The following is a 57,671-nucleotide window of genomic DNA, read 5'->3' as shown; positions in this document are numbered from 1 at the left end:
AGCTGCCCCAGGTGATTATTGAAACCAGCGAAGGTGCCATTGAGGTGACTCTGCGCCCGGACATCGCTCCCGAGACCGTTGAGAATTTTATTACCTATGCCAAAAACGGGTTCTACGAGGGAACGCTGTTCCATAGGGTCATTCCAGGTTTCATGATCCAGGGCGGCGGTTTTGATCAGGATCTAAACCAGAAGCAGACCCGTAGCCCCATCCGGAACGAAGCCAGGCCAACCGCCAAAAACCTTCGCGGAACCATCGCCATGGCCCGCACAAGCTCACCGGACTCCGCCACGTCCCAGTTTTTTATCAACCTGACCGACAACGATTTCCTGAACGCAGGTGTCCGCGGCCCGGGCTACGCGGTATTTGGTAAGGTAACAGGGGGAATGGGTGTCGTGGATGCCATCGCCAGCAAGAAAACGGTGAGATCCCGAGGCATGGCGGATGTACCCCAGGAACCCGTCATTATTCGTAGCGTTTCGGTTCGGCAAACCGATACCGCGACAGAGTAGCCCGTTAAGCCTACTGACCGGATACAACGATCGTGACTGACCTCAGCCTCCCCTCCATTGAAACCGCCGACATTGATTGGAGCAATGGCGCGCCCCGCTGTCGCCGCTTTGGCGATGTTTACTTCTGCAGCGAGAATGGTCTTGAAGAAGCGCGATACGTGTTTATCGGCCAGAACCGGCTTAGCGAACGTTTTTCCTTATTGCCCGCAGCCTCCTCCTTCGTCATCGCGGAAACGGGGTTTGGCACTGGCCTGAATTTCCTCGCAGCCTGGCAAGCCTGGAATGAAACAGCCACACCACGCCACGGTTGCCTGCATTTCGTCTCCGCCGAACGCCACCCGTTGACTCCGCAGGACCTTGCCCGAGCACTTACGATGTGGCCGGAGCTCAAGGCCTACGCTGACGAACTGCTCGAACAGTATCCTGCCCTCACCTCCGGCACCCATCGCCTGGTGCTCGCCGGTGGTCGTGTCAGGCTCACACTTTTTTTCGGCGATGTGGCCGATGCCTGGCGTGAGCTGGATTTTCAGGCGGATGCCTGGTTCCTGGACGGTTTCGCGCCCGCCAAAAATCCGGGCATGTGGACAAGTGAAATCATCGACGCGATACCGGGCCACAGCAAGCCCGGCGCGACGCTCGCCACCTTTACATCCGTTGGCGAGGTGCGGCGACGGCTGATTGCTGCTGGTTTCGCCATGCGAAAAGCAACCGGATTTGGCCAGAAATGGGACATGTTGACCGGCACACTGGGTGATGCCACCAGCCCCGGAACACCACCAGCCGCGAATGATGTTGAATCCATTGCCATCATCGGCGCCGGGGTTGCCGGCAGCCTGCTCGCCCGGAATCTGGCGGAGCGGGGATTGCATGTCACGGTGATTGACCAGGCTCAAGAGGCTGGAACAGCCGCCTCTGGCAATATCCAGGGTGCGCTGTATGTCAAACTGGGCATTGAGTTCAACGATCAGGCAAAGCTCGGTCTCTCATCGTTGCTGTTCAGTCAACGTTACTATCAACAGTTCGGCGGGGAGCACTGGCATCCTTCCGGGCTTGTTCAACTGGCGCACAGTGATAGCGAGCAAGACCGTCAGAACCGCTTCATCGCCCGCAACGACTATCCAAGCGCCGTATTGCAGCAGATCAGCCCGGAACAGGTGTCTGAGCTTGCCGGCATTCCGCTGACTCGGGGAGGCCTCTGGTTTCCTCGCAGTGGATGGCTTGAACCCGGCGGCCTTTGCCGGGATTTGATAGAGCACGAGCGGATCTTTCAATGTTTTGGGTTTGACGTCCACCGACTTACCCCTTGCAACGGCAAATGGCATATCGCAGGTAACGGCGAGCAGGATGTTGTGGTCGACCGGGTGGTGATATGCGCCGGCCATCAGACACCGGACCTGATTCCGTTGAAGGGCGGCTTCCGTTTTCGTGCGATTCGAGGGCAAGTAACCCACTTGCCTGCGAAGGCGGTCAATTGCCCTGATGTAGTGGTATGTGGATCAGGGTATCTCAATCCCGCCCACGGTGGCATGACACTGGCGGGTGCCACCTTCGATCTTCATGACTCATCGCCAACCCTTTCCACCGAAAGCCACCGGGATAACCTTTCAATGCTGGATGCGATGGTTCCAGGCTCGGTAAACAGGGATTCAGGCGACGTTGATCCGGCGAAACTCGATGGCAAAGTCGGGTTTCGATGCACAACCCATGATTATCAGCCGGTCGCTGGTCCACTAGTGGACGCTTATGGGCAACCATTGGAAGGCATCAACCTGTTTACCGGCTTGGGCAGCAAGGGGTTGAGTTACGCTCCCCTGCTCGCAGAGTACCTTGCCGACCGGCTCTCCGGGCAGCCTGTCTGCCTCCCCGGATCCCTGGCAAAACGGGTCGCGACGGGCCGCTGCCACCGCGTGGAAATAACAGAGCAGGAAACTATTAGCGCCTGAAGAAATCAAATTGTCTGCCGATAACCGGAGAAGGCCCTGTTGTAACCGGAGCAGATCATTATGTCCATTCATGTCAGTGAACCCGGCAGACCCGTTGGGACACGCCTGCCGGAGATATTCCGGGGCCGCCGCGTAGGTGACGTTACAGAACTGAGCGAATCCCACAATATCGATGTTCAGCACAGTGAGGCAACCGACGCCGAGTTCCAGCTTGCCGCCCGCTCCGGACGGCAGCGTGCCATTGAGGAATACGGTGCCGCAGCGTCCGGTGAACCCAAAGAGCGACGGGCCTACCTGCCGGTATCCCAGATCTGCACCCCCGCCCTGCACTCTCTGCCAGCCACCGCAAGCGTTGCTGACGCGATGGAAGCCATGGATGAAAACGGCGTCAACCATCTCGTGATTACCGCAGACGGTAACGTAGCAGGGCTCGTGGATCTACGCTGGTTGCTAGCCTGGCTCCACGAAACCGATGCAAACGCCATGAGCGCGAGCTTCGTGAATATCGAACTACCCGCCTTCCTGACCTCGTCGCCCGAGACCGATGCCCACCAGTTGGCAAGGCTGATGCTCGCTCACCAACTGAATGCGGCCCTGGTGGTTGATGAGAGGGGCCAGTCAGCCGGTATCGTCACCAGCACCGATTACCTGAAGTTGTACGCCAACGCCAGCCGGCACGAGGGTAGCGTATAGCAGTGGGCACATCGCCCGCATTCGATTAATGCAACGGCAGCCCCTCTCCAGTAAACAGCCGAACCTCCCAGGTCTCAGAGGCACCACTGACGATTTTGACCAGGGCTGTTATTTCGTCATCGCGGTAGTTTTCCAGCCGTTCTATTTCACCCTCAGCACCAACCAGTGGCAACTGAGTTCTCCATTCCCGGCTGCTGTCAGTGTCATCATCGCTGTTTTCTTCCAGTGAAATTCTGGCCAGGATCGGATGAGTCTGGCTGTTTCCCTCGCTTTCGCTGAAATTACCGTTGGTACTTCCTGCAACCAGAATGTCCCGGTCGTAAGTGCGCACCGCACGTAGAGACTCAGTGGATGCATCATCCAAGTCATTGAACGTAAAGGCGCGAGTGACATCTCCCAACGCCGTATAGGACAATGCAAACCCGGCCTGGCTGTTGATCTGACGGCGCTTCAGTGAGCGGTTTCCATCGCCAGACTCGACGCTATAGTTGCCGGTACTCTGGCCCACCAACCAGACATTGTTGGTCCCGTAGATGCCGTCGGAGAGATCTTCGTTGCCAGCGGTTCCACGCTGCCTGACGTTAATTGTACTGTCTGCGCTGGAGGCAATATAAAAGAACGCGTCTTTTCCGCCAAGTTGGGGTTGGCCACTCACCGCGCCTGAGGAATCCCCGATCAGCAGCGGACTGCTGGTGGACGTACTGCCTCCTACAACCGACTCATCATGCCCTGCTGACCCGACCTGTCGTATCCAGGCAACCACCGGCACAACCGAGTTGCCGTCAACGGTAGTGTCAATTCTCTGGAGAAAACTGTCCACACCACCAGCAGCGTTTTCGTTCGTCCACTGGCCATCGGTTTCCCCGGCGTTCACGACGTAACCACCATCTTCATCAATCCCAGTCCATCGGGGAAAATCATCACCGGATGTGCCGGTCACAATGCTCCAAACCGGCACATAACTGTCCGGATCCTGAGCGGTGTCGAAGAAGTAAAGCAGGGTATGAACATCCACACCATTGCCGCCAGGGGCACCGTCCGGTGTCTGTTCACTGCCGAACGACACGACGAATTCGTAGCGGGTAACGTCGTCATCTCCTTCCTTAAAGTTACGTTCGACAAAACCGATAACCGGTTCCCCACCCTGGGCAATAGCGGCCTCTGACAACGGCTGCTCCGTTACTTCCCCTTTCTGCGTGACGATACGCACCCAGGGACGGTCACCATCATCGATACGATAGCCTGCAATGAAAAGACGACCGTTGTGCCCGAAGGCCGTGTCGGTGGGAACAAAGGCCGCACTGTTGCCCACCTCAATCGGTGAAGTCAGTTCGTTGATGTTCACCCTCAGTTTGTCCGCATCCGCCGAGGCCGCGAAATTCTCCCTTCCGGACTGATAACGTTCGTCCAGACCCAAAAGAAGGAAACGATCGTTTTCCAGCTGGCCGTTGGTGTAGTCGTCGGGAATGCGGATACGAAAGCGCATTTCCTCAACGCCCTCGGCAAAGGTCAGAAGATCCCCTTCCACCCACTCGCCATTCCCGTCCCGGACTTCCACAAGGAAATCCTCGCCCAGAATCACATCGGAGTCATCATCCTCTCCAAGTTTCACGCTATAAGCACCGGCTCGTTCACCGCTGATTAAAGCAACATACTCGCGAACTTCGCCGACATTAAGCGCATCGCGGGTACCGCCGGCCTCGGTTTCCAGGCGCACTGTTGGCTCATTGTCCGCAATCCGCAGTAATTCCCTGACACCGGAATTGGAACTGCCAAGCCCGGCGAGGCCGGACCGCACCTCGGTCAGTCGGATGTTCAGGGTTTCCAGGGGTTCGGCCTCGGTGTCCTCGATAACTTCCAGGCGGATGTAACATTCGGTGATTCCGGGCTCCAGAGTAATCACCCCCTTGGACAGGAACCCATCATCGTCTGGCTGATACTGAAGATAGGAAGGCACTGGTAAGGTCGGTTCGCTCTGCGTCCCCAAACCAACAATGTCCTTGCCGATGATCGCCTCGTTGTCGTTGGCGGCGCCATTTTCACAACGCTGATGAGGGGGATCAATATCCTCGTCACAGCGTTGTGGATTAAAGCTGGAGTCCAGCTCAAAGGCCACCGACACACGGGTGACAGAAGGCTGATCAAGCAGTACCCGCACAAGAACGGGATAGGTGGCGCTGGTGCGTTGAACGGTTTTAACGACGGCGCCATCATCGTCGTACTCGTTCACCTCATATGTCTGTCGACCGATTTCTCCGATCTCCGGAGCCTCGCACCGATTATCCCGTTCCTCCGGCGCCTCGAACGCCTCTCCCTCGGTAAAATCGTCGATGGCCAGGCTGAGCACGTTTTCCCGGACCTCAATGTCAAATGGCTGTGTACCGGCCGCACGGCCATCATTGCCAACCAGAGTGATGTTCTCCGTAGTGCCGAGGTCATCACGGCCTCTCGAGCCACCGGTCAGCCCCGGAACGCCCCGCATGATGACGCCCTGGCGTGCCTTGTTGCTGGTGTCTTCCAGCGCCAGCCAGGACGGTGCATTGGTGAGTGAATAATCGAGAATATCGTCGCTGTCGAAAGCGCCAAAATTGTAGGCGTATTCAACGCCCAGATAAGCTTCGTCCGGCGGTGTTCCCAGAATGTAGGGGTCTTCGGCGTCCTGTTCGGTCTTGCAACCGCCAATGACAACCAGGATCAGTGACAGCAGGGCAAGACAGCCCCCGCGAGGAAAACAGCGAAGAGCACAGGAGAGGCAAGAGAGCGAATCGGCGCGCATGAAAAAGTCCGTTTCAGAGCATTGTTTTTATAGGTGCTTTACACACCGTTACAGAACAAGCTCATGGTAATCAATTTCACGGAGGCAGGATCTGCGCGAGTTCTCAGATTCTGGCCACGGACGAACCATAGTGTGCGCCGTGGCCAGAGGTTTATTCCAGGCCGTGGGTGCCAAGAAATTCGACGAAGGCGGACTCGTCCATCACCGGGACTCCCAAATTCTCGGCCTTCGTCAGCTTCGAACCGGCGGCTTCGCCGGCAACAACACAGGAGGTCTTGCCGGAGACGCTTCCCGCTACCTTGGCCCCAAGGGACTCCAATTTTGCCTTGGCGTCATCCCTCGTCATGTCGGACAGTGACCCCGTCAGTACCCAGGTCTCTCCCTTCAGCGGCTTTTCACTGGCAGTGATCTCTTCGGTCTGCCATTGAACCCCAGCGTCTTTCAGGGCCTGAATGGTTTCCTGGTTGTGGGTCTGGTCGAAGAAACTACGAATGTGGCCGGCGACAATGGGCCCAACGTCAGACACCGACTGCAGGGCATCCTCGTCAGCCTCACCAATGGCTTCCAGGGTGCCAAAGTGGCTGGCCAGGGCCTTGGCGGTTGCCTCGCCCACCTCCCGAATACCAAGGGCATACAGGAATTTCCAAAGGACCGGGTGGCGGGAGCGATTAATGGCATCGATCAGATTACCCGCGGATTTATCACCCATACGTTCAAGACCCGTCAAATCGGCTTTCTTTAACAGGTAAAGATCCGCAACCGTGGTGACCAGTTCCCTGTCCACCAGAATATCAATCCACTTGTCCCCTAGCCCTTCTATGTCCAGCGCCTTTCGGGATGCATAGTGCCGGATGGCCTCCTTGCGCTGTGCCGGACAGAACAGCCCGCCAGAACAGCGGGCCACTACCTCGCCCTCGATCTGCACAATGTCAGACTGGCATACCGGGCAGGCGTCCGGAAGCTGGACCTCACGGGCATTGTCAGGGCGACGTTCGGTCACAACCTTGACCACCTGGGGAATCACATCCCCCGCCCGTCGAACGAACACGGTGTCTCCGATACGGACACCCAGTCGCTGGATTTCGTCCATATTATGCAGAGTGGCATTGCTTACGGTGACGCCTCCCACAAATACCGGCTTGAGCCGGGCGACTGGTGTGATCGCGCCAGTACGGCCGACCTGGAATTCCACGTCTTCAATGACCGTCAGTTCTTCCTGCGCCGGAAATTTCTGGGCAATGGCCCATCGGGGGGCACGGGAGACGAACCCCAACTGCCGCTGCAATGCCAGGCTGTTTACCTTGAAGACAATGCCATCGATTTCATAAGGTAGGCTGGCACGCTTATCCATCAGCTCATTGTAAGCCTGCAGACAGTCCTCCGCGCCGGTCGCCCGACGCATCTCAGGGTTGATCCGGAAACCCCAGGCACCAACCTGTTGCAGCCCTTCCCAATGGGTGGCGGGCAGCCGGCTTTCGTCCTCAAGCGCGACACTGTAGGCGCACAATTCGAGTGGACGTCGGACCGTCACGGTGGGCTTTTTCTGTCTCAGACTGCCGGCGGCAGCATTACGGGGGTTAACAAACGTCTTCTCTCCCTTGTCCGCCAGACGTTTGTTCAGGGTTTCGAACCCTTCCCGGGGCATATACACCTCTCCCCGGACCTCCACCAGCTCAGGGACGTTGTCACCACGAAGTCTCAGGGGCACCGACGGGATGGTACGGATGTTGGCGGTGATATCCTCGCCTGTATAGCCATCACCGCGTGTAGCGGCCCGGGTCAGCACGCCAGATTCGTAATGAAGACTAACCGCCAGCCCATCCAGCTTGGGCTCGCAGACATACTCAATGTCTTCTTCGGTCTTGAGCCGATCTCTCACCCGGCGGTCAAAGTCCCTCAGTTCTTCATCACTGAACGCGTTGTCCAGGGAAAGCATGGGGATACGATGGACAACTTCCTCAAAGGTGGTTTCCACCGATGCCCCCACCCGGCGAGTGGGGGTATCAGGCGTCACAATATCGGGGTATTGCGCTTCGAGGTCCTGTAATTCCCGAAACAGGCGGTCGTACTCGGCATCCGGAACCCGGGGATCGTCCAGAACATAGTACTGATAGTTATACTCAGTGATGATATCCCGGAGTTCTCCGGCCCGGCTGATAACGTCGGGAGAGGCTTTGGTCATTGTCTGGGGGATCGTTGTTTACGTTCAAATTCGCGGATGCGTTGGCGGCAGTGTTCAATGGTTTGCGGGGTCATCACGCTGCGGCGCTCGTCCTTCAGTTCACCGCCAAGATTGCGCACCACGCACTGCGCCGTTTCCAGCATGAACTCAAAGGCCTGCATGGAATTGGTAGGCCCGGGCATGCTCATAAAGAAGCTGATACCCGGCGTCGACAGGGCTGGCATATCCTCGGGCTTGAAGGTACCGGGCTCAACAGCACTGGCCACGCTGAACTGCACCGGACTGGTGGTATCTGACTGTTCGTGGCGATGGTAGATATCCATGTCGCCATGTTCCAGGCCACAAGCTTCGAACAGCGCCTTGAGTTTGGTGCCCTCGAAATTCTGCTCACTTTTCGCCAACACATTGATAACCACCACTTCCCGGGCCTCCGGCCGGTTGGCTCCGGCGAGGGGCTGCCCGGATTGCCGTGCTGTGGCTTCCCGCCTTGCCGTGTCTTCCTCGACCTCGGTGGTTACCGTGGGGGGAACCTCTTCGTGGTCCGGGCCAGAATCCGCTATGTCGGTTTCCGGCTCCTCGTCTACTGCCCCCCAACCGATGTCAGAATCGTAGTCAACGTCACTGGGTTCACTGGCGGCCAGATTTTCCGGCTCCGGTTCACGCTCTGCAGTCAGCTCTTGGGAGTCATCCTTACCCGTCGCGCCGGCGCTGCTGACCACCGGCCTGGTCGGTTTGGGCTCGGGCTTGGCGAAACGGCTCTTTTCCGGTTTGACGTAGCCGCGCTCTTCCAGCGTGTCACGTGAAATGGTTCGCGCCCCACCATTTGGGAGCTCAGGGTTGTAGTCCTGGTCCAACGGGGAATCGTCAAGATCGTCCGCGCCCATGCCAGAGGATATCGCGATTGATTCCTTACGGGCGCGCCTCATCCGGCGCAGGCCATCAATCACAATACCGAGTATAACCAGGGTACCGATGGCAATTAACCATTCCCTAAGAGACATAGTGGTGCTGTCCTGTTTGCAGATCAGATATCGTTGCTACTCTAAGAAAAGCCTGTAATGAATACAACGCAAACACAGGCCAGATGGCAGTTTTGTCATTTTTGCACGAACCTTGACCGCCTGTCCGCCAGCGACATGTCATCATGCTTCAGCCAACGCGGCAGCCTCGTCAACATCTACCGATACCAGCCGTGAGCATCCGGGCTCATGCATCGTGACCCCCATCAGTTGGTCGGCCATTTCCATGGCGATCTTGTTGTGGGTAATGTAGATGAACTGTACCTGTTTTGACATTTCCTTGACCATGTTGGCGTACCGCCCCACGTTAGCGTCGTCCAACGGAGCATCCACCTCATCCAGCATACAGAACGGAGCCGGATTAAGCTGGAAGATGGAGAACACCAATGCAATGGCCGTCAGTGCTTTCTCCCCGCCGGAGAGCAAATGAATGGTGCTGTTTTTCTTGCCCGGCGGTCTTGCCATGATGGCAACCCCCGTTTCCAGCAGGTCCTCACCCGTAAGCTCAAGGTACGCATTGCCGCCACCGAACACTTTCGGGAACAGCGCCTGGAGCCCCCCATTGACCTGATCGAACGTCTCCTTGAAGCGCTGCCGGGTTTCGCGATCGATCTTGCGTATGGCGTTGTCCAGGGTCTCCAGCGCTTCCATCAGATCTTCATGCTGACTGTCCAGATAGGTCTTACGCTCACTCTGAACCTGATACTCCTCGATGGCCGCAAGGTTGATGGCACCCAGACGCTGAATCCGGGACCCGATTTTCTCGAGGTCTTCGGCCCAGGCTTGCTCGCTGGCATCTTCAGGCAACGTGGACAGCACTTCCTGCAGGCGGACATCCAGTTCCTCGAGCTGCTCCAGATGATTGCCTGCGCGAATCTCCAGTGCCTGGGATTCCATTTTCAGCTTCTCGAGGCTGGCACGGACGTCCTGGATGGTATGTTCTATGCGGCTGCGACTTTGCTCCCGATCACGCACCTCCTGATCAATTTCTTCAAGCGCGTCTCGGGCAGCACCCAACTTTTCCTCTTCAGCCAAGCGCCTGTCCAGCAGGCCTTCCAGCTGCATTTTCAGATCTTCGATAGGCTCTTCGGCGTTTTCGCGGCTTTCACGGAGAATGTCGAGTCGCTCGTCCAGACGCTCTTTCTGCAATTGCATTCGATCAATGGTCTGGCGCAAGCCATCGCGCTGGCTGTTCAAAGACTGAAGCTGGAGTTGTAACTGGTGGGCGTGATCGCGATCGTGCCGAGCCTCCTGGCGAAGCCGGTCAAGGTTTTCACGCAACACGTCCCGACGCTCAAGCAGCCGCTCCTTCTCTTCATCGCTGTCTTCCGTCGATGCCAGGGCCTGCTGCCACTCCTCACGGGTTTCCAGCAGCTGCCCCTGTTGCTCCTCAAGATTCATGGACACGTCAGCAAGATCGTCACGAATGCGTTGAAGCCTCGCATCAATCTGTTCCGCACGCGCCTTCAGACCACTGATCTTGGATGACAGGGTGGCGAGTTCCCGATCAGCATCCGCCAGCCGGCCCTGGGCATCATCCCGGGCAGCTTCCGCCCGTTCTGACTGTTCCAGCAACCGGTCCAGATTATCGGTGGCGGCTTCCAGCGAGGCTTCCGCCTGCTCTAACTCTCCTGTCAGTGCGGTGACTTTCTTCTGGCGTTCGATTACGCCAATCTGGGCCGCGTCGGAATCGGGCATCAACACCCAGTCAGCGGACAACCAGGCACCCTCGGGGGTAATGACACTCCTGCCCGGCGCCAAACCTTTCTGCCGTTCCAGCGCGTCCTCCATGGACTCCGCGGTATCAACAAGCGCCAGCAAGGATGCCATGCCCCCGGCACCGGATACTTTGCTTGCGAGCCCCGTTGATGGACCATTGGCGCTGGAGTCACTATTCACCAGGGCCAAACCTCGGGGAGCATCAGCCATGTTGGCATGCATTGCTCCCAGCCCCGGTACGCTCAGCCCCTGGCTGAAGCGCCCAATTACCTGCTCTACCGCAAATTCCCAGCCATCGTCGATACGAAGTTGCGTGGCCAGTCGTGGGCTGTCGCTAAGGCTGTGTTCATTAAGCCAGGCCTGTAGGGTGTCGTCCTGGCTGCCCATCTGTTCATCCAACAAGGCCTGCTGGGATTCAAGCGATGCCCTCAGACTCTGGACCTGCTGGCGCGCCTCGGTGGCAGCCTGATCTGCATCCCGCTGGTGGTGGCGTGCCTCCTGGAGTTCGTCCTGGACAACGTTGATTCGCTCCGCGGCTTCCTCCCTCTGCAGCTCCAGGGTTTCCTGCTGCTCCAGAAGGTCGTCCAGTTCCGCCCGATCAACCTGTCCTTCAAGCAGATCCTGTTCTTCACGAAGCCGTTGTTGACGGGTGCGCAGTTGTTCAATGGCATTTTCCTGGGAACGGATACTGGACTGGGCCAGTTCCGCCTGTCGGCGCGCATCCGCTGAACGGGAACTGAAATCCTCCCAGTTGTGCTGCCATTCGCTCATGGCATCCTCGGCACTCTGGAGCTTCTCTCCGGACTCCTCCGACTTCAGGACCAGCGCCTCCTGTTCGGGCTCCAACATATCCAGTTCTTCCTGGATGCCCGCCAGTTTCTCTTCATCCTGTTCCAGTTCCCGAGCCAGTTCGCGCTGATTGGCCATGGCCTGGTCCAGTTCCGCGGCCGTCTGGCGGCTGCGCTCTCGTTGGTGCTCAAGGCTCTGCTCAATGCGGGCAATATCGGCACCGGCTTCGTAGTAACGCGCCTGCGCCCGATTGAAATGTTCGTTACGTTCCTGATGGCCATCCCGCAGGGATTCCAGAGCCGTTTCCAGGCTGACGCGCTCAGACAGCTGCTTCTCGAGTTCGAGCTCGGTATCCCGGATACGGGTACGCCAGGTCTGAAGATCGGTGTCCAGGGACTGCCAACGCAACACCGTCAGCTCGGCCTTTTTCTGGCGTTCTTCCTGCTTGTACGCTTTGTACTTTTCCGCCGACTGAGCCTGACGCTCAAGGTGTTGCAGCTGCCTGCCGAGCTCGTCCCGAAGATCCGTCAGGCGTTCCAGGTTCTCCTGGGTCCGGCGGATGCGGCTTTCGGTTTCCTTGCGACGTTCCTTGTACTTGGAGATACCCGCCGCTTCCTCGATATACACTCGCAACTCTTCCGGCTTGGCCTCGATCAACCGCGAGATCATTCCCTGCTCGATGATGGCGTAGCTGCGGGGGCCCAGCCCGGTCCCGAGGAAAAGATCGGTAATGTCACGCCTCCGGCATTTGGAGCCGTTCAGAAAGTATTCCGACTGCCCCTCACGGGAAACACGGCGGCGTACCGAAATTTCATTGAAACGTACGAACTCGCCGGGCGCCGAACCGTCGCTGTTGTCGAAAACCAGTTCTATGGACGCCTGGCCAACCGGTTTACGCGCACTGGAACCGTTGAAGATAACGTCCGACATGGACTCGCCACGCAGATATTTGGCCGAGCTTTCCCCCATCACCCAGCGAACCGCATCGATGATATTGGACTTGCCACAACCGTTAGGGCCCACGACTGCTGTCATGTTGGACGGAAACGGCACCGTGGTCGGGTCAACGAAAGATTTGAAACCGGATAACTTGATGGACTTCAGGCGCATATCAGGCGCTCACCTCTTCCCTGAGAATACTCAGTACCTGTTCACGCTGATGTTCGCCAAACTCACAGATGGCGGTTTCAAGGCCGGCGGCGTCGTCACGCACCGCTGCGTCCGCAAGTTGCCGGAAAAACCGCCCGGTTTCCGCCAGTTCATCGCGGAAGTTCTCCAGTGCGACGAAATAGGTCCGGCTGATCGCAGGCCGGAAGTTTTCCAGGGTTTCCTCAAGGAACGGATTTTCCACCAACCCATAGGCGTAGCGCATTACTCCGAATCCGGCATCAATGACCTGCTCGGCAGCATCTCCGCCGGAGGAATTGAGTGCATCAATGACCGCCTGAAGCTCCCGCACCTGACCCATAACGCCAGACAGTTCACTGCCGGACCAACGCTCAAGTACCTTCCGCCCCAGCATGCACAGCAAATCAATGTAGATATCATAGAGGCTGTTGACCAGCTCCGGAGTCAAACGGGACACCACGGCACCACGCCGAGGAAAGATATCCACCAGATGACGGCGTTGGAGAATCAACAACGCCTCGCGCACGGAACCGCGACTGACATTCAGCTCACCGGCAACCTTGAGTTCCTGGATCCGCTCGCCCGGCCTCAGGTCGCCGGTCACAATGCGCTGCCCCAGGTGCTGGGCTATCTGTTCGGAAAGACTTTCGGGGGCCTGAAACCTCATAAAGTTGGTCGCTCACTCGCTACTGGCAGCAAAGAATAAGCGCCGAAGTTTACCACAGGCACCCGTGAGCCCAATCCCCTTGTCGGACATTTTAACGATCTGGTCATGCCGGCAAACGTATGCCGGAAATTTGACGTGCTCGCCATCAAGTCTGTTTTAATCCTTGGAAAATCGAGAACAAAATCGCTATATCTGACTGTTATTGGGCACTAATTTATTTTTGGCCCCAATTATGCTTAACCAGAGAAAATACCTTTACAGGCAGCTTTAAGTGAAACAGATTCCGTCGATCAACAAGTCTGGACCACAACCTCAGAAACTCGCGGCCCTGAGACAGGCGCATCGCGACTGGAATGAATCTCCGGATGTGCTCACAAGGCTGACCCGAAGACTGTCCACGACACTCAGCCTGGAAACCCAACTGGCGATTCTGGCTGAAGAGATCGCCAGCGTAGTTCCTTACGACTGCCTGACTTATCGGCATACCATCGGTTCAAGGGGTTTTGTCTATGTGACTGGCAAAGGCGGCCCCCACAGCTGTGATTATCGGCTCAATCTCGAAGGCGGTTTCTATGGCACGCTCTCTCTCAGCCGTCGACAGAAATTCACGGAACAGGAGCTCGAAGGCATAGAGCTGATGCTTGCGGCCACCATCTGCCCCATTCGCAATGCCTGCCAGTTTATTGCCATCGAACAGGCGTCACTGACGGATTGCCTGACCGGTGTTCCCAACAAGCGTGCTATGGACGAGGCGCTGTCCCGCGCCAGTTGTCTTGGCGACAGGCATGGAGAGCAGTATTCACTGATCCTGTGCGATCTGGATCATTTCAAGCAGGTGAATGACCAGTACGGCCATGTCGTGGGTGATCACATGCTAAAACTGGCGGCCGCCGAACTCGAGAAGGCTGTCAGAAACTCCGACAGTGTGTACCGCTTTGGTGGGGAAGAGTTCGCCATCCTGCTGGCCCATACCGACGAGGCGAACGCTCGTGACGTTGGCGACCGTATTCGCGAATTCATCAACACCATTGTGGTGAACTGCGGGGATACCAATGTAACGGTTACAGCGAGCTGCGGCGTAGCCATGAGACTGGCAGACGAGACCGCCGACCAGTGGCTCGCCCGCGCCGACGAAGCGTTGTATCGGGCGAAAGCCCATGGCCGCAATTGCACACGGGTTTTCGCCGCTATCAGCAACTGATCAGCGTTTTCCAGACTTTGCCGGTGGCTTGCCTGATGACTTCCGGCCCATCGACGGGCCAGTACTATCAACCTGCCATCGCGCGCCGCCTGATTTACGCGGACCTGCCCCGGCCTGCTTACGACGCTTACGATCAAGGGTCTTTTGCTCAGACGGCGTCTTGGCCGGAATGTCCACAGGCTTCAAATCGACGGCTTTGCTCAGCGAATCCACGGCTTTCTGATCCAGCTCTTCCCACTTACCAACCGTCAGGCGGCTTGGCAGGAAAATCGGCCCGTAGCGCACACGCTTCAAGCGGCTGACCCTCACACCCTGGGATTCCCAAAGCCTGCGCACTTCACGATTACGGCCTTCCAGAAGCGTCACATGGAACCATTGGTTGATTCCCTTTCCTCCGGCCTCGCTGATATCCGAAAACTTCGCCATACCGTCGTCGAGCTGCACGCCCTCAGACAATCTTTTGATCATCGCCTCATCCACTTCGCCAAATACCCTGACCGCGTACTCTCGATCAATCTGGCGCGACGGATGCATCAGACGGTTGGCAAGTTCCCCGTCGGTGGTGAACAGCACCAGACCGGTGGTATTGATGTCGAGTCGCCCAATGGCAATCCAACGGTGATCGCGGAGCCGGGGAAGACTGTCGAATACCGTCGGTCGTCCTTCCGGGTCGCGTCGCGTGGTAACCTCACCTTCCGGTTTGTTGTAGATGAGTACACGCCTGACCACCTCGGCCCCGGCCGCAATGTCCAGGCGCTTGCCATCCAGCTCAATGCGATCATCAACCGTGACTTTCTGCCCCGGCTCAACCGGATTCCCATTGATGCTCAGGCGACCGGCTTCGATCCAGGACTCGACTTCCCGACGCGATCCCACACCGGCTCGTGCCAGTAGCTTCTGGATGCGCTCCGGGCCGGAAACGGTGGTTTCATCCGGCTGCCGCTGTTCGGGTTTTCTGGGGCGATTGGCCGCCATGGATCTATCCTTAAAGAGTGACTGACGCCGGTGGCATCAGTGAAGTGTTTGTCCTGGCGCGTTATCGGGATTGGAGTCATCCCCATCGTCACCAGTATTCCGGGCCGGAGATTCAAATTCGATCTCGGCCTGCATGTTCTTTTCGATTTCCCGACCGATCTCTTCCAGATCCCGGATTTCTGACAAGGGCGGCATCTGGTCCAGACCTTCCAGATTGAAATAGTCCAGAAACTGACGGGTGGTGGCATACATAGCAGGCCTACCCGGCACGTCGCGGTGCCCGACTACCCTCACCCACTCCCGCTCAAGCAGCGTACGGACAATGTTGCTGCTGACGGTGACGCCCCGAATATCCTCAATCTCACCGCGGGTTATGGGCTGGCGATAGGCAACCAGCGCCAACGTCTCCAGCAGTGCTCGGGAGTACCTCTGGGGCTTTTCTTCGAATAAACGCCCCACCCACGGAGCAAACTCTTCCCGCACCTGAAGACGGTAACCACTGGCGGTTTTCTTCAGCTCGAATCCCCGCCCCTGGCAAGACTGCTCCAGCAAGACCAGTACATGCTCCATTATCTGACGGGCCGGGCGCTCACCTTCTTCGAAAAGATCCCGTAACTGGTCGACCGATAAGGGTTTTCCCGCTGCCAGCAATGCAGCTTCGGTTATGGCCTGTATTTTCCGGAGATTGTCCTCGTTCATACCGCTCTCGCCCTGACATGGATCGGCCCCAGCACCTCGGCCTGGACCACTTCGATCAATTGCTCCTTGACCAGTTCCAGGGTCGCCAGAAAACTCACCACGACCCCCAATCGCCCCTCCTCTGGCGTGAACAGACTTTCGAATGTCACGAACTGGTCATCCCGCAGGACCGACAATATTGCCGACATACGTTCACGGGTGGATAAACGCTCCCTCTCCACGTGGTGGCTGGTAAACAGGTCTGCACGCTTGAGCACGCCCTGCAGCGCAAACAGTATTTCCCGCAGGTCCACGTCCGGATGGGGCTGACTGGAAGGCATCCGGGGCAGCGCCGCAGAGGCAACGAAATTGTCCCGTTCAAGCCGTGGCAAGTCGTCAATATCTTCCGCGGCCTGCTTGAAGCGCTCATACTGCTGGAGCCTGCGTATCAGCTCCGCTCGCGGATCGATGTCCTCTTCGTCCTCGGATTCCTGTCGCGGCAGCAGCATCCTGGATTTTATCTCCGCCAGGGTCGCTGCCATAACCAGATACTCTGCGGCCAGCTCGAACCGCATGGCTTCAACGGCGCCGATGTAATCCATGTACTGCTTGGTAATCTCACTGACATCAATGTCGAGGATGTCCATATTCTGACGTCGGATCAGATACAGCAACAGATCCAATGGCCCCTCAAAGGCCTCAAGGAAGACCGCCAGGGCATCGGGAGGTATATACAGGTCACGAGGCAGATCAACCACCGGCTTACCGGAGACACGGGCAAGTGGCGCCTGCTCAACAGGCGCGCCGGGCGCCTCAGCTCCCTCATCCGCCGTCGTATTGCCTGTGGTGTCCTCGGTCATGGTCTCTCCGGAATTGTCAGCGTCGGGGCTCAGCGGTAGTTCAGGCCCATGGCTGTCCGAACTTCCTCAAGGGTATCCCTCGCGGCATCCCTGGCATGCTCGCAGCCTTCTTCAATAATGGCGTGAACCAGGTCCGGATTGCCTTCATATTCACGAGCACGTTCATGCAGGGGCCGCTGCTCTTCAATAATCGAGTCAATCAGCGGCTTCTTGCATTCCAGGCAACCAATGCCCGCCGAGCGGCAGCCGGTTTGCACCCATTCCTGGGTATCCGCATCGGAATAAACCTGATGAAGCCCCCAAACCGGACACTTCTCCGGTTCGCCCGGATCGGTACGCCGTACCCGCTGGGGGTCGGTCTGCATGGTGCGGATTTTCTGGGCGACGCTGTCAGGCTCTTCGCGCAAACCGATATAGTTGTTGTAGGACTTGGACATTTTCTGGCCGTCCAGTCCTGGCATCTTCGATTCCGGTGTCAGCAGGGGCTGGGGCTCCGGAAGGATCACCTTACCGCCACCTTCGATATAACCGTACAGCCGCTCACGATCGCCCAGGGAGATGTTCTGCTGCTCCTTGAGCAATGCCCGCGCCGTTTCCAGGGCTTCCATATCGCCCTCTTCCTGGTAACGCTTCTTCAGGGTGCGGTAAAGCTTTGCGTTTTTCTTGCCCATCTTGACGATGGCGCCCTCTGCCTGCTCTTCAAATCCCGGCTCACGGCCGTAGATGTGATTGAAGCGGCGAGCGACTTCGCGCGTGATTTCCACATGGGACACCTGGTCTGCACCCACGGGTACCCGACCGGCCCGATACATCAGAATGTCCGCGCTCTGCAGCAGCGGATAGCCGAGAAAGCCGTAGGTGGCCAGGTCTTTCTCGCGCAGTTTTTCCTGCTGATCCTTATACGTGGGTACACGCTCAAGCCAGCCCAATGGGGTAATCATCGACAGTAAAAGATGAAGCTCCGCGTGTTCCGGCACCTTGGACTGGATGAACATCGTTGAGGATCCGGGATTGACGCCTGCCGCGAGCCAGTCGATCACCATATCCCAGACGCTATCCTCAATGCCGCTGGGATCATCATAGTTGGTGGTTAACGCGTGCCAGTCGGCAACGAAGAAGAAGCATTCGAATTCATGCTGGAGTTTCACCCAGTTCTTCAGAACACCGTGATAATGGCCGAGGTGCAACTTGCCGGTGGGACGCATGCCGGACAAAATCCGTTGCTGGGAATCGACAGAACTCAAAGCATGAACTCCTTTTATTTATAGGGAACAGCCATCATATTGCAGGCTGACCGGGCATTATAGTCTTATGTGTGGCCCGCGTTAAGAAGGCATTGAAAAACCTGCGCTGACGCCAGAAAACAAAAAGCCCCCGGCAGTCCGCAAAACAGACCCGGGGGCTTTCATTCACCGGCGGTAGTTTACCAGCCAGTCACTTCCTTCAGCGCCTTGCCGATTTCAGCCAGGCTGCGCACAGTTTTGACACCGGCGTCGTTCAGAGCCGCGAATTTCTCATCCGCCGTACCCTTACCACCGGAGATAATCGCACCGGCGTGGCCCATACGCTTACCAGGAGGCGCTGTCACACCCGCGATGTAAGACACCACCGGCTTGCTGACGTTGTCCTTGATGAACGCAGCCGCTTCTTCCTCAGCGGTTCCGCCGATCTCGCCGATCATCACGATGGCTTCTGTCTGCGGATCGTCCTGCAGCAGCTGCAGGATATCGATGAAGTTGGAGCCCGGAATCGGGTCACCACCGATGCCAACGCAGGTAGACTGGCCGTAACCGAAGTCGGTGGTTTGCTTGACCGCTTCGTACGTCAGGGTACCTGAGCGGGACACGATGCCCACTTTGCCCGGCTTGTGGATGTGGCCCGGCATGATACCGATTTTGCTCTCGCCTGGCGTGATCACACCCGGGCAGTTCGGCCCGATCATGCGAACACCCTTGCGATCGACGTACTCTTTCGCATAGAGCATGTCGATGGTCGGGATGCCTTCGGTGATGCAGACGATCAGTTGGATACCAGCGTCAGCCGCTTCAACGATGGCGTCTTTACAGAACGGCGCAGGAACATAGATTACGGTGGCTTCGGCGCCCGTCTTCTCGACCGCTTCACGCACGGTGTTGAACACCGGCAGGCCCAGGTGTTCGGTGCCGCCCTTACCGGGGCTTACGCCACCAACCATTTTGGTGCCATATTCGATGGCCTGCTCAGAGTGGAACGTACCCTGTGCGCCGGTAAAGCCCTGGCAGATAACCTTGGTGTCTTTGTTGATCAGGATGCTCATTATTTACCCCCCGCGGCTTTAACGACTTGCTCTGCCGCATTCGACAGACTGGTGGCGGCAATGATGTTCAGGCCACTGTCAGCGAGTACTTTAGTGCCCTTCTCGGCGTTGTTGCCTTCCAGACGCACAACCACAGGAACCTTGACGCCAACATCTTTTACGGCGCCGATGATGCCTTCGGCAATCATGTCACAGCGAACAATGCCGCCGAAGATATTGACCAGTACCGCTTTCACGTTGTCGTCAGACAGGATGATCTTGAACGCTTCGGAAACACGTTCCTTGGTGGCACCGCCGCCAACGTCCAGGAAGTTCGCAGGCTGGCCGCCGGACAGCTTGATGATGTCCATGGTACCCATGGCCAATCCAGCGCCATTTACCATGCAGCCGATGTTGCCATCCAGCGCCACGTAGTTGAGTTCCCACTTGGCAGCTTCCGCTTCCCGGGAATCTTCCTGGGAGGGATCGTGCATCTCGTGGATCTTCTTCTGACGGTACAGCGCGTTACCATCAACGCCAATCTTGGCGTCCAGGCAGTGCAGGTCACCGGCTGGAGTGATAACCAGTGGGTTAATCTCAACCAGCGCCAGATCGCACTCCTCGAACAGTTTCGCCAGGCCCAGGAAAATCTTGGTGAACTGACCAATTTGCTTGCCTTCCAGGCCTAGCTTGAACGCCAGTTCGCGCCCCTGGAATGGCTGTGCTCCGACCAGTGGGTCAACTTCGGCCTTCAGGATCTTTTCCGGGGTTTCTTCGGCAACCTTTTCGATTTCAACACCACCTTCGGTGGAAGCCATGAACACGATACGACGGGTACCGCGATCAACAACCGCGCCCAGGTAGAGTTCCTGGTCGATATCGGTAAGGGACTCAACAAGAATCTTGCTGACTGGCTGGCCGTTTTCGTCGGTCTGGTAGGTCACCAGATTTTTGCCAAGCCAGTTCTCAGCGAAGGCGCGGATATCGTCCTTGCTCTTGACCAGTTTTACACCGCCGGCCTTGCCGCGGCCACCAGCGTGAACCTGAGCTTTTACAACCCAGGCGTCGCCGCCGATTTCGTCAGCAGCGGCCACTGCGTCTTTGGGGGTATCGCAGGCAATGCCCTTGGATACTGGCAGGCCATATTCAGCGAAAAGCTGTTTGCCCTGATATTCATGCAAATTCATAGTTAATGTCCCGCTTTCTGATGGAGGATAACCACATACGGAAATTGAACCCGCGCAGTGCGAATTCGGTTTGATGCGCCGGGGATCACCTCAGCGCATCCTTAACGCGACCGAAAACCAGCCGTTTTAATAGCAGCGGGGCGCCGTCATTGGCGCCCCTGTTTCCTGGCTCGCGTTACTTCTTTTTGCGACGGTTGGCGATGTGAATCGCTCCGCCGGCAACACCCAGAGCCGCTTCATGCACGGACTCGGACAGAGTCGGATGTGCAAAACAGGTCAGGGCGAGATCTTCGGCACTGGAACCAAACTCCATGGCGATAACGCCCTGAGCAACGATTTCAGAGGCCTGGGGACCCACCACGTGGAAACCGACAATACGATCGGTTTTCGCGTCGGCGATGATCTTGACCATGCCGGACGCCGCATTCGCTGCCATGGCTCGACCATTGGCGGCGAATGGGAAAGTACCCACATTGTACTCCTCACCTTCCGCTTTCATCTCCTGCTCGGTCTTCCCGACCCAGGCAACTTCCGGCGACGTGTAGATCACGTTCGGGATGCAGTCGTAGTTAACCTGCGGCTTGTGCCCGGCAATACGCTCAGCAACCATAACGCCTTCTTCGGATGCCTTGTGGGCCAGCATCGGACCACGAACCACGTCACCAACCGCCCAGACACCGGGCGCTTCGGTTTTACAGTTGTCATCCACGAAGATGAAACCGCGTTCGTCCAACTTAACACCGGAGTCTTCAGACAGCAGGTTATCGGTATATGGGCGACGGCCAACGGCGACGATCAGCTTGTCAAACTTGGCTTCCTGCTTACCCTTCGAATCTTCATAGGTCACATTAACCAGTTTGCGCTTGACTTCCGCACCGGTCATACGTGCGCCCAGCACAACGTTAAGCCCCTGCTTCTGGAACTGTTTCAGTGCATCCTTGGCAACCTGCTGGTCAACGACTGGCAGGAAGGTGTCAACCGCTTCAAGTACGGTTACCTCTGCCCCCAGGCGAGCCCATACGCTGCCCAGCTCGAGACCGATAACACCTGCCCCGATAACGCCGAGACGCTTGGGAACCTCAGTGAATTCCAGAGCGCCCTCAGAGTCCACGATGTGCGTGCCATCGAACGGCGCAGGTGGAATCTGGATGGGACGTGAACCCGTGGCGATAATCACGTTCTCCGCCTCGTAGGTTTTTTTCTTGCCATCCTTGTCGGTCACTTCCACGTTACGGTTGGCCAACAGTTTCCCGTGGCCATAGATCGGTGTAACGCCGTTGGACTTGAACAGGCCGCCGATGCCACCGGTCAACTGGTCCACGATGCCTTCTTTGCGCTTCATCATCTTGGCGATGTCGAAGCCGACTTCCTTGGCGATAATGCCCTGCTCGGCAAAATCGTGGCTGGCTTCCTCATATTTATGGGAAATCTCCAGCAACGCCTTGGATGGAATGCAGCCCACATTCAGGCAGGTACCGCCTAGACGGTTCTTGCCTTCTTTATCGGTCCAGGACTCGATGCACGCGGTTTTCAGGCCCAGCTGAGCCGCTTTGATGGCGGCAACATAGCCGCCCGGGCCAGCGCCAATGACGATTACGTCGTACTTGTCAGACATGTTTTATCCCGTTTTCCAATTCGTTAAGTGTCAGCTCAGACGTCCAGCAGAATACGCGCTGGGTCTTCAAGCATTTCCTTGATAGCCACCAGGAACTGCACTGCTTCCTTGCCATCGATCATGCGGTGGTCGTAGGAAAGCGCCAGATACATCATCGGCTGAATCTCGACCTTGCCGTTCACTGCCATCGGACGCTCCTGGATCTTGTGCATACCCAGAATGGCCGTCTGTGGCGGGTTGAGGATCGGCGTGGAGATCAGTGAACCGAAGATACCACCGTTGGTGATGGTAAAGGTGCCACCGGTCATATCCTCGATACCGAGCTTGCCGTCTTTGGCCTTGGTTCCGTACTCGACGATTTTCTTCTCAATGTCGGCCAGGCCGAGCGCGTCGGTGTCACGAACCACAGGCACAACGAGGCCGCGATCACTTGACACAGCAATACCGATATCCTGGTAACCATGGTAAACCATGTCGTTACCGTCGATGGAGGCGTTAACCGCAGGGAAGCGTTTCAGCGCTTCGGTCGCTGCCTTGGTAAAGAAGGACATGAAACCGAGCTTGACCCCATGGCGCTTCTCGAAGCTTTCCTTGTATTGCTTGCGCAGCTCCATGACCGGCCCCATGTTCACTTCGTTGAACGTGGTGAGCATGGCCGCGGTCTGCTGAGCATTGACCAGTCGTTTCGCGATACTGGCACGCAGACGCGTCATGGGAACCCGCTTCTCCGGACGCTCGCCGGAACCAACATCCACCTGCGGCATATCGCCGGCCGGCTTCGATGCAGGAGTTGAAGAAGACCCTGAAGATTTACCAGCATCTATATGATTTTGAACATCTTCTTTTGTTACACGACCGTCTTTTCCGGTACCTTCGACGGCGTCCGGATCAACGCTATTCTCTTCCGCCAGCTTCCGCGCTGCCGGGCTGAGGATGGCTTCGCCAGATGACCTGGCTGGTGCTTCGGAGGACTTTTCCGAAGTCGCTTCGGGCTTACTTTCTTCTTTCTTGCTGTCATCTTTGGCTGCAGGCTTGGAATCACCAGCCGCGCCTTCCTTGAACTTACCGACGACTTCACCACTTTCTACTGTGTCGCCTTCGCCCTTGAGTACTTCCTCGATAACACCATCCGCCGGAGCTACCACCTCGAGTACGACCTTGTCGGTTTCAATATCGACAATCAGTTCGTCACGTGAACAGGCTTCGCCAGGCTGCTTATGCCAGGTCGCGACTGTCCCTTCTGCGACCGACTCTGGGAATACGGGGGCTTTTATTTCAGTTGACATCTCGGATCCTTAGTTCGGTAGCTCGTCAGATTTCAAACGCGTCGTTAACCAGTTTTTTCTGCTCTTCAATGTGAACCGACATATGGCCACAAGCCGGAGCAGCGGAGGCGTCACGACCGGCATACTGAAGATACAGCTTGGGATTATGACGATGCAGCGCATTACGCATATGATGCTGGCTGCAATACCAGGCCCCCTGGTTCATGGGCTCTTCCTGGCACCAGACCACGTGCTTGAGCTTGCTGTGCTGGCTCAGGAGCTCGTCCAGATCGTCACCCGGGAATGGGTATAGCTGTTCGATACGAACAATAGCAACGTCATCCCGCTCGTCCGCTTTCTTGCGCTCCAACAGGTCGAAGTAGACCTTACCGCTGCACAGAATCAGACGAGTGACCTTTTTCGGGTCGGAGGGTTCTTTCTCCGGCAGTACCGTCTTGAAGGTACCCGATGTCAGGTCGTCCAGTTCCGAGGTAGCTTCCTTATGACGCAACAGGCTCTTTGGCGTAATCGCAACCAAAGGTTTACGCAGCGGACGTTTGACCTGACGACGCAGCATGTGGAACACCTGGGATGGCGTGGTTGGCACGCAAACCTGGATGTTGTGTTCCGCGGACAACTGCAGGAAACGCTCCAGCCTTGCCGAACTGTGCTCCGGACCCTGGCCTTCATAGCCATGTGGCAACAGCAGCGTGAGGCCGCACAGACGCCCCCACTTGTGCTCACCACTGGTCAGGAACTGGTCAATCACCACCTGGGCGCCATTGGCGAAGTCACCAAACTGGGCTTCCCAGACCACAAGACCATTGGGTGCCGTGGTGGAATAACCATACTCGAACGCCATCACCGCCTCTTCTGAGAGCAGTGAGTCGTAGATTTCAAACTTCGGCTGGTTCTCGGCAATGTGCTCCAGCGCAATATGGTGGGCACCGTCCTTCTGGTTGTGCAGTACCGCATGGCGGTGAGAGAAGGTGCCGCGACCAACGTCCTGGCCGGTAATCCGGATGGGATGCCCTTCGTTCAGAAGCGTGGCGTAGGCCATCACTTCACCGTAGCCCCAGTTGATTGGTAGCGCGCCGGCGGTCATTTTTTCCCGGTCGCTGACAATCTTGGACACCTGGCGCTGAACACTGAAGCCTTCCGGCACGTGAGTCAGTTTCTTACCCAGTTTCTGGATCGTCTTGAGGGCGACACTGGATTTGCACTTGGCAGTCCACTCATGCCCCAGGTACGGCGTCCAGTCGACATACAGATCCTTGTTGGGCTCCTTGACCAGGGACTTGACCACGTGGTCGCCCTTATCCAACTCGTCCCGGTAGTCCAGTTCGATCTGTTTGGCTTCGTCCTCAGTGATCACACCGTCAGCAACAAGTTTTTCCGCATAGAGGTTGCGGGTGGTTGTCAGCTTGCGAATCTTTTCGTACATCACCGGCTGTGTTGCGGCCGGCTCATCTGCCTCATTGTGTCCGCGGCGGCGATAGCACACCAGATCGATCACCACATCGTTCTTGAACTCGTGGCGGTAATCCATGGCCATCTGGGTCACGAACATGACCGCCTCGGGATCGTCCGCGTTCACGTGCAGGATCGGGGCCTGAATCATCTTGGCCACATCGGTGCAGTATTCCGTGGAACGGGCATCTTCCTGCTTGCTGGTGGTAAAACCGACCTGGTTGTTGATGACGATATGAATAGTACCGCCAACACCATAGCCCCGGGTCTGGGACATCTGGAAGGTTTCCATAACCACACCCTGCCCGGCGAACGCTGCGTCACCGTGCATGATGATGGGCACACACTGGGTGCCGTTAGGGTCGTTGCGCCGGGTCTGGCGGGCACGGACTGAGCCTTCAACCACCGGAGACACGATCTCAAGGTGCGACGGGTTAAACGCCAGCGCAAGGTGGATTTCGCCACCTTCGGTCATCACGTTGGAAGAGAAACCCTGATGGTATTTAACGTCACCAGAACCGGAATCAGCGAGTTTCTTGCCTTCAAACTCGTCAAACAGTTCTTTCGGGTTCTTGCCGAGTGTATTAACCAGAACATTCAACCTGCCCCGGTGGGCCATGCCCAACACAATTTCCTTCGCGCCGTAGCTGCCTGCCCGCTGGATCAGCTCATCCAGACAGGGAATCAGGCTCTCGCCACCTTCAAGCCCAAACCGTTTTACGCCCGGATAGCGGGAACCCAGATACTTTTCGAGGCCTTCCGCTGCGGTTAACCGTTCCAGCAAATGCTTACGGGTTCCAGACTCGTAGTTGGGACGCGAGCGTACCGGCTCCATGCGTTGCTGGAACCAGCGTTTGATACGAGTGTCCACAACGTGCATATATTCCGCACCGATGCTTTCACAGTACGTCTGCCGAAGACCACCAACGATGTCCCGAAGCTTCATTGTCTCGGAGCCAAAGTTCAGCGAGCCGGTCTGAAACTCGAGGTCGTAGTCCGCTTCCGATAGTTCGTGAAAGGATGGATCGAGATCTTCAACCTGTGGACGGTTCCATACACCGAGGGGATCCAGCTTTGCTTCCTGGTGGCCACGAAAACGGAAGGCATTGATCAACTGGAGGACACGGATCTGCTTTTTGTCGGCATCAACCGTTGCACTGGCAGGCACGCCGCTGCTGGCTAGAAAGCGCTGGTTACGGGATATGTGTTCAAACTGCTGGCGGATGGACGAATGATCTATATCACGGCCTTTGTAGCCATCCACACTGGGAAGTTTATCGAAATAGCTGCGCCATTCTTCGGGAACGGCATTGGGGTCTGTCAGGTAGGTTTCGAAAAGCTGTTCAACATAGGCGAGATTCCCTCCTTGTAGGTGGGAAGTCTGCCACAACTGCTCCATTATGCTTTCGTGCATTTTGAATAGCTCACCTTGGGCTGGTGCGGGGAGCTGGCTATGGTCGGCCAGGGGTATATCTGAGTCAATACGGGTTTTTACGGGATCGACTTTGGCCACCACATCCAACAAGGATGTTTTCCGTTCCCCGGTGGTTATTATACTCAGCAATCCGTCAGGAACCTTTTAAGCTCCCGTGACGGCCTGCGTAGTGTGCACCCTGCTAAGACTTTTGACTATAAGCCTTTGGTTGAAGGGCCCGCGTCGTTGCGGGCCCTTCCGGGTGCGAGCCTTGTCAGCACAGTATAGCGTTTGTTTCAGATTCTGCTTACGTCGCCCGCTGAAGCAGAAGGTTCCGAATGTGGCCGATCGCCCGTGTTGGGTTAAGGCCTTTCGGACAAACGCTGACACAGTTCATGATGCCCCGACAGCGGAATACGCTGAACGGATCATCCAGATTGGCAAGACGCTCCTCCTGTGCAGTATCCCGGCTGTCGGCCAGGAACCGGTAGGCTTGCAGCAATCCGGCCGGGCCAACGAACTTGTCCGGATTCCACCAGAATGAGGGGCAAGCCGTGGAACAGCAGGCACAGAGAATACACTCGTACAGGCCGTCCAGCTTTTCCCGGTCTTCCGGTGACTGGTAACGCTCAATGGCGGGCGCCGGATTGTCGTTGACCAGGTACGGCATAACCTTCTCGTACTGCTTGTAGAACAGGCTCATGTCCACAACCAGGTCACGAATCACCGGCAGGCCCGGAAGTGGGCGAACAACCAGCTTGTTGTTCTTGAGCACTTCCGACAGCGGCGTGATGCAGGCAAGACCGTTCTTGCCATTCATGTTCATACCATCGGACCCACAGACGCCTTCCCGACAGGAACGGCGATAGGCCATTGAGGGGTCTTGCTCCTTGACCAGGTTAAGGACATCCAGAACCATCAGGTCCTTTCCTTCCGGTATATCCAGCTCTACGTCCTGCATATAGGGCGCATTGTCGGTTTCCGGGTTGTAGCGGTACAGGCTTACTAACATTGCACAATCCCCCTTAGTAAGTCCGGATCTTCGGCTGGAATGTATCCACCGTTTTCGGAGCGAAGTTTACATCACGCTTTCCAACACGCTTGTCCAGCGGGAAGTACAGCGAATGCTTCAGCCAGTTTTCATCATCACGCTCGGTAAAATCGTTACGGGCATGAGCACCGCGACTTTCCTTGCGCTCGTAGGCTGAAACAGCCGTTGCAAGTGCAACTTCATAAAGGTTATCAAGCTCAAGGGCTTCGATACGCGCGGTGTTGAAGGCATTGCTGGTATCCGCGAGCCTGGTATTGCGTACGCGCTTACCAATCGCTTCCAGCTTCTCAAGACCTTCTTCCATGCTCTTGCCGTCACGGAACACACCGAAGTAAAGCTGCATGCAGTTCTGCAGATCCTTGCGCACTTCGGCAACGCTCTCGCCTTCCGAGGCGCTGTTCAGGCGATCAAGGCGCGCCATCGCGTTCTTGATGTCTTCCTCACTGGCGCCGTCCACCTCAAAGCCGCCGCGAAGCTGCTCTTCAATGTGCAAGCCAGCGGCACGGCCGAAGACGACCAGATCCAGCAGGGAGTTACCGCCAAGACGGTTGGCACCATGAACGGACACACAAGCTGCTTCACCGCAGGCAAACAACCCGGGAATGGGCGTGTCGTTACCGCTCTCATCCTGAGTCAGGGCCTGACCACCTACGTTGGTGGGAATCCCGCCCATCATGTAGTGACAGGTTGGCACAACCGGCACCGGCTCTTTAACCGGGTCCACGTGCGCAAAGGTGCGTGAAAGCTCACAAATACCCGGCAGGCGCAGGTTCAGTGTTTCTTCACCAAGGTGGTCCAGCTTCAATAGAACGTGATCCTTGTCCGGACCGCATCCACGGCCTTCCAGGATCTCAATCACCATGGAGCGGGCAACCACGTCGCGACCAGCCAGGTCTTTGGCGTTCGGAGCGTAACGCTCCATGAAACGTTCACCCTCGGAATTGATCAGATAACCGCCCTCACCTCGACAACCTTCTGTTACCAGAGTACCGGCGCCATGAATGCCCGTGGGGTGGAACTGCCACATCTCCATGTCCTGCATCGGGAAACCGGCACGGAGCGCCATACCAATACCGTCGCCGGTATTGATCAGGGCGTTGGTGGTGGAGGCGTAGATACGACCTGCACCGCCAGTGGCAAGAACGGTTGCCTTGGACTTGATGTAAGCCACTTCGCCAGTCTCGATTTCGATGGCGACGACACCAACCACTTCGTTTTTACTGTTCTTCACCAGATCAACGGCGTACCACTCGTTCAGGAAGGTGGTTCCGCCCTTGAGGTTCGCCTGATAGAGCGTGTGCAGGAGCGCGTGACCGGTACGGTCCGCAGCAGCACAGGTACGCGCCGCCTGGGCAGGATTGTCCGGCCCCTTGGACTGACCACCAAACGGACGCTGATAAATACGGCCCTGCTCGGTACGGGAGAACGGCAGCCCCATGTGTTCCAGCTCGAACACAGCCTGCGGGCCCACGGAACACATGTACTCAATCGCGTCCTGGTCACCGATATAGTCGGAACCCTTGACGGTGTCGTACATGTGCCAGCGCCAGTCATCATTGGGGTCGGCACTGGCGATGGCGCAGGTAATACCGCCCTGGGCAGATACAGTGTGGGAACGGGTCGGAAATACCTTGGTGATACATGCGGTATTGACGCCGGATTCTGTCAACTGAAGGGCGGCACGCATACCGGCACCGCCGCCACCGATAACAATCGCGTCATAAGACATGGTCTTGATATTAGCCATTAATTAAAGCCCCCAAAGAATCTGAATGCCCCAGACCAAATACACGAACATGGCCAGACCGCAAAGTGCCTGTACCAGGAAGCGCGGCAGGGTCGCCTTGATGTAATCCGTTGTCACTGTCCAGAGCCCAACCCAGGCGTGCGCGCCGATTGAGAGCAGTGCAAGCAGGGTGAAGATGCGGAACCAGGTCTGGTCGAAAAGCGCCGACCAGCTGTCGTAATTAACGTCAGTGGTCAGGATGAACCCGAAAAGAAAAACTGTATACAGAGCAAGCACGTAGGCGGTAACACGCTGGATCATCCAGTCGAAAACACCGCTACGCCCGAGATTCGTGACGCTGTTTACCATACCCAGACTCCTGCCAGAAGGATGAGAATAACGGAGATGACGACTGTGGCTTTCGCCGCGAGCCGGCCACTTTCCAGCTCTTCGCCGATGCCCATATCCATCAGCAGGTGCTTGATACCCGCAACCAGGTGGTACAGCAAGGCAGACAGAATGCCCCAGGTAATCAGCTTCGCAAGGAAGCTGTCCAGCAAGCCACTAACCCGACTGAAGCCTTCTTCCCCGGAAAGGGAAAGCTGAAGCCCGTACAACATGAAAGCAACACCCACAAAAATGATGATGCCACTGACGCGATGCAGTATGGACGTGATGGCTGGCAGCGGAAAATGAAACTTGCCGAGATCGAGATTTACTGGTCGTTTGCTATTCACAGCGCTCTCACACTCTCTCTTGGTTCCGCGGGGCCGGAAAAAACCGGATGCGGATGGTTGGTATGTAAGGATCGGTATGCTGAACGGATCCGGCACACGATATGTTCAGGAGGGAGAAAAACCGGCATGCGCTCTTTTGATATCTGACGCTGCGGCCTGTTATATCCCCGATTCCGGGCTACGGATTATAAGGAGTACCCTTTTCAATTACAAACGCGCAACTCTGTCAGGGCCCGTTAAATCAGGCCCTGGGACTCGCTATAAAGAGGATTGACAAAATCAATTAAACCTCGAAAGCAGCCGTATTCCGGATTTCCCTGATTTACAGCAGGCGTCAAATAATGGGTTTTATTGCCTCTTCCATTGACAAAAAAAGCCAACGCCCTATATTTTGCCGCCAGTTTTGCGATAATACGCGCCTTCTAGCGCTTCCAAATGCTGATAAATAGGAGAGCACCATGACCGACAGGAAAGCCACGCTTTCGGTGGGTGACAAGTCCATTGAGCTACCGGTTTACTCAGGCACCGTCGGCCCTGACGTCATTGACGTGAGAAGCCTCGTCCAGGAAGGCGTCTTTACGTACGACCCTGGATTTGTATCCACCGCAGCCTGCGAATCCCAGATCACCTACATCGACGGAGCCAAGGGCGTTCTCCTGCACCGAGGCTACCCAATCGAGGAATTGGCAGAAAACTCCGACTACCTGGAAGTCTGCTACCTCCTGCTTAACGGCGAGCTTCCGACAGCGGAAGAGAACAAGCGCTTCCACGACACCATCAAAAACCACACGATGTTGCACGACCAGATGCGCAACTTCTTCCAGGGTTTCCGCCGTGATGCGCATCCGATGGCCATTATGTGCGGCGTCGTTGGAGCCCTGTCGGCTTTCTATCACGACCAGATGGATGTCACCAACGTCGAGCAGCGTGAAATCACTGCTCACCGACTGATCGCCAAAATGCCGACCATTGCGGCCTGGTGTTACAAGTACAGCATTGGTCAGCCGTTCATGTATCCCCGCAACGACCTGACCTATTCTGAGAATTTCCTGCAGATGATGTTTGGTGTTCCCTGTGAGGAATACAAGCCAAACCCGATCCTCGCCAAGGCGATGGACAAGATTTTCATCCTGCATGCCGATCACGAACAAAACGCGTCCACCTCAACCGTTCGCCTGGCCGGCTCAACCGGCGCCAACCCCTACGCGTGTATTGCCTCCGGTATTGCAGCGCTGTGGGGCCCTGCACACGGCGGCGCCAACGAAGCAGTTCTGGACATGCTCGCGGAAATCGGGGACGAGTCCAACATCGAGAAATTCATCGCCAAGGCGAAGGACAAGGACGACCCATTCCGCCTGATGGGCTTTGGTCACCGGGTCTACAAGAACTTTGACCCGCGCGCCAAGGTAATGGCCGAAACTGCGCATGAAGTTCTGACTGAGCTCGGCCTGGAGAACGACCCTCTCCTGAAGATCGCACAGCGTCTCGAGAAGATTGCCCTTGAAGACGAGTATTTCGTCCAGCGCAAACTCTACCCGAACGTGGACTTCTACTCCGGCCTGATCCTCAAGGCCATCGGCATTCCGACGTCCATGTTTACGGTTATATTCGCCCTTTCGCGGACCATTGGCTGGTTCTCACACTGGAACGAAATGGTCAGCGGCGACTACCGCATTGGCCGGCCGCGACAGCTCTACACAGGCTCCGAAGCAAGAAGCTACCCCAAGAAGTAGCTCCCGGATAGCCGAAATCGAAAGGCCGCTGCATCAGCGGCCTTTTTTGTGCCCTCACATTCTGCAATGATTGATGCCTACTTCGCGCTAACACCAACCACGTCTGGAGAAACAGTGATGAACGTAACTGCCGCATTTATCGGTCTCGGCGTAATGGGCTATCCAATGGCCGGCCACCTGGCAAACGCCGGCCTTACAGTCCAGGTATGGAACCGCACTCACGCCAAAGCAGAGAGCTGGGCGAGCCAGTATAAAGGCAAGGCCTGCGACTCTATCGCCGCCGCCGTTGCTGACGCAGACTTCGTATTTACCTGTGTGGGTGCCGATGTAGATCTGGAAAAAGTCTATGAAGGCCCTGAGGGCATCATTGCCAACGCCAAGCCCGGCGCCGTGCTGGTCGACCATACAACTGCTTCGGCAGGCATTGCAGAGCAACTGGGCCAGCTTGCCAGCGCCCGCAACCTTGAGTTCATTGACGCCCCGGTATCCGGTGGCCAGCAGGGTGCGGAAAACGGCCAGCTTACCATTATGTGTGGTGGGGAGGCCGACCCTTTTTCGCAAGCGAAACCGCTGATGGAGCATTACGCCAAAGCCCTGAACCACATGGGACCGATCGGCAGCGGCCAGAAGACGAAGATGGTCAACCAGATCGCCATCGCCGGACTGGTTCAGGGCCTCTCGGAAGCCCTTCACTTTGCCGAACAGGCGGAACTGGATGTCCGCAAGGTCGTCGACGTGATCTCAAAAGGAGCAGCTCAATCGTGGCAGATGGAAAATCGCTCAGGCACCATGATTGATGGGGAGTTCGAGCACGGCTTCGCTGTCAACTGGATGCGCAAGGATCTGGCAATCTGCCTCGAAGAGGCGCGAAAAAACGGCTCAAGGATTCCGGTCGCCGCACTCGTTGACCAGTTCTATGGAGATGTTCAGCAGATGGGGGGAAGCCGCTGGGATACGTCTTCACTGATACAACGGCTGCGCAAGAAACCCTGAGGTTCGCTTTCAAACAACTGGCAGGATAGGTGTCGAGCCCAACCTGCCAGTCATCCTATAGTCACTTCTCTTTCGGCTGCCATTTGCCGTTCACAAACCACGCAGACCAGCCTGTCGCTTTGCCGTCCTTTTCCGACATCACATACTGCTCCTTGCTCTTCCGGCTGTAACGGATAACCGTCGGATTACCTTCCGGGTCACGCTCCGGAGCATCCATCAAGTAACCGTACTTGGGATCAATTTCCTTGCGGTGAGGTTTGATCTCCATAACCAGCGGCGGACGCGTCTCCCGATTCTTGGGAAACTTGCTGGCAGCCAGGAACAATCCGGAAGCGCCATCACGCAGCACATAGGTGTCTTCAACCTTCTGGCACTGCAGCTCAGGCATCGGCACCGGATCCATCTTGGGAGGCGCAGGCTCGCCGCTTTTCAGCAGCTTGCGTGTGTTCTTGCATTCGGTGTTGGTACAGCCGAAGTATTTCCCAAAACGCCCGGTTTTAAGCTGCATTTCGGAGCCGCACTTGTCGCACTCCAGGGTTGGACCTTCATAACCCTTGATTCGGAACGTACCCTTCTCCACTTCATAGCCGGAACAATCCGGGTTGTTACCGCACACATGGAGTTTGCGACCTTCGTCCACCAGGTAACTGTCCATGGCCGTTCCGCATTTCGGGCAACGCCGCTTCTTTCGGAGCAGACGGGTTTCACCTTCGCCATCGACATCTTCGTCCGCGCTGACAACCTCGTCACCGGACACCAGGTTGATGGTCGTTTTGCACCGTTCTTTAGGCGGCAGGGAGTACCCTGAGCATCCCAGGAAAACGCCGGTACTGGCCACGCGAATCTGCATGGGGCGACTGCAAGTCGGGCACGGAATGTCGGTCTCGGTCGGGGTATTCGCCCGCATGCTTCCGTCTTCGCCACTCTCGGCGGTTTCCAGTTGCTGACGGAAACGACCATAGAAATCATTGAGCACCTTTTTCCAGTCCACCTCGCCACCGGCGATGTCATCCAGCTCACCTTCCATTTTGGCGGTGAAGTCAAAGTCCATCAGGTTCGGAAAGGATTCCGACAACCGTTCGGTGACGATCTCGCCCATTTTTTCAGCGTAGAAGCGGCGATTCTGCAAACGGACGTAGCCGCGATCCTGAATGGTGGAGATAATCGATGCGTAGGTGGATGGCCGCCCAATACCCTGCTTCTCCAGCTCCTTGACCAGGCTCGCCTCGGTATAGCGCGGCGACGGCTTGGTGAAATGCTGGCTGGGATCGAGCTTCTTCAGTGTCAGGGTTTCGTCAACCTTGATGTCAGGAAGCGCGATATCTTCATCTTTCTTGGCCGACTGGGGCGCCACTTTGAGGAAACCCTCGAACTTGATGATCCGCCCCCGCGTACGAAGCTCGTAATCACCGTTGGCAACCACAATGGACGTGCTCAGAAATTCAGCATCAGCCATCTGGCAGGCAATAAACTGGCGCCAGATCAGGTCGTAGAGCTTCTCAGCATCTTTCTCCAGGCCGCTTATATCGGCCGGCCTACGACTAACATCGGTCGGACGGATGGCCTCGTGGGCCTCCTGGGCGCCCTCTTTGCTACCGTATACCCTTGGCTTCTCCGGCAGGAATTTATCACCGAACTGCTTTTTGACAAATTCGCGGCAACCGCTCACGGCGTCCTGGCTCAGGTTGGTCGAGTCGGTACGCATGTAGGTAATGAAGCCGGCTTCATAGAGGCGCTGGGCCAGCATCATGGTTTTCTTGACGCTGAACCCCATCCGGTTGCTGGCCGCCTGCTGCAGCGTGGACGTAATAAAGGGGGCGGAGGGACGTGAGCGTGTCGGCTTGTCCTCTCGTTTGGCCACCTTGAACGTGCCATCTTTCAGGCGGTCAACATGTTCGACACTCTGTTTCTCACTGACTGGACGATAGGCTTTATCGTCGTACCGGGTCACTTCAAAACGAACGGGCTGCTCGGCCTGCTTCGAAGCCAGGTCAGCATGCAACTGCCAAAACTCTTCGGGAATGAACTTGCGGATTTCCCGTTCGCGTTCGACGATAAGCCGGACCGCAACCGACTGAACCCGACCGGCCGAAAGGCCGCGTGCTATCTTTGCCCACAGCAATGGCGATACCATATAGCCGACGACCCGGTCGAGGAATCGACGCGCCTGCTGCGCGTTAACGCGGTTGTTATCGAGATTCCCCGGATCCTTGAAGGCCTCCTGGATGGCACGCTTGGTGATCTCATTGAACACCACGCGGCGATACTTTTCCGGCTCACCACCAATGGTTTGCTGGAGGTGCCAGGCGATCGCCTCCCCTTCACGGTCCAAATCCGTCGCGAGATAGATATGATCGGCGGACTTTGCCAACCGTTTGAGTTCGCTGACAACCTTTTCCTTGCCGGGCAGTATCTCGTATCGGGCGCTCCAGTCCTGGTCAGGATCCACCCCCATGCGGGCAACCAGTTGCTCCCTGGACTTCCGTTTCTTGTGAACCACCTTCTCTTCCGGGCTCATCTTGCGGGTCAACGCGGCCTGCCTGGCACGTTCTTTCGGATCTGACGTTGAGCCGCTACCGCTGACCGGAAGGTCGCGAATGTGCCCGACGCTGGACTTCACAATGAAGTCGGACCCCAGGTATTTGTTGATGGTCTTCGCTTTCGCTGGCGACTCGACAATAACGAGGCTTTTACCCATATCGGAGATCTGTGTCCTTGGCGATAATCGGTTAAAAAATCAGCAAACCGGAAACTCGCTGTAAAATCAGTCGGCTAGAAAACAGTCCATAGCCGCCACAAGTGTATAGGTGCATTGTTTTACAGGGTCAAGAAAAGCAAGACAACCCATTCTTTTATTTCCAGGCGCCTTTTTCTCCAGTCAGAGACAGGAAAGCCCGGCGTTTGCCGGGCCTCCTGAGACAGCGTTACTGATTCTGCTCAATGAATCAGAGACGCTCCCATACCGTTGCAATGCCCTGCCCCAGGCCGATACACATGGTGGAAACACCAAGCTTACCGCCTTTGGCCTGCATGACATTCAGCAGGGTTGTAGAGATACGTGCACCGGAACAACCCAGCGGATGCCCAAGGGCAATCGCGCCACCATTCAGGTTTACTTTCTCTTCCATTACACCCAACAGCTTCAGGTCTTTCAGGACCGGCAGGGACTGACCCGCAAAGGCTTCGTTCAGTTCCCAGAAGTCGATATCTTCGACTTTCAGGCCTGCGCGCTTCAACGCCTTCTTGGTGGCCGGAACCGGGCCGTAACCCATGATCGCGGGATCACAACCGGCAACAGCCATGCTGCGAATCCTGGCAACCGGCTTCAGGCCCAAAGCTTCAGCACGCTCTGCGGACATCAGCACCATGGCTGCGGCACCGTCAGTCAGCTGCGAGGACGTACCTGCAGTCACTGTACCGTTTTTCGGATCGAACGCTGGCTTCAGCTGACCCAGCGATTCAGCGGTGGTTTCGGGACGAATGGTCTCGTCTTCCTCGATCAGCACTTTAAAGCCGTTCTCGTCATGACCTTCAATCGGAACGATTTCGTTCTTGAAGCGGCCTTCCTGAGTGGCTTCATGCGCCAGGCGATGTGAACGTGCGCCAAACTCGTCCTGCTGCTCACGGGTGATGCCGTGCATCTTGGCGAGCATTTCTGCGGTCAGGCCCATCATATTGGACGCTTTGGCAGAGTACTTGGACGCAGCCGGGTTGTGGTCAAAACCGTCGGTCATGGGAATGTGACCCATGTGCTCAACACCACCCACGAAGAACACATCGCCGTTGCCAGTCTGGATCGCCTGGGCGGCGGTGTGGATCGCGCTCATGGCAGAACCACACAGACGGTTCACGGTCTGCGCAGCAGACTCATGAGGGATGCGGGTCAGCAATGAAATCTGACGCGCCACGTTGAAGCCCTGCTCTTTGGTCTGGTTTACACAGCCCCAGATCACATCTTCAACTTCTTTCGGGTCGAGCTTCGGGTTGCGCTCAAACAGTGCTTCGATAAGCGCAGCCGACAGGGTCTCCGCACGAACATTGCGGAAGCAGCCGTTTTTGGCACGCCCCATCGGAGTCCGCACGCAATCGACGACGACAACGTCTCTCGGATTAAGGCTCATAGATCTTTCTCCGTTCGGAAATCTCGTTCAGGGTTAGCCAAAGAACTTTTCGCCAGTCTTGGCCATTTCACGCAGCTTCTCGGTCGGATGGTACAGGGGACCAAGATCTGCAAACTTGTCTGCCAGCTCGACGAACTTGTCGACACCCATGTCGTCGATATAACGCAGGGCGCCACCACGGAACGGCGGGAAGCCGATACCGAAAATCAGGCCCATATCGGCGTCTGCCGGGTCTTCAACAATGCCGTCTTCCAGGCAGCGAACGGTTTCGAGGCACAGAGGCAGCATCATACGTGCGATGATGTCCTCGTCGCTGAAATCGTTCTTACCCTGAACAACCGGCTCAAGCAGCTTGTAGGTTTCTTCGTCGACAACCTTCTTCTGCTTGCCCTTGCGGTCCAGTTCGTACTTATAGAAGCCCTTGTCGTTCTTCTGTCCGTAACGGTTGTTATCGAACATCACGTCAATGGCGGTAGTACCTTCGTGCTTCATGCGGTCCGGGAAGCCGTCAGCCATGACTTCGCCAGCGTGCTTGCCGGTGTCCATGCCAACCACGTCCAGCAGATAGGCAGGGCCCATCGGCCAACCGAACTTCTCCATGACCTTGTCGACGTGCTGGAAATCCGCGCCGTCACGTACCAGGTTCACAAAACCACCGAAGTACGGGAACAGCACACGGTTGACCAAGAAGCCTGGGCAATCGTTGACCACAATCGGGGTCTTACCCATGGCCTTGGCGTAGGCCACTGTGGTGGCAATAGCCTTGTCACTGGTCTTCTCACCACGGATAACCTCAACCAGGGGCATCATGTGCACCGGGTTAAAGAAGTGCATGCCGCAGAAGTTTTCCGGACGCTTCAGGTTCTTGGCCAGAAGATCGATGGAAATGGTGGAGGTATTGGACGTCAGGATCGCGTCTTCACGAACATTGTCTTCGGTCTCACGCAGAACAGCGTCTTTAACCTTCGGGTTCTCAACAACGGCCTCAACAACCAAATCGACGTTCTTGAAGTCGCCGTAGTTGAGTGTCGGCGTGATGCTGTTCAGAACGTCAGCCATCTTGCTGGCGTCCATTTTACCCTTGTCAACGCGCTTGGAAAGAAGCTTCTTGGCCTCTTTAAGACCCAGAGCGATGCCTTCCTGGGCGATGTCCTTCATGATGATGGGCGTACCCTTCAATGCGGACTGGTAAGCCACACCGCCACCCATGATGCCAGCGCCCAGAACGGCCGCCAGTTTCACGTCATTGGCTTCCTTCTCCCAGGCCTTGGCCTTTTTCTTCAGCTCCTGGTCGTTCAGGAACAGGCCAACCAGGCAGGCTGCCACGTTGGTTTTGGCCATCTTGGCGAAGCCTTTAGCCTCAACCTCGATCGCTTTGTCACGGGTAAGGCCGGCATGCTTCTGCATGACCTTGATCGCCTCGACCGGTGCCGGATAGTTCTTGCCAGCCTGGCCGGCAACGTACGCCTTGGAGATCTCGAAAGCCATCATGCTTTCCATGGCGTTCAGCTTGATCTTGCCCTTCTTCTCTTCACGACGCGCCTGGTAATCCAGCTTGCCGTCGTTGCACTGGTTGATAATGCTGATGGCCGCATCTACCAGCTTCTCACCCTCAAGTACGGCATCAACTGCACCGACTTTAAGGGCTTTGTCGGCACGGTTCTCAGTGCCGCCGCAGATCCATTCAACCGCGTAGTCAACACCGACCAGACGGGACAGACGCACAGTGCCACCGAAACCTGGGAAAATGCCCAGCTTTACTTCCGGAAGACCTACTTTGGCCTTCTTGTCCATCACCCGGTAGTCCGTGGCAAGACACATTTCAAAGCCGCCACCCAACGCCATACCGTTGATCGCCGTTACGGTGGGGAAAGGCAGATCTTCAATCGCGCTGAATACTTCATTGGCCTTGAGGTTGTTGGCAACGAGGTCTTCTTCCGGCCCGGCAAACAGGTCGGTGAATTCCGTAATGTCGGCGCCAACAATAAAGCTGTCCTTGGAACTGGTCACAACCAGGCCTTTCAGGCCCTTCTGCGCTTCCAGTTTGTCAGTCGCGGCGCGGAGCTCTTCAATCGTGAGACGGTTGAACTTGTTCACTGACTCGCCCTGCAAGTCAAAGTTCAACTGAGCGATCCCGCCTTCGATCTCTTTAACCGTGATGGCTTTACCTTCGTAAATCATCAACTGATCTCCAGTCTGTGTTTGGAACTGCTGAAACAGCCGCACAAGCGCTTCGCAAGACGACCGCTGATGCAGCGAGATTTCGGTCACTGTTTTCAATCAATACCCGATCAAGCGATCCAAAAATTCATACAGTCGTTTGAATCGTGGTGTGACACGATGAAAAAAAACGGCTCGTTTGTCAATTTGTTTCTGGAAGAATCAACCCGACCAGCCTCGAAATGGACAGCCGAACGGCATCAGGAGGCGAATGGAATTGTTGTTTATCAAGTATGTAGTTCGAGGTATTGATGCGAAACGGTAGGTTTATCACGTAAATTTTAAATTTGTTTACATTTACTCCCGTAGCGCCCCCCAAAACAACTTGATTGGTCGGCGGAGTTACTTTACCTTCAGCCTAAGACTTTAGTCCACAATAATAAAACAGCCTTAACGGAGACCCATCCGATGAAAGACGCTCGCTTGCGGGTACGTTCCCTGGTAACGGCGCTCGCGCTGTTACTGATCACCTCCTTTACGGTCCGCGCCCAGGAAGGCGACGGCTTTCTTTCGGACCTGCATAATTTCCGGGTCAATAACTACATGGCACTCGACGCCTACTATCGGTTCAGCGCAAGCGGCGATACCGAAACCCTGAACGAGATTGTCGCCAGTATCAATGCCGCCAACGAATCCATGAATTCGGTCGCCGACAGCACCGCCGGCGTATTGTCCGGAGAACAGGTTGAAAGCCTCAACGTGGAGTTCGACAAATTCAAGGATCTGATGCGGAGCAACATCAACGACGTGCGCAACACCGGTTATCCCGACCTGCGCCTGGTGTCCGATATGGCGAACCAGGCGTTATCGATGAACCAGGTGGCTTCAGAGATGTACGCGGTTGCCCGGGAAAGCGCCGAAGTCGCAACTGCCCAGAGAGTTGAAGCCGCACGCTCGGCGGCAGTCACTATGGCACAGATGATGGCCAAGTACTCCGCCCGCACCCATTCCTCGGTATCGCAAACCTTCCAGGGCTCCTCCAACGACATCCCTCTTGACGAGCAGGCAAAGCAGTTTGACGCCTTCCTGTCACAGATCACCAAAGGCGGTGCCCAGGGCCCACTAAAAGCCGCTCTGGACGACCTGACCTCCAAGTGGGAGTTCATTCGGGGCTCCTATATTAACTATAACGACAACAACGTTGCGTTTGTGATCGACCGCTATTCCAAAGGCATTCTCCGGGGCCTGGAAACAACCATTGGCCTGTTGCGCGAAAACGCCTGACGTCCACGCCGGCTGGGGCAGATTGTAGCCCCAGCCAACTCTCCTTTTGTCACCTTTCCAGTCAGTCATTGATACCTGTCAGTGTTGGTTTACACTTATGGGACAAGGTACTGCTTTGGCACACCAAGAGTTTGACCCCATCCGCGAAGGAGCGATGCGATGTCGATCTATAAGAAGATACTGGTGGCAATCGATCTGACCGAAGAGGCCCCCCAGGTACTCAATAAGGCCGTCGAAATAAGCAAAGCCCATAGTGCTGAGTTGATGCTTGTGCACGTAGTGGAGCCTGTTGGCTACGCCTATGGGGGCGACATTCCGATGGACCTGACGGAACTTCAGGATCAACTGGACAAGGCGGCAAAGGAACAGCTTGCCGGGTACGGTGAAAAGTACAATGTTGGCAAAGACAATCAGATAGTGACGGTGGGGCGCCCTGAATCCGAAATCCATCGGCTGTCTGAAGAGCAGAGTGTGGACCTGGTCATCGTGGGAAGCCACGGCCGCAAAGGATTCCAGTTGCTTCTAGGATCAACCGCCAACGGTGTGTTGCATGGCACCGTCTGCGATGTCCTTGCGATCCGCATCCAGTAGCCGGACGATGGCCGCGGCGCCCTAGTCGGCGCCGTCGCCCTTCATTTTTGCTTCCAGTTTTCGAAGCTGACTTTCCAGGGAAAAACTCACACTGGAGGCCATTGAGAAGAAGTTCAGCAATGCCTTCAGGTTACTGTCCCCCTCGCACACCGAATGGATCCGCTGCCATAACGCCTGGTTGACCAACTGCAGGCGTTGATTTCTCTCCACCAGCCCTTTCAGTTCCCAGTCTGGCTCCTTGTGGTTACGTTTCGCCAGGTACTGCTGCAAAAGGTAGTGAGACACACTCCTCATGATGAATTCATCGTTGCTGGCAAACGGCAAGTGATGCACGGCCATCGACTTCAGTTCGGACAACACCGGACACCCGCTTGTCGCCATTTTCAGCCCCAGCAATGACCTCAGGGACTCCTCAAGCGTGGTGTCCTTGGAATAACGCCTGCGGTCGTCTGTAACCTCCACAGTCACCTTCTGGTAGGCGTCCTCTGCCTGAAAGGCGTTCACAACCGGAAGCATTTCAACGGCGGCGGGACATCGTGGCGACTCCGATGCTTTCAGCGGGCAGTTGGCGCATTGGCAGTGCTCCAACCTTGTCCAGCTCGGCAGGTTGCCCACCGGCTCAGCTGGCCGGTCCGTTACTTTAAACGTCTCGGAACGCTTGTCTTCAAATTTGAAGTGGTACGTTACATTCATTGATTCGCCTGTTCTTCCAGCTCCATCCAGCGCTCGATGACCTTCTCCAGGTGGGCTTCCTTGTCCCCGAGGTCCGCCAGGGTCGTGGAGACGCTCTCAGCGGGCCCGGAGTAGAATTCCGGATCGGAAATCTGTGCCCGAAGCTTTTCCAGTTCCGCCTCCAGCTCTTCAATCTGGCCCGGAAGTTTTTCCAGTTCAAGCTTCAGTTTGTAGCTGAGTTTTACGGGTTTTGTTTTTTTGGTGTCTGCCACTGCGGGCGCTTCCGGCTTCTTTTCCGGCACTGGGCTCTGGTTCTTTGGCGGCTTGGTGGCCTTTCGGCTTACCCCCTCAGAAGGGAACCGGCCACCCTGCCTCCGCCAATCGGTATACCCACCGACAAACTCCGCGACTCTGCCAGAGCCGTCCAGGAACACCGTATCAGTAGCGACGTTATCGAGGAACTCGCGGTCGTGGCTGATAACGATCACAGTACCGGCAAATTCCACCAGCCGGGATTCAAGTAACTCCAGGGTCTCCACGTCCAGATCATTGGTCGGCTCATCCAGCACCAGGATATTGGCCGGCTTGCTGAAGAGCTTGGCAAGAAGAAGACGCGCACGCTCACCCCCGGAAAAGACACGCACAGGGGACCTCGCCCGTTCCGGGCTGAACAAAAATTCCTGCAGATATCCCAGTACGTGCTTGCTCTGGCCGTTAATTTCGATGAACTCCCGCCCCTCGGACAGGTTATCCAGCGCATTGCGTTCAAGGTCGAGCTCACCCCGGAGCTGGTCGAAGTAAGCGATCTGCAAATTGGTGCCGAGGCGAATTCGGCCATCTGTGGGCTTCAGGTCTCCCAGCATTAGCCGGACCAGGGTGGTCTTCCCAGTGCCATTTTCACCAACGAGGCCAATCTTATCGCCCCTGAGGACCGTCATGTTCATGTCGCGAATGACCGCGGTACCATCAGGATAGGCAAATCCGGCATCACTGGCTTCCACCACCAGTTTCCCGGAACGGGCGGCGTCTTCCACCGAAAAGCTCGCAGTTCCACCGCGTTCGCGACGTTGCTGGCGTTCTTCACGCATGGCCTTTAGCGCCCTCACCCGGCCCATATTGCGGGTCCTACGAGCCTTAATCCCCTGGCGTATCCACGCCTCTTCCTGTTTTAGCCGCTTGTCGAACAGCGCATTCTGGCGATCTTCCTCCTCCAGAGCCTTTTCCTTTAGGTCCAGATAGCGGTCGTACGTAGCGGCAAAACTCACCAGATGCCCGCGGTCCAGTTCCACGATGCGCGTGGCCATGCGGCGTATAAACGCGCGGTCGTGGCTGACAAACAGAATCGCGCCACGGAATTGACCAAGGGCCTCTTCCAGCCAGGCAATGGCGGGCACATCCAGGTGGTTGGTAGGCTCATCCAGTAACAGGATATCCGGCTCGGTCACCAGGGCACGCGCCAACAGGACACGTCGCTGCCAACCGCCGGAAAGCGTGTTCAGACGCTGCTCCGGGTCGATGCCATATTGCTCGAGGATGGCGCCGACTTTCTGGTCCAGACGCCAGCCATCCAGCGCCTCAAGGCGCTCCTGTACTTTCATCAGCCGGTCCAGGCTGGCTTCATCCGCAGTCTGGGACAACCGATGAAATTCCGCGAGCAATTCCCCGGTCTCCGGGAAAGCACCGGAAACGGCCTCATACGCGGTTCGAGTATCATTGACGGGGAGATTCTGGGGCAGCACTGACAACACCGCACCGTCGTCCAGCCGGACAACACCGCCGTCCGCCGTTACCTCACCGCTGACGATCTTCAGTAGTGTGGATTTTCCCTCGCCATTCCTGCCAAGAAGACACACACGTTCACCTGCCTCGATGGTCATAGAGGCTTGGTCGAGCAATGGCTGCATGCCAAAAGCAAGGGATACGGCATCCAGCGTTAACAATGGCACGTTACTGATTCTCCGTTGTGGCAGTCGTTTGCAGAGTAATCGGATCACCGACCCGGATGGTCCCGTCCGATTCATGAATGGCGTTCATTCCGAAAATGACGCCGTCAGAGGTTCGCCGATAGGTTCCAAGCATCCTTAAAGGCTGCAGATCTACGGACTTTACGCCTTGGTCCGGATCCACGGTGGTCATAACACAGCGGGAACAGGGCTTTACCAGCGTGAATGCCGTTTCCCCGATGCGTGCAGATGTCCAGTTGTCCTCATCCCAGGCCCCCGCGCCCTCAACAACAATGTTCGGCCGGAACCTTCGCATATCGATGGCCGAATCAAGGCGCGTGTTCAGCTCTTCAAGGGACGCAAGGTTGGTGATCAGGAATGGAAAACCATCGGCAAAGCTGACCCGACGATACTCGGTAACCCGGCTCGCCTCAACGCGGCGGAAGGTTTCCTCGGGCATATACACAAAGCGAAATGTCTGGCCACAGTAGCGGGACAGCGCAGCAGATGCCTTGTCCTCTCCGTACACCGCTTTCGCCCAGTCCCGCCAGACCCTGACACGACACTCCTCAGTGTCCGGCAACAATGGAAACTCGCCCTCCCCCGGTATATCGACAAAGACCTGACCTGAGTCCAACCGGGTTTTGATCATGGCGAGTTCCGGATTGCTTCGCTGGGTAACGAACTCGCGCTCGGAATCAACGATCATCCAGCGACGGTCATCGGCCGGACCGAACTCGTCCAGAAGGAATGAAGAAACCTGGATTCCGGCCAGGGATTTGACCGGATAGACATACAACGAATGTACCTGCATGGGCGCTCCCGAAACACTGACGACAAGGCATCCAATATGACCTGGCAGTATAACCGAGAACAGGGTGTGAAGACTGTGGCTTGCAGGCTAAAAATGAAAAACCCGGCCTTTCCTTTCGAAAAGACCGGGTTTTTGGAATCTGGAGCGGGAAACGAGATTCGAACTCGCGACCCCAACCTTGGCAAGGTTGTGCTCTACCAACTGAGCTATTCCCGCTTGATCAACGGACGCGTATTCTACGGATTCATCCTGGTTCGTCAACTCTTTTTTCAGGACCTTTTTCATCCCCATATTCAGACCGGTACGATCTTCTGTTCGCCTAACGCCAACCCGATCACGCGCGCAACGGTCTCAGACAGTGCGGCGTAATCCACACGCTGATCGTTGAGTAAAGAATCGTATCCCATACCCAGAGTGACATTCACCAGCAGCGTTGCGTCTCTCTCCGGTGATGGCGAATCCAGCCGCTTCAGTATCTGCCGCAGGCCTGCGGTCCAGGCTTCACGATAGCTTCTTGCCAGGCCCGCAAGACGGTCATCCCTTAACGCTTCCATAAGGAACACCTGCTCCGCCAGCATCTGCTGCCTTCGCTTTGTAAACTGCTCATGGAGATAGGCCGTCGATATTACCGACAAACGCGCAGCCAATTCCTTGCGTTGGGGACCATTGCGCCGAAGGGTTTCTGCAGGGGTGGTATCCAGCACCAGATTGATGGTGTCATAAAAGCCATCAAGATTGTCCCGGGCTTTTTCAGCGAAAAGCATGAATGAGTCACTGATCAATTCATGAATATCGCGAAAGTAATAGGTGGTGGCGGCCAGAGGCACTTTCGCTTCCCTCGCAACAGCTCGATGCTTGATGCCTCGCAAACCGTCACGAGCTGCAATTCGAAGGGTCGCCTCCAGGATTTTAAGACGCCGTAGCTCGCTTTTTACACGTAAGGTCTTGCGCCCCCTGTAGCGAATCGACTGCCGAAGTAATCGGTTCTCCGGCAGTTCACTGTTCGCCTGGAGTGCGGGGTTCTGTAACTGCCCCATGGCTGGTTTTCCTTGTTTCGATCGCCGGCCGCCTGCAATGGCCCTGAGACCTGTGCAGCGAAGCCTGATTCTTGTTAGTTTTTGTAAATTCTGCCGCATAAGGCGCCATGAAACCTTGATGGGCTTGGCAGTTCCGGCCTGTTGAACGGATTTGAAGGCATTTATTGGCCGAAGCGCTTACCGTTGGTCAGGTAGGCTTGCTCCTCCGGGCTCGAGGAGCGTTTCAGTGCCTGGTTGCGGTGTGGAAAACGGCCGAATTGGTGGATGATATCCCGATGGTCACGGGCGGATTGTAGAAAACTCTCCATAAAATCTCCGACAATGCCATCGGTGGCGGCGGCCAATTGTGAGTAACACTCCACAGACAGATCCTGATCCTCACGTTTTTCCGAGTGCTGCAGCGGCATATAGAGGAAGCCCCGCTTTACCGGGGGCAATTCCATGTCCTGTCCATCACGCATCGCTGCCTTACAGAGCTTTACAGACAACCGGTCATTGGAAAACGCCAGCGCTCCGCCCCGATGAATATTCCGTGTGAACTGATCCAGCAGGATGATCTCTGCAAGAGCCCCGCCGGCCGTCTTGCGCCAGTGCCGCAGACCGTCCTCTGACGCAAAAAGGACCATCGACAGGAAGCGTCGCCGGATTTCCTGGTCGAAGGCACGCGTGGAACGGAACCAGCGATTCCTGTGAAAGCTGTCCGGCAGGCCGTGCTCATCAAGTTCACCAAACCAGAAATCCAGAATCTCTTTCCAATCGAACATATACCCATCCTATCGTCATCGAGCAGCACAGTGGCAGGCCTGCGGCTGCTACACTTTAGATTACTATCCCAGCTTTTATTCATACCAGGAGATACTATGAACGGAGAAGCTCCCCGAATAATCCTACTTGCCCATGGAAGCAGCGATGAGCGCTGGTGCCGGACGTTCGAAGCATTGGCAACCCCGACACTTGAATCTGTACCCGGGTCCCGCATTGCCTATATGGAACTGGCAGAGCCCTCCCTGGATACGGTTATCAGCGAGGGAGCAAGTGAAGGCGTCCGACAGTATACCGTCGTGCCGCTATTCCTGGCGGCGGGCCGTCATCTCAGAAAAGACGTTCCCGCGATGATCGAGGGGCTACAAAGCCAACACGAGGTCAGCATTACGCTTGCACCACCCATCGGTGAGAATCCCGAACTGGGGAAAGCCATTCGTGACGTTGTGATCCACGAACTCGACAGCCACAAACAGCCGGCATAACCCATCACCGACAACTATCAATAGCCGACCATTAACCGACCCAGGAGCGAGCAGCAATGGATAATCGGATTCTGATCACCGGAGGCACCGGATTCATCGGCCAATCATTGTGCCAACAACTGATCAGCAAAGGCTACGCCCCAACCGTCTTCAGCAGACAGTCCACGGCAAACGTTCAGGCTCTTTGTGGACGTGTAGAGGCGTTGGGAGATCTCGAGCTGCTACGAGGCCACCCGGGGTTCGGTGCGGTTATCAACCTGGCTGGCGAAGGCATCGCCGATAAACGGTGGTCCGATCGCCGCAAACAGGAACTGCGGGACAGCCGTATCGGCCTTACTAGCCTCCTGGCGAACGTGATAAGGAGCTGGGAATCACTCCCGCGCGTGCTGGTGTCCGGTTCTGCGGTGGGTTTCTACGGCGACCAGAGCCGTGAACACGTGACTGAGCAAACGTTGCCCCATGACGAATTCACTCATCGCATGTGCCGTGACTGGGAACAGGAAGCTCTGAGCCTGGAGGCTGACGGCGTTCGCGTATGCCTGTCGCGGACGGGGATTGTTGCCGGCCCGGGTGGCGGTTTCCTGCAGCGCATGCTTCTACCCTTCCGCCTGGGTCTTGGGGGACGACTTGGCGACGGCGAACAGTTCATGCCATGGGTTCACCGGGACGACGTGGTCGCAGCGCTTGTCTGGATGCTCGAATCCGACAAGGCCAACGGCCCCTACAACGTCGTGAGCCCCAACCCGGTCACCAACCGGCAGTTTACAAAGTGTCTTGCCGGCGTTTTGGGCCGGCCGGCCATTTTCCCGGCACCAAGTCCGGTCCTTAAGTTGGCGCTGGGCGAAATGTCCCGGTTGTTACTGACCGGCCAAATGGCCATACCCGAAAGACTCGAAGCCGAAGGGTTCCATTTCCAGTATCCTGAATTGGGCCCAGCCCTGGCGGATTCGGTAAGGTACTGAGGCGGTCCTCGGAAAGGCTCAGGGCAGCTTCCTCGACCAACCTGCTGTGCTCGCGAAAGCCATTATTTTTTTAAAAACCGTTTGACAGCTCGTATCGCCTTACTTAATATACGCGCCACCTCGACGAGGCAAGCTTTTGAAGCGATGCGTCCCCTTCGTCTAGTGGCCTAGGACTCCGCCCTTTCACGGCGGCAACAGGGGTTCGAACCCCCTAGGGGACGCCATTTTTTCAGCTTCTTTTTCTTTGCAGGTCCACCCTGCACTCCCAATCGATCAGCCCTGCATGCGCAGGCGTTCAACACCCCCGAACACTGCCCGCTCCCAAGACATTAACAAATCCTGAACAGTGACACATTTCTCCCGATTTTTCCTGTATTTGCGAGGCATTTGCAAGAAACTGCTGCTATAGTCCTGAGAACACCGTCTGACCATGCTCATTGAAACCTGCCAGGGTGGCCGAAGTATAGGACATGCAAAAACTGTTGACTCGCCTGCAACGATTTCGAACCGGGTCTCCCCTGTCCTTCAGGCTGCTCGCATACATCCTGTTGTTCAGCTCGTTGTTCACGCTCATCTCTTCAGCTATCCAGATATACTCGGATTACCGGAAGGACCTGTCGCAGATCGACAGGCGCATGATGGTTGTCGAAACCGGCTATACCTCCAGTCTGGCCCGCAGCCTATGGGCGCTGGATCAGAAACTCCTACAGACCCAGCTCGAAGGCATACTCAGCCTGCCAGACATCGTTCACCTACGCCTCAAAATTGAACCGGATTCCGAACTGGTCATGGGCGAAATCCCTCGCAACGCCCAGACAATCAGCCATACGTTCAAGCTCACCCACCAGGGTGATGAAATGTTCAGTTTGGGTCAGTTGACCATCACCGCCGATCTGAAGCGGGTGTTCTCGGACATGCGCCAAAAAGTCGTAGTGGTGCTGACCACCCAGTTCCTGAAGACCTTTTTCGTTTCGATCCTGATCATCTGGATTTTCCAGCACTTCATTGCGCGGCACCTGACCACCATGGCCAACTACGCCCGCAATTTCTCACTCAACAACCTGTCAGACCCGCTTGAACTGGACCGACCGGACACCCAACTGAATCGAAATGACGAACTGGCCCAGGTCACCGTTGCCATCAACCAGATGCGGGAACGTCTCAACGATGACCTCGAACGACAGGAGCGCGATGCCCAGGAAATCCGAAAATTCTCCAAGGCGATTGAGCAAAGCCCGTCATCGGTGCTGATTTGTGATCGCCAGTGGCGTATCGAATACGCCAACCAGAAATTCAGCCAGCTCACCGGCTACGACGCAGCCACCATCGCCGGAAAACACCCGGGCGTGCTATCCGAGGATGCACAGGCCCATCGAGAAAACCGCCAACTGTGGCAATCCATCCGACTTCAGGTCCAACGCGTGGGGGTCTGGCAGGGGGAAATCAACAGCGTTCGCAAGAACGGTGAGCGCTTCTGGGAACAACTGATCGTAACCCCCATCAAGAATTCCAAGGGCGAAGCCACCGGCTACCTGATTCTTGGCGAAGATATCAGCATTCGCAAGCGCTACGAGCAACAACTGCTCAGACAGGCTAACTACGACATCCTGACCGGGCTTCCCAACCGAATGCTCGCCCTGGATCGCCTGAAACTGGCCCTGGCCCAGGCAAGACGCGAAAGCTCCCTGGTTGGCGTGATGTTTCTCGACCTGGACAACTTCAAGCACATTAACGATACCCTTGGGCACGACGCCGGTGACAACCTCCTGATAGAGGCCGCACGACGGATTTCCAGCTGCCTTCGGGGTACCAGCACCGTCGCCAGGCTTGGTGGTGATGAGTTTCTGGTGATATTGCCCGGCCTGACGGGCCCCGAGGCGACGTCACAGGTGGCAGAGCGTATCCTCAAGACCTTTGCCCCTCCTTACCTGCTGAATGGCCAGGAAGTGTTCGTAACCACCAGTATCGGTATCTCCGTTTTCCCGAACGACTCCGATAACAGCGGCACCCTGCTTCAACACGCCGATGCCGCCATGTACCAGGCCAAACACAAGGGTAAAAGTGCCTATGCTCTCTTTGCTCCGGAAATGACGGAAGTCTCCCATGAACGGCTGCAGATGGAATCGCTGATGCGCCGGGCCCTGGAGCAAAAAGAGTTCGAGCTCTACTACCAGCCCATTGTTCGCACCGAGTCCGGCCAACTGTGCTCTGCCGAAGCCCTGCTGCGCTGGAATAACCCCGGTATGGGTATGGTCATGCCCGACCGGTTTATACCCCTGGCGGAAGAAACCGGCCTGATAACGCCGATTGGTGAATGGGTGTTACGGGAAGCCTGCCTGGCGGCCATACGCTGGAAAGAGTCCACTGGTACGGACATCGGCATTTCAGTCAACGTATCTCCCAGGCAATTCAGGGATCCGGGCTTTGTCGACACCGTCATGAATGCTCTCAAAGCCAGCGGTTTGCCCCCCCAGCAACTGGAACTGGAAATCACTGAGCGACTGATCCTTGATAACACCATAGAAACCGCCGATATCCTGCGGCAACTCGATCAATCCGGTATTCGCCTGTCAGTTGATGACTTCGGTACCGGCTATTCGGCGCTCAGCTACCTCAAGAGCTACCCTTTCGATACCCTGAAAATCGACAAATCCTTTGTCCAGGACGTGATGAAGGAGCGGGAGGACGCCTCGCTGGTGAAGGCCATTATCAACATGGCCCACAGTCTTGGCTTGAGTGTAATTGCAGAAGGCGTGGAAGAAGAAGCCCAGACACACTTCCTGCAACAGGAAGGCTGTGACTATTCACAAGGCTATTTCTACAGCAGGCCGATGCCCGAAAACGAGTTTCAGGAGTGGCTAAAGACCAACCATCGCGCCCTTTGATGCAGCACCGACTGCCTGGCGCTGCCCCGACGGTCGGATCGTTTCAGCGTTTCTTGCTCTTCATTCGCGCTTTCTTCCGCACCGGCCGCCCTTTCTTCAGGTCATTGTCCTGTTTGACCTTCTGACGCGGCGTCAGCCGGCTAACCTTATTAGCGAACGGGTTTTCACTGGAACGGAACTCGAAGCGAATGGGAGAACCATTGACCTTCAGCACTTTACGGAAGGTATTCTCCAGATAGCGTTTGTAAGCCCCTGGCAACGCGTCAGTCTGATTGCCATGCACCACAATCACTGGAGGGTTGGACCCACCCTGGTGGGCGTACCGCAGCTTTATTCGACGCCCCTGCACAAGCGGCGGCTGGTGTTGGGCGGTAGCATCCTGGAGGATGGCCGTCAGGCGATTGGTCGGCCACTTGGCCATCGCTGACTCATAGCAGGCGTGAACCGAATCGTACATGACGCCCACACCGGAGCCGTGAAGGGCAGATATGTAGTGCTTGTCAGCATAATCAAGAAAGTCCAGGCGGCGCTGAACCTGCTCTTTTACCTTGGCCCGGTCGTCCGGGTCCATGCCGTCCCATTTGTTGACCGCAATCACCAGGGAACGGCCGGCATCCAGAACAAAGCCAATCAGATGAAGATCCTGGTCCACCAGACCTTCCCGGGCGTCGATAACCAGGATGACCACATGGGCGTCATCGATAGCCTGGAGGGTCTTGATGATGGAAAACTTCTCCACCACCTCACTGACATTCTTACGCCGGCGCACACCGGCCGTATCGATCAGTGTGTACTGGTTATCCATGCGTTCAAACGGGATGTAAACGCTATCCCGGGTGGTGCCGGGCATGTCATAGACGATCACCCGGTCCTCTCCGAGCATGCGGTTGACCAATGTTGACTTGCCCACGTTCGGCCGCCCGACAATACCAATGCGTATGCCCGGATAACGATCGGCACGGTCCTGCCCTTCGCGCTCTTCCTCGGACGGCAGCAACTCTTCCAGCATGGAGCGAATGCCCCGGTTGTGAGAGGCAGCAATCAGATAGGTAGATTCAAAGCCCAGGCCGTAGAAATCGGACGCGGCGATGTCGGGGTCCTGGCCATCCGTCTTGTTGACCACCAGATGCGCCCGCTTGCCGGTTTTCCGAAGATGGGCAGCAATCAGTTCGTCGCCGCCATTGAGGCCGGCCTTGCCATCTACCAGAAACAGGACAATGTCAGCTTCCTCGACAGCCTGCATGGACTGGCGGGCCATTTCAGCGTCCAGGCCTTCCTCACCCCCGGTCAGGCCACCGGTATCAATCACGATAAAGCGCTGCCCTTCGTAATTGCCCTCACCGTATTTACGATCACGGGTTAAGCCGGGGAAATCCGCTACAAGCGCATCCCGGGACCGCGTCATTTGATTAAACAGTGTCGATTTGCCCACGTTGGGGCGCCCGACAAGAGCAATTACAGGGGTCATAGTCTTTCGCTACACATTAAACAGGGCCCGCGCTTCACAGCGATAGGGCCGGAAAGGAGCACTCAGTCGAGCGTCCGGAGTTTCAATACCGACAGTTTACCGCTATTGCCATACACAAGAAGGTTACCGTTCTGCAGGCGCTGGAAAGGCACCCGCAGGCCCTCGTCGTCAAATTCAAGCTGACCCACCAAGCTGCCGTCTTCCAACGACAACATATGAATATACCCCTCGAAATCACCTATCAACAGGTAATCCTCATAGACAACCGGCTGCGTTGGCTGCCGCCAGGATAACCGGTCCTGAACCCACAGCTCGCGACGGTCGGAACCGCGGTAGGCCGTGATATCGCCGTTGGCACCCGCGACAAAAATATTACCGTTGCCGATCATTGGTGACTGCAGGCTGGAGGCGGGACGACTCCAGATTTCCTGTCCGGTTTGCAGGTCAACCAGCGCAAGCTTGCCCTGATAGCCCACAATCATCGCCGCGCTCTCTAGAATCAGCGGCTCACCGGCCACATCAACAAGCCGTTCAAGCTCGGTACGGCCCTGCGGCTGGCCCACTTCATACTGCCAAACGGGCTGGCCGGTCTCAGTGGAGATCGCCATGAGCTTGCCGTTGGCCAGTGAAGCCAGCACAAGGTCTGCCCCGACAAGCGGCGACGCCGCTGCACGTATTGACAGGACCGGGACATCACTGTCGTATTGCCATGCCTGCTCCCCGGAGGCGGTATCAAACGCCAGCACCTTGCCATCAATGGTCTGTGTCACCACCAGGCGCCCATTGGACTGGGGGGATGCCAACACTTCGTTGGGCAAAGGCTGCCGCCAAAGCGCAGAACCATCTTCGCGCGACAGGGCCATCAGCTCAGCATCACGGGTGACCAGGTACAGGTTTCCCTGATCGCCACCAACGCCGGCACTGATTTCCTCGTCAAGATCCCGGAACCAGAATACCTCGCCGTTTTCGGAGCCGACGGCATAAACCTCGCCATCGGCTGATGCCGCATACAAACGGTCTCCGGTGTTCAGAGGGGCGAGGTACAGGAAGTTGTCATCATGCCCGTCCCCAACACCCATACTCCAGACAGGCTCAAGCCCGACACTGGATGAAATCTCCGGAACCGGTGCAGGTTGCTCAAAGGTGTCGCTGGTACTACATCCTGCAAGGACAGCCAGTGTCAGCATACCCGCAAGCGAAAGGAGTCTGGTATGCCCGTTAACCAACCAGGGCATCAGGCTCCCTCCTCAACACCAAGGTCGGATAGCTTGAGCTCAAGAATGCCGCTACGACCCTGCTGGTTCATTTCACGGGCCGCCAGATACGCTTCTCGAGCCCCCTCACGATTACCCTGGGCTAGCAGGATATCGCCTTTAAGCTCGGTAAAAATAGCGCCGAAACTGCCGGTATTGTCCGTACCCTCAATGGTTGCCAAAGCATCTTCGTACTGTTTCGCCGAGAACTGGGCGCGGGCCAGGCGGTTGCGAATAACCAGCGCCAACGCTCCGCTTTCGCCGGCTTTTTCCTGTGCCCAGGTCAGGGACTCGATCGCCCCTTCCGGATCGCCCTGGTCCATAACCTGCTGGCGAGCAAGCATCAACATGCCATAGATAGCGAAAGCGCTGTCGCTGTATTCTTCTCGCAGGTTCTCGGCCACGTAAGCAACGGTATCTGCGCGATTTTCATCGCTCTCATCGCTGTAGGCATTGATCAGCTCGGCAAACTGGGAAGCCGCTTCCGTACGCTGCTGCATTTGATGGTTCTGCCAGGCCTGCCACCCGAAAACAATAGCCAGCGCCGCACCGACACCGATCAGAAGCGAGCTGCCATTCTTTTTCCACCAGTCCTTGATTGCCTGGACCGTTTCTTCCTCAGTACGCATTTCAGCCATGATGACTCCTGCAATAGATGTTTATTATGCTGTAGCTCGTCGGCGCGCCATCAGCGGCCAAGCAATTCTTTCAGTGCCACTGCCAGGTCGCCCTGGGCAACGTCTTGCTGCGCCTCATCCGAACGTAACGGCTTAAGGCCGGCGGTCCCGCTGGCAACCTCATTCTCACCCAGAATGACTGCGTAACGGGCGCCACTGCGATCAGCCTTCTTCATCTGACTCTTAAAACTACCGCCACCGCAGTGCCCCATCACCGTCACACCCGGCAAGGCATCGCGAAGGGATTCACACAACGCCAATGCTGGGGCCACGGTGGATTCACCCATAGCCGCAACATACACGTCTGCATTGCCATTGGCACTGTCTGGCACAAGATTGAGCGTTTCCAGCAGCAAAATCAGTCGTTCGAGCCCCATGGCGAAACCGACCGCCACCGTTGGCTTGCCTCCCAACTGCTCCACCAGCCCATCGTAGCGACCACCGGCGCAGATCGTCCCCTGGGAGCCCAGGCTGTCGGTAATCCACTCGAATACGGTTTTGCCATAATAATCGAGCCCGCGAACCAGCTTTGGATTCACCGTATACTCAATGCCAGCCGCGTCCAGCAACGAACGCAATTGGCGGAAATGATCCCGTGATTCATCATCGAGGTAGTCATCCAGGCGAGGCGCGTCCACCAGAAGCTTCTGTGTGACCGGGTTCTTGCTGTCCAGAATGCGTAGCGGGTTCGAGCCAAGACGCCTTTGGCTGTCTTCGTCCAATTGATCCCGGTAGTCCGAGAGGTACGCGACCAGCGCCTCGCGGTATTCCCGACGGGCAGCAGACGTACCTATGGAATTGATTTCCAGGCGGGTGTGTTCACTCAGTCCTAGCGCGCGCCAGAGCCTGGCCGTCAACACGAGGAGCTCAGCATCAATATCCGGGCCGGTCATGCCAAAACATTCCACGCCGATCTGGTGGAACTGACGGTAACGGCCTTTTTGGGGGCGCTCATGACGAAACATGGGGCCGGTGTACCAAAGCCGGCGGGTCTGATTAAAAAGCAGACCGTGTTCTTCGGCGGCACGCACACAGCCGGCCGTACCTTCGGGGCGCAGGGTCAGGCTGTCACCGTTGCGATCCTCAAAGGTGTACATCTCTTTCTCAACGATATCTGTCACTTCGCCAATAGAGCGCTTGAACAGGTCCGTCTGCTCAACCACCGGCATGCGAATTTCCTGATAACCGTACTGGGAAAGCACTTTCCTGACCGTGTCTTCCACAAACTGCCACACCGGCGTCTGCTCTGGCAGGATATCGTTCATCCCGCGGATTGCCTGGATCTTAGCCAAGTTACTACCTTATCTGTGTCGGTGATTTGACGATCTGCTCTCAGTCGGCCGAGCGGGTAATGATCGCTTCTTCCTTTTCCTTGCGACGCGCCACTTCCTCACGGATCAGCCGTTCCAGGTCGTCGGTCAGGTTGGCATTGTCGAGCTTCTGATTAGGCTTGCCCGACGCGTAGAACAGGTTCTTGGGGCTGCCGCCGGTCAAGCCCAGGTCAGCAACCTTTGCCTCGCCCGGCCCGTTTACAATACAGCCAATGATGGCAACATCCAGGGACTCGTTGACGTCTTCCAGACGAGCCTCAAGGTCATTCATGGTCTGGATGACATCGAAATTCTGGCGTGAGCAGCTTGGGCACGCGACGAAGTTGATACCCCGGCTGCGCAGGCGCAAGCTTTTGAGAATATCGTAGCCGACCTTGATTTCCTGCACCGGGTCTGCCGCGAGCGATACTCTGATGGTATCCCCAATGCCGTCCATCAGCAGCATGCCCAGGCCAACAGAGGACTTCACTGTCCCGGAGCGAAAGCCACCAGCCTCGGTAATACCCAGATGCAGGGGTTGTTCTATCTGTGCAGCAATCTGACGATATGCCGCCACCGTCATGAAGACCTCTGAGGCCTTCAGGCTCACCTTGAAGTCCTGAAAATCATGACGGTCGAGAATGTCGATATGGCGCATGGCCGACTCAACCAGAGCCTCGGGTGTCGGTTCCCCGTACTTACGTTGCAGTGCCTTTTCCAGCGAGCCCGCGTTGACGCCAATACGAATCGGGATATTGCCATCCCGCGCGGCGCTGATCACGGCGCTGACACGGTCATCCCGACCGATATTACCCGGGTTGATACGAAGACAATCAACACCCAGTTCCGCCACCCGCAGAGCAATTCGGTGATCGAAATGGATGTCAGCCACCAATGGTACCGACACCATTGAGCGAATCTTGCCGAACGCTTCCGCAGCATCCATTGTAGGCACGGATACCCGCACAATGTCCGCTCCAGCTTCCTGCAGGGCGCGGATCTGGCCAACGGTTGCATCCACGTCACAGGTGTTGGTGTTGGTCATGCTCTGGACAGCAATAGGCGCATCGCCACCCACGGGAACATCGCCTACCATTATCTGGCGTGATTTGCGTCTTTTGATCGGAGATTCGTGATTCATATAGCCTGCTAACCGCAAAAGAGGGTTCGAAACGTTCAGATATCCAGCGAGAATTCTGCTCGGTTGTTGACGACCCGATAACCGGAAAGGTCAATCGGTTGGCCATCAAATCTTATAGATTCGATGGCATCGACTGCGCCGACAACAACGTCGATGGGCAGCCTGCCTGATACATTAATCCTGTCACCATCCCGTTGCAGGGATCCCACCAGGCGATTGCCCGCCGAATCGGTTACCTGAACCCAGCACTCATCGCTGAATGTCATTTCCAGGCGAGCGCTGCCGACGGCAGCCGTTGGCTGGGCGCTCTCCTGAAACGCTGGCTCCGGCTCACTGGTCACCACCGGAACCTGGCTCTCATCAATCTCATCGACAGCAGGTTGCGCAGCGGGAGCGGAATCGTCTTCAACCGTCGGGGCCGGAGAGCCAGAGACCTGCTCATTCACCTGAGGGTCCTCAGGCAGCTCTGCCAACTCGCTATTGTCCTCAACGATCGACGCTTCATCAACCGGCGCGGATAGCCTATCGGCCTCTTCCTCGGTTTCAGGCTCGGCTAACTCGGTATCGACAGTGTCGTCCACCGACACCGTCTCTTCGGACGGTTCAGGCTGCGCGGGAGCAGCCGTTTCCGAGGACACAGCCGGTTCCGTCGTGTCGCCTGTTATACCGTCCAATTCGCCCATAAAGCGCAATGCGAGAAAGGCAATTACTGCTATGGCCAACAGGAGAAGCAGCAACTTCGCAACGCGGCGTTTCCGCCGTCTGCGACGTTCGATATCAATCAACGGATTGGCTTCTTCTGCCTGCACTTTTCGCTGCCGCAGTGGCTCCAGCTCCTCATCCAGCGTCGCAATCACCGCATCCGGATCAAGGTCAACCTGTCGCGCGTAAGTTCTGACATAGCCTTTGAGGAACAGTTCACTGTCGATCTGTTCATACTTCCCGTCCTCTATCGCCTGTATCACCGCCGGACGAAGATGTTGGGCATCGGCCACGGCTGAAACACTGAGCCCCTTCTGCTCACGCGCACGTTTGAGCAAATGGCCCGTTGGCTCATTCAGGCTCGACGGTTGTTGTGCATCATCACTGTCCATTGGATGTCATCACCCTGTATTGTTGGTATTCGACAGAGTTTGGAAAATTGTTTTTCAGCAGAAGTCCGAGGCTTGATTCCCGGTTCCTGTCGCCCAGATGCCGGGCGATGCGAATACCTGTGTAGAGGCTTTCCGGAGAATGGCGGAGATTCTGATTCCGTTGCATCAGCGTCATCAGGCGGCTGTAGTAGCGAGACGCGGCCTGATGTTCTCCGGATTCGACCAATGTCCGTGACAGTGCAAGCAATGATTTTGCGTCACCACGGGATAATTCAACAGCGCGCCGGTACGCCGTCTTGGCGCCCTCAAGGTTGCCAATTCTTTCTTCGGTCAATCCGAGATTGAAGAACACGGAGGCCCTGTCGTTGTATGACGTATCCCTGGAGGCCGCGAGGAACTGTTCG

44 protein-coding genes and 2 tRNA genes (2 of these 46 cut by a window edge) are annotated in these 57,671 nt (G+C 56.5%); 12 read left to right on the top strand and 34 right to left on the bottom strand.

The window, feature by feature from the left end; genetic code table 11:
* The 3 genes in view from B2590_RS06450 to B2590_RS06440 are tightly spaced (at most 60 nt apart) and all read left to right on the top strand, a layout consistent with a single transcriptional unit that may run on beyond the window.
* Nucleotides 1-512, top strand: the 3' portion of a protein-coding gene (locus tag B2590_RS06450; protein WP_091642083.1) for a peptidylprolyl isomerase. The gene continues 106 nt to the left of window position 1, outside the view; only the last 512 of its 618 coding nucleotides appear in the window; its start codon lies off the left edge, out of view; the stop codon is at nucleotides 510-512.
* A 29-nt stretch (nucleotides 513-541) separates the two neighbouring features.
* Entirely contained in the window at nucleotides 542-2,455 is a 1,914-nt protein-coding gene (mnmC, locus tag B2590_RS06445; RefSeq protein WP_349677124.1) for a bifunctional tRNA (5-methylaminomethyl-2-thiouridine)(34)-methyltransferase MnmD/FAD-dependent 5-carboxymethylaminomethyl-2-thiouridine(34) oxidoreductase MnmC, read from the top strand.
* A gap of 60 nt (nucleotides 2,456-2,515) precedes the next feature.
* A complete protein-coding gene (locus tag B2590_RS06440; RefSeq protein ID WP_036208023.1) occupies nucleotides 2,516-3,148 on the top strand; it encodes an HPP family protein in 633 nt (210 codons plus the stop codon).
* Nucleotides 3,149-3,173: 25 nt separating this feature from the next.
* Here the strand turns inward: B2590_RS06440 and B2590_RS06435 are convergent, their stop codons facing one another.
* From B2590_RS06435 to B2590_RS06415, 5 genes are all read right to left on the bottom strand, one after another.
* The gene (locus B2590_RS06435; RefSeq protein ID WP_286811325.1) at nucleotides 3,174-5,924 is read right to left on the bottom strand and encodes a hypothetical protein; all 2,751 of its coding nucleotides are present in this window, start codon (nucleotides 5,922-5,924) and stop codon (nucleotides 3,174-3,176) included.
* Nucleotides 5,925-6,075: 151 nt separating this feature from the next.
* The gene (gene ligA, locus B2590_RS06430; RefSeq protein WP_286811326.1) at nucleotides 6,076-8,106 is read right to left on the bottom strand and encodes an NAD-dependent DNA ligase LigA; all 2,031 of its coding nucleotides are present in this window, start codon (nucleotides 8,104-8,106) and stop codon (nucleotides 6,076-6,078) included.
* Entirely contained in the window at nucleotides 8,103-9,107 is a 1,005-nt protein-coding gene (gene zipA / locus B2590_RS06425) for a cell division protein ZipA (protein WP_151982052.1), read from the bottom strand. The genes ligA and zipA overlap by 4 nt, the downstream gene beginning before the upstream one ends.
* Nucleotides 9,108-9,248: 141 nt before the next feature.
* Nucleotides 9,249-12,743: a chromosome segregation protein SMC gene (smc, locus tag B2590_RS06420; RefSeq protein ID WP_286811328.1), complete on the bottom strand. Its 3,495-nt coding sequence runs from the start codon at nucleotides 12,741-12,743 to the stop codon at nucleotides 9,249-9,251.
* Between the two features lies 1 nt (nucleotide 12,744).
* The gene (locus B2590_RS06415) at nucleotides 12,745-13,428 is read right to left on the bottom strand and encodes a GntR family transcriptional regulator (RefSeq protein ID WP_036208039.1); all 684 of its coding nucleotides are present in this window, start codon (nucleotides 13,426-13,428) and stop codon (nucleotides 12,745-12,747) included.
* Nucleotides 13,429-13,699: 271 nt separating this feature from the next.
* On the opposite strand from B2590_RS06415, the gene B2590_RS06410 reads away from it, so the two are divergent.
* Complete coding sequence (locus tag B2590_RS06410) at nucleotides 13,700-14,629, top strand: GGDEF domain-containing protein (protein ID WP_286811330.1); 930 nt, start codon at nucleotides 13,700-13,702, stop codon at nucleotides 14,627-14,629.
* On the opposite strand, the gene rluB is transcribed toward B2590_RS06410, so the two are convergent.
* From rluB to sdhC, 13 genes are all read right to left on the bottom strand, one after another.
* The gene (gene rluB, locus B2590_RS06405; protein WP_286811331.1) at nucleotides 14,630-15,604 is read right to left on the bottom strand and encodes a 23S rRNA pseudouridine(2605) synthase RluB; all 975 of its coding nucleotides are present in this window, start codon (nucleotides 15,602-15,604) and stop codon (nucleotides 14,630-14,632) included.
* Nucleotides 15,605-15,640: 36 nt separating this feature from the next.
* Nucleotides 15,641-16,303 carry an SMC-Scp complex subunit ScpB gene (gene scpB / locus B2590_RS06400; RefSeq protein ID WP_041333225.1) on the bottom strand — a complete coding sequence of 221 codons (663 nt, stop codon included), beginning with the start codon at nucleotides 16,301-16,303 and terminating at the stop codon, nucleotides 15,641-15,643.
* Complete coding sequence (locus tag B2590_RS06395; protein WP_036208052.1) at nucleotides 16,300-17,142, bottom strand: segregation and condensation protein A; 843 nt, start codon at nucleotides 17,140-17,142, stop codon at nucleotides 16,300-16,302. The genes scpB and B2590_RS06395 overlap by 4 nt, the downstream gene beginning before the upstream one ends.
* 29 nt (nucleotides 17,143-17,171) lie before the next feature.
* The gene (locus B2590_RS06390; protein WP_174447630.1) at nucleotides 17,172-18,386 is read right to left on the bottom strand and encodes a tryptophan--tRNA ligase; all 1,215 of its coding nucleotides are present in this window, start codon (nucleotides 18,384-18,386) and stop codon (nucleotides 17,172-17,174) included.
* Between the two features lie 179 nt (nucleotides 18,387-18,565).
* Nucleotides 18,566-19,438: a succinate--CoA ligase subunit alpha gene (gene sucD, locus B2590_RS06385; protein WP_036208055.1), complete on the bottom strand. Its 873-nt coding sequence runs from the start codon at nucleotides 19,436-19,438 to the stop codon at nucleotides 18,566-18,568.
* The gene (gene sucC / locus B2590_RS06380; RefSeq protein WP_036208058.1) at nucleotides 19,438-20,604 is read right to left on the bottom strand and encodes an ADP-forming succinate--CoA ligase subunit beta; all 1,167 of its coding nucleotides are present in this window, start codon (nucleotides 20,602-20,604) and stop codon (nucleotides 19,438-19,440) included. Before sucC ends, sucD begins: the two co-directional genes overlap by 1 nt.
* A 175-nt stretch (nucleotides 20,605-20,779) precedes the next feature.
* On the bottom strand, nucleotides 20,780-22,219 hold the full coding sequence (gene lpdA / locus B2590_RS06375) for a dihydrolipoyl dehydrogenase (protein ID WP_036208061.1): 1,440 nt from the start codon (nucleotides 22,217-22,219) through the stop codon (nucleotides 20,780-20,782).
* 35 nt (nucleotides 22,220-22,254) lie between these two features.
* Complete coding sequence (gene odhB, locus B2590_RS06370) at nucleotides 22,255-23,505, bottom strand: 2-oxoglutarate dehydrogenase complex dihydrolipoyllysine-residue succinyltransferase (RefSeq protein WP_091642055.1); 1,251 nt, start codon at nucleotides 23,503-23,505, stop codon at nucleotides 22,255-22,257.
* A gap of 25 nt (nucleotides 23,506-23,530) precedes the next feature.
* Nucleotides 23,531-26,368 carry a 2-oxoglutarate dehydrogenase E1 component gene (locus B2590_RS06365; RefSeq protein WP_036208482.1) on the bottom strand — a complete coding sequence of 946 codons (2,838 nt, stop codon included), beginning with the start codon at nucleotides 26,366-26,368 and terminating at the stop codon, nucleotides 23,531-23,533.
* Nucleotides 26,369-26,675: 307 nt separating this feature from the next.
* Nucleotides 26,676-27,380, bottom strand: a complete 705-nt coding sequence (locus tag B2590_RS06360; RefSeq protein ID WP_036208067.1) for a succinate dehydrogenase iron-sulfur subunit — start codon at nucleotides 27,378-27,380, stop codon at nucleotides 26,676-26,678.
* 13 nt (nucleotides 27,381-27,393) lie between these two features.
* On the bottom strand, nucleotides 27,394-29,166 hold the full coding sequence (sdhA, locus tag B2590_RS06355; protein ID WP_075196838.1) for a succinate dehydrogenase flavoprotein subunit: 1,773 nt from the start codon (nucleotides 29,164-29,166) through the stop codon (nucleotides 27,394-27,396).
* Nucleotides 29,167-29,169: 3 nt separating this feature from the next.
* Nucleotides 29,170-29,514: a succinate dehydrogenase, hydrophobic membrane anchor protein gene (gene sdhD / locus B2590_RS06350; protein ID WP_036208073.1), complete on the bottom strand. Its 345-nt coding sequence runs from the start codon at nucleotides 29,512-29,514 to the stop codon at nucleotides 29,170-29,172.
* Nucleotides 29,508-29,882, bottom strand: coding sequence for a succinate dehydrogenase, cytochrome b556 subunit (gene sdhC, locus B2590_RS06345; RefSeq protein ID WP_036208076.1), 375 nt, complete (start codon nucleotides 29,880-29,882; stop codon nucleotides 29,508-29,510). The genes sdhD and sdhC overlap by 7 nt, the downstream gene beginning before the upstream one ends.
* A 458-nt stretch (nucleotides 29,883-30,340) precedes the next feature.
* Here sdhC and gltA point away from each other — a divergent pair, with 458 nt between their 5' ends.
* Together gltA and B2590_RS06335 are read left to right on the top strand one after the other, a co-directional pair.
* On the top strand, nucleotides 30,341-31,615 hold the full coding sequence (gene gltA, locus B2590_RS06340) for a citrate synthase (protein WP_036208079.1): 1,275 nt from the start codon (nucleotides 30,341-30,343) through the stop codon (nucleotides 31,613-31,615).
* Between the two features lie 66 nt (nucleotides 31,616-31,681).
* The gene (locus B2590_RS06335) at nucleotides 31,682-32,608 is read left to right on the top strand and encodes an NAD(P)-dependent oxidoreductase (RefSeq protein WP_323808218.1); all 927 of its coding nucleotides are present in this window, start codon (nucleotides 31,682-31,684) and stop codon (nucleotides 32,606-32,608) included.
* A gap of 61 nt (nucleotides 32,609-32,669) precedes the next feature.
* On the opposite strand, the gene topA is transcribed toward B2590_RS06335, so the two are convergent.
* From topA to fadB, 3 genes are all read right to left on the bottom strand, one after another.
* Nucleotides 32,670-35,306, bottom strand: coding sequence for a type I DNA topoisomerase (gene topA / locus B2590_RS06330; protein WP_036208086.1), 2,637 nt, complete (start codon nucleotides 35,304-35,306; stop codon nucleotides 32,670-32,672).
* Between the two features lie 247 nt (nucleotides 35,307-35,553).
* Complete coding sequence (gene fadA / locus B2590_RS06325) at nucleotides 35,554-36,729, bottom strand: acetyl-CoA C-acyltransferase FadA (RefSeq protein ID WP_036208088.1); 1,176 nt, start codon at nucleotides 36,727-36,729, stop codon at nucleotides 35,554-35,556.
* Between the two features lie 33 nt (nucleotides 36,730-36,762).
* Nucleotides 36,763-38,910, bottom strand: a complete 2,148-nt coding sequence (gene fadB, locus B2590_RS06320; protein WP_036208096.1) for a fatty acid oxidation complex subunit alpha FadB — start codon at nucleotides 38,908-38,910, stop codon at nucleotides 36,763-36,765.
* Between the two features lie 447 nt (nucleotides 38,911-39,357).
* On the opposite strand from fadB, the gene B2590_RS06315 reads away from it, so the two are divergent.
* Together B2590_RS06315 and B2590_RS06310 are read left to right on the top strand one after the other, a co-directional pair.
* Nucleotides 39,358-40,173 carry a hypothetical protein gene (locus tag B2590_RS06315; RefSeq protein ID WP_127401137.1) on the top strand — a complete coding sequence of 272 codons (816 nt, stop codon included), beginning with the start codon at nucleotides 39,358-39,360 and terminating at the stop codon, nucleotides 40,171-40,173.
* A 159-nt stretch (nucleotides 40,174-40,332) separates the two neighbouring features.
* Nucleotides 40,333-40,764 carry a universal stress protein gene (locus tag B2590_RS06310; protein ID WP_041333209.1) on the top strand — a complete coding sequence of 144 codons (432 nt, stop codon included), beginning with the start codon at nucleotides 40,333-40,335 and terminating at the stop codon, nucleotides 40,762-40,764.
* Between the two features lie 21 nt (nucleotides 40,765-40,785).
* Here the strand turns inward: B2590_RS06310 and B2590_RS06305 are convergent, their stop codons facing one another.
* From B2590_RS06305 to B2590_RS06280, 6 genes are all read right to left on the bottom strand, one after another.
* Nucleotides 40,786-41,457 carry a DUF6901 family protein gene (locus B2590_RS06305; RefSeq protein ID WP_075196843.1) on the bottom strand — a complete coding sequence of 224 codons (672 nt, stop codon included), beginning with the start codon at nucleotides 41,455-41,457 and terminating at the stop codon, nucleotides 40,786-40,788.
* Nucleotides 41,454-43,382 (bottom strand): ATP-binding cassette domain-containing protein, encoded by a 1,929-nt coding sequence (locus tag B2590_RS06300; protein WP_075196844.1) that lies wholly within the window; start codon nucleotides 43,380-43,382, stop codon nucleotides 41,454-41,456. Before B2590_RS06300 ends, B2590_RS06305 begins: the two co-directional genes overlap by 4 nt.
* 1 nt (nucleotide 43,383) lies before the next feature.
* Nucleotides 43,384-44,193 (bottom strand): MOSC domain-containing protein, encoded by an 810-nt coding sequence (locus B2590_RS06295; protein ID WP_127401134.1) that lies wholly within the window; start codon nucleotides 44,191-44,193, stop codon nucleotides 43,384-43,386.
* Nucleotides 44,194-44,333: 140 nt separating this feature from the next.
* Nucleotides 44,334-44,409, bottom strand: a tRNA-Gly gene (locus B2590_RS06290).
* Between the two features lie 77 nt (nucleotides 44,410-44,486).
* Complete coding sequence (locus B2590_RS06285) at nucleotides 44,487-45,230, bottom strand: TetR/AcrR family transcriptional regulator (protein ID WP_127401132.1); 744 nt, start codon at nucleotides 45,228-45,230, stop codon at nucleotides 44,487-44,489.
* Between the two features lie 161 nt (nucleotides 45,231-45,391).
* A complete protein-coding gene (locus B2590_RS06280) occupies nucleotides 45,392-45,994 on the bottom strand; it encodes a DUF924 family protein (RefSeq protein WP_036208113.1) in 603 nt (200 codons plus the stop codon).
* A gap of 96 nt (nucleotides 45,995-46,090) precedes the next feature.
* Between B2590_RS06280 and B2590_RS06275 the strand changes: the two genes are divergently transcribed.
* The 4 genes from B2590_RS06275 to B2590_RS06260 all read left to right on the top strand — a co-directional run bounded on the left by B2590_RS06275 (nucleotide 46,091) and on the right by B2590_RS06260 (nucleotide 50,324).
* Nucleotides 46,091-46,477: a sirohydrochlorin chelatase gene (locus B2590_RS06275; RefSeq protein WP_036208116.1), complete on the top strand. Its 387-nt coding sequence runs from the start codon at nucleotides 46,091-46,093 to the stop codon at nucleotides 46,475-46,477.
* A gap of 56 nt (nucleotides 46,478-46,533) precedes the next feature.
* Complete coding sequence (locus tag B2590_RS06270; protein WP_036208119.1) at nucleotides 46,534-47,439, top strand: TIGR01777 family oxidoreductase; 906 nt, start codon at nucleotides 46,534-46,536, stop codon at nucleotides 47,437-47,439.
* A 148-nt stretch (nucleotides 47,440-47,587) separates the two neighbouring features.
* Nucleotides 47,588-47,663, top strand: a tRNA-Glu gene (locus B2590_RS06265).
* A gap of 246 nt (nucleotides 47,664-47,909) precedes the next feature.
* On the top strand, nucleotides 47,910-50,324 hold the full coding sequence (locus tag B2590_RS06260; protein WP_036208121.1) for a bifunctional diguanylate cyclase/phosphodiesterase: 2,415 nt from the start codon (nucleotides 47,910-47,912) through the stop codon (nucleotides 50,322-50,324).
* Between the two features lie 43 nt (nucleotides 50,325-50,367).
* Here the strand turns inward: B2590_RS06260 and der are convergent, their stop codons facing one another.
* From der to pilW, 7 genes are all read right to left on the bottom strand, one after another.
* Nucleotides 50,368-51,792, bottom strand: a complete 1,425-nt coding sequence (gene der / locus B2590_RS06255) for a ribosome biogenesis GTPase Der (protein ID WP_036208124.1) — start codon at nucleotides 51,790-51,792, stop codon at nucleotides 50,368-50,370.
* A 62-nt stretch (nucleotides 51,793-51,854) separates the two neighbouring features.
* The gene (gene bamB / locus B2590_RS06250) at nucleotides 51,855-53,027 is read right to left on the bottom strand and encodes an outer membrane protein assembly factor BamB (protein ID WP_127401130.1); all 1,173 of its coding nucleotides are present in this window, start codon (nucleotides 53,025-53,027) and stop codon (nucleotides 51,855-51,857) included.
* Nucleotides 53,027-53,683: a YfgM family protein gene (locus tag B2590_RS06245; RefSeq protein WP_127401128.1), complete on the bottom strand. Its 657-nt coding sequence runs from the start codon at nucleotides 53,681-53,683 to the stop codon at nucleotides 53,027-53,029. Before B2590_RS06245 ends, bamB begins: the two co-directional genes overlap by 1 nt.
* A gap of 50 nt (nucleotides 53,684-53,733) precedes the next feature.
* Nucleotides 53,734-55,014, bottom strand: a complete 1,281-nt coding sequence (hisS, locus tag B2590_RS06240; RefSeq protein WP_127401126.1) for a histidine--tRNA ligase — start codon at nucleotides 55,012-55,014, stop codon at nucleotides 53,734-53,736.
* A gap of 40 nt (nucleotides 55,015-55,054) precedes the next feature.
* Nucleotides 55,055-56,173, bottom strand: a complete 1,119-nt coding sequence (gene ispG / locus B2590_RS06235) for a flavodoxin-dependent (E)-4-hydroxy-3-methylbut-2-enyl-diphosphate synthase (RefSeq protein ID WP_036208144.1) — start codon at nucleotides 56,171-56,173, stop codon at nucleotides 55,055-55,057.
* A 35-nt stretch (nucleotides 56,174-56,208) separates the two neighbouring features.
* The gene (locus B2590_RS06230; RefSeq protein WP_286811977.1) at nucleotides 56,209-57,267 is read right to left on the bottom strand and encodes a RodZ domain-containing protein; all 1,059 of its coding nucleotides are present in this window, start codon (nucleotides 57,265-57,267) and stop codon (nucleotides 56,209-56,211) included.
* On the bottom strand, nucleotides 57,257-57,671 hold the 3' portion of the coding sequence (gene pilW / locus B2590_RS06225) for a type IV pilus biogenesis/stability protein PilW (RefSeq protein ID WP_286811989.1). Its footprint extends 368 nt past the window's final position; 415 of the gene's 783 nt are visible here — the last part of the coding sequence; its start codon lies beyond the right edge, outside the window — the gene reads right to left on this strand; the stop codon is at nucleotides 57,257-57,259. Before pilW ends, B2590_RS06230 begins: the two co-directional genes overlap by 11 nt.

Origin of the sequence: Marinobacter sp. UBA3604 (assembly GCF_002375325.1) — a bacterium.
Taxonomy (GTDB): Bacteria; Pseudomonadota; Gammaproteobacteria; order Pseudomonadales; family Oleiphilaceae; genus Marinobacter; species Marinobacter salarius.
Note: the sequence above shows the minus strand (reverse complement) of the source record. Positions and strands in the feature narration are given on the sequence as shown.

Excerpts from the sequence above, each read along its gene's own strand:
- sucC (WP_036208058.1), bottom strand. The coding sequence starts at position 20,604 with ATGAATTTGCATGAATATCAGGGCAAACAGCTTTTCGCTGAATATGGC.
- B2590_RS06295 (WP_127401134.1), bottom strand. The coding sequence starts at position 44,193 with ATGCAGGTACATTCGTTGTATGTCTATCCGGTCAAATCCCTGGCCGGA.
- B2590_RS06440 (WP_036208023.1), top strand. The coding sequence starts at position 2,516 with ATGTCCATTCATGTCAGTGAACCCGGCAGACCCGTTGGGACACGCCTG.
- B2590_RS06245 (WP_127401128.1), bottom strand. The coding sequence starts at position 53,683 with ATGGCTGAAATGCGTACTGAGGAAGAAACGGTCCAGGCAATCAAGGAC.
- rluB (WP_286811331.1), bottom strand. The coding sequence starts at position 15,604 with ATGGCGGCCAATCGCCCCAGAAAACCCGAACAGCGGCAGCCGGATGAA.
- B2590_RS06315 (WP_127401137.1), top strand. The coding sequence starts at position 39,358 with ATGAAAGACGCTCGCTTGCGGGTACGTTCCCTGGTAACGGCGCTCGCG.
- scpB (WP_041333225.1), bottom strand. The coding sequence starts at position 16,303 with ATGAACGAGGACAATCTCCGGAAAATACAGGCCATAACCGAAGCTGCA.
- sdhA (WP_075196838.1), bottom strand. The coding sequence starts at position 29,166 with ATGGCTAATATCAAGACCATGTCTTATGACGCGATTGTTATCGGTGGC.
- der (WP_036208124.1), bottom strand. The coding sequence starts at position 51,792 with ATGACCCCTGTAATTGCTCTTGTCGGGCGCCCCAACGTGGGCAAATCG.
- B2590_RS06335 (WP_323808218.1), top strand. The coding sequence starts at position 31,682 with ATGATTGATGCCTACTTCGCGCTAACACCAACCACGTCTGGAGAAACA.
- zipA (WP_151982052.1), bottom strand. The coding sequence starts at position 9,107 with ATGTCTCTTAGGGAATGGTTAATTGCCATCGGTACCCTGGTTATACTC.
- fadA (WP_036208088.1), bottom strand. The coding sequence starts at position 36,729 with ATGAGCCTTAATCCGAGAGACGTTGTCGTCGTCGATTGCGTGCGGACT.
- B2590_RS06260 (WP_036208121.1), top strand. The coding sequence starts at position 47,910 with ATGCAAAAACTGTTGACTCGCCTGCAACGATTTCGAACCGGGTCTCCC.
- odhB (WP_091642055.1), bottom strand. The coding sequence starts at position 23,505 with ATGTCAACTGAAATAAAAGCCCCCGTATTCCCAGAGTCGGTCGCAGAA.
- ligA (WP_286811326.1), bottom strand. The coding sequence starts at position 8,106 with ATGACCAAAGCCTCTCCCGACGTTATCAGCCGGGCCGGAGAACTCCGG.
- B2590_RS06360 (WP_036208067.1), bottom strand. The coding sequence starts at position 27,380 with ATGTTAGTAAGCCTGTACCGCTACAACCCGGAAACCGACAATGCGCCC.
- B2590_RS06275 (WP_036208116.1), top strand. The coding sequence starts at position 46,091 with ATGAACGGAGAAGCTCCCCGAATAATCCTACTTGCCCATGGAAGCAGC.
- smc (WP_286811328.1), bottom strand. The coding sequence starts at position 12,743 with ATGCGCCTGAAGTCCATCAAGTTATCCGGTTTCAAATCTTTCGTTGAC.
- B2590_RS06415 (WP_036208039.1), bottom strand. The coding sequence starts at position 13,428 with ATGAGGTTTCAGGCCCCCGAAAGTCTTTCCGAACAGATAGCCCAGCAC.
- B2590_RS06435 (WP_286811325.1), bottom strand. The coding sequence starts at position 5,924 with ATGCGCGCCGATTCGCTCTCTTGCCTCTCCTGTGCTCTTCGCTGTTTT.
- bamB (WP_127401130.1), bottom strand. The coding sequence starts at position 53,027 with ATGCCCTGGTTGGTTAACGGGCATACCAGACTCCTTTCGCTTGCGGGT.
- sdhD (WP_036208073.1), bottom strand. The coding sequence starts at position 29,514 with ATGGTAAACAGCGTCACGAATCTCGGGCGTAGCGGTGTTTTCGACTGG.
- B2590_RS06365 (WP_036208482.1), bottom strand. The coding sequence starts at position 26,368 with ATGCACGAAAGCATAATGGAGCAGTTGTGGCAGACTTCCCACCTACAA.
- sucD (WP_036208055.1), bottom strand. The coding sequence starts at position 19,438 with ATGAGCATCCTGATCAACAAAGACACCAAGGTTATCTGCCAGGGCTTT.
- fadB (WP_036208096.1), bottom strand. The coding sequence starts at position 38,910 with ATGATTTACGAAGGTAAAGCCATCACGGTTAAAGAGATCGAAGGCGGG.
- B2590_RS06305 (WP_075196843.1), bottom strand. The coding sequence starts at position 41,457 with ATGAATGTAACGTACCACTTCAAATTTGAAGACAAGCGTTCCGAGACG.
- B2590_RS06395 (WP_036208052.1), bottom strand. The coding sequence starts at position 17,142 with ATGACCGAGGACACCACAGGCAATACGACGGCGGATGAGGGAGCTGAG.
- lpdA (WP_036208061.1), bottom strand. The coding sequence starts at position 22,219 with ATGTCTGACAAGTACGACGTAATCGTCATTGGCGCTGGCCCGGGCGGC.
- ispG (WP_036208144.1), bottom strand. The coding sequence starts at position 56,173 with ATGAATCACGAATCTCCGATCAAAAGACGCAAATCACGCCAGATAATG.
- B2590_RS06280 (WP_036208113.1), bottom strand. The coding sequence starts at position 45,994 with ATGTTCGATTGGAAAGAGATTCTGGATTTCTGGTTTGGTGAACTTGAT.
- topA (WP_036208086.1), bottom strand. The coding sequence starts at position 35,306 with ATGGGTAAAAGCCTCGTTATTGTCGAGTCGCCAGCGAAAGCGAAGACC.
- B2590_RS06230 (WP_286811977.1), bottom strand. The coding sequence starts at position 57,267 with ATGGACAGTGATGATGCACAACAACCGTCGAGCCTGAATGAGCCAACG.
- B2590_RS06310 (WP_041333209.1), top strand. The coding sequence starts at position 40,333 with ATGTCGATCTATAAGAAGATACTGGTGGCAATCGATCTGACCGAAGAG.
- gltA (WP_036208079.1), top strand. The coding sequence starts at position 30,341 with ATGACCGACAGGAAAGCCACGCTTTCGGTGGGTGACAAGTCCATTGAG.
- B2590_RS06270 (WP_036208119.1), top strand. The coding sequence starts at position 46,534 with ATGGATAATCGGATTCTGATCACCGGAGGCACCGGATTCATCGGCCAA.
- B2590_RS06285 (WP_127401132.1), bottom strand. The coding sequence starts at position 45,230 with ATGGGGCAGTTACAGAACCCCGCACTCCAGGCGAACAGTGAACTGCCG.